Below are 41,419 nucleotides of genomic sequence, written 5' to 3' on the forward strand. Positions count from 1 at the left end.
CTTTAGACGTCGCTGGAGAGAAACGGCTTATAGCCGGTGTACAAGCCACCCGTTTTCACGGGTGGTTATGACTACTCGGTCTATTGGCGCAGGAGATAGGGAATCTCTTACCTTTCATGTCCGTCAAGCCTTAGTGCTTTCAGTAGGTGTAGGTCTGCTATTTGGTTTACTATCCTTTATTTTCGGGCGGCAGATGCTAGTCTTAATGGGAGCAGAAATGGAGAGTTTGGCTGGCGCCCAGGCATTTTTTTACTGGGTTGGTGGTTTGACGATTTTACAAGCTCTGATGACCATTTTGGGAACAATCCTGCGGGCATCTGGGGAGTAGGAAAGAACTCGACTAGTTAAAAAAGAGTTCGTCTTCCCACCCCCGCACAGCTCAAACTGTCTGGGAGACAGTTTGAGGTTGGAGATGAAGCGAACTCTGTTCGCCTCAGTCGTAGAGGTCAGATTTGGAGTGTAAAACACGAACAAATCTGCCAATCAACCACTGCGCTGAGATGTTGAAACGAACTCTGAAAAGTGGTGCTAGGCTTTTTGCCCAACCCCTATGAAAATGAGCTTACTGACCAATGGTTTTAATGTGGTCTTGGACTATTTCTTGATTTTTGGTATTGGCTCTTGGTCAGGTTTGGGGATTGTAGGGACCGCCTTGGGAATCATCTTAGCTCGCCTGCTTGGTACTGTCTTGCTTTACCGAAAAGTACAGCAGACTGACTTGGCAGTTGATCTCAAACAATTGTTCCGCTTGGGAAGTCCTAAGGAAATGGTGGTTTTGACCCTACCTGCAGCAGCCGAACGCTTGGTTATGCGGTTGGGACAGGTGGTCTATTTCAGTTTGATTGTGGGGCTGGGGACGACTGTCTATGCTTCTCACATGATTGCAGGCAATATCGAGAGTTTTACCTATATGCCAGCCTATGGTCTTGCGACAGCGGCAGCGGTTTTGATCGGTCAAGCCTTGGGAAAGGAGGACATCCTCACAGTTAGACGAGTCGCATTTCTCAGCTCTGCCTATGGAGTAGCCACCATGTCCCTTCTGGGAATCGTCTTATTTTTCGGAGCTTCAAGTTTTGCTCTGCTATTTACCAAAGACCTAGAAGCCGTCCGTCAAGTCGTTACAGCCTTACGGATCGATGCTTTCAACCAGCCAGGCCTTGCGGTTTCTTTGATCATGGCTGGCGCACTGCAGGGCTTGGGGGATACCAAGTCGCCTCTCTACTCCACAGCGGTCGGGATGTGGGGGCTGCGCGTTTTAGGCGTTGTCGTCTTAGGTCAGATGTTCGGTTTAGGAATTGCTGGCGTCTGGCTGTCGATTTTGATTGACCTGCTCTTGCGAGCAATTTTTCTGACTTGGAGATTTCATGTAAAAACACGAAAACTAGCTGAATAGGCTAGTTTTTTTGGTATAATAGAAATAGAAGTATAGAAGGAGATAAAGAAATGAAAACGATTCATACAGATAAAGCACCTGCAGCAATTGGCCCATACGTTCAAGGGAAGGTTGTTGGAAATTTCCTCTTTGCCTCTGGTCAGGTTCCCTTGTCACCTGAAACGGGTGAAATTGTGGGAGAGACTATTCAAGAGCAGACTGAGCAAGTCTTGAAAAATATCGCAGCAATTTTAGAAGAAGCTGGGACAGACTTTGATCATGTGGTTAAGACTACATGTTTCCTCAAAGATATGAATGATTTTGTAGCCTTTAACGAAGTTTATAAAACAGCCTTTTCAGCGGATTTTCCAGCTCGCTCAGCGGTGGAAGTGGCGCGCTTGCCACGTGATGTTAAGGTTGAGATTGAAGTTATTGCAGTTATTGATTAGAAGAGAAAAGGAGGGAATGTCATGTCGGACAAACTCCATTTAGTAATTGTGACAGGGATGTCTGGAGCTGGTAAGACAGTAGCCATTCAGTCTTTTGAGGACTTGGGTTATTTTACCATTGATAATATGCCGCCGACTCTCTTGCCAAAGTTTTTAGAATTGATTCGCCACAGCCAGGATAACAATAAGATTGCTCTTGTTGTAGATATGCGGAGTCGCTCCTTCTTTTCGGAGATTCGAGAGGTGTTGGATGAGATTGAGGGGGCAGAGGATTTAGATTTTAAAGTCCTATTCTTGGATGCGACGGATAGTGAATTGGTTGCTCGCTATAAAGAAACTCGTCGTTCCCATCCTTTGGCGGCTGATGGTCGTGTTTTGGACGGGATTCAGCTAGAACGTGAACTTTTGGCCCCCTTGAAAAATATGAGCCAGAATGTCATTGACACGACAGAGCTGACTCCTCGTAATCTCCGTAAGGCAATCTCGGAGCAGTTTGCTAGTCAAGACAACCAGCCCTCCTTCCGTGTGGAAGTTATGTCATTTGGTTTCAAATATGGTCTGCCTCTGGATGCGGACTTGGTCTTTGATGTGCGTTTCTTGCCAAATCCTTATTATCAGAAAGAATTACGAAATCTGACTGGTCTGGATGCTCCCGTCTTTGACTATGTCATGGAGCATCAAGAATCGGAAGAGTTTTATAGTCATTTGCTCGGCTTGATTGAGCCAATTCTGCCAGGTTACCAGAAGGAAGGGAAGTCTGTCCTTACCATCGCTGTTGGTTGCACAGGCGGTCAACATAGAAGCGTAGCCTTTGCTAAACGCTTGGCAGATGATTTGGAGAAAAACTGGATTGTCAATCGTAGCCATCGCGATAAGGACAGACGGAAGGAGACGGTCAACCGCTCATGAGAAAACCAAAGATTACAGTTATCGGGGGCGGGACTGGTATTCCAGTTATTTTGAAGAGTTTGCGGGATAAGGATGTAGAGATTACCGCTATCGTGACGGTAGCTGATGACGGAGGATCTTCGGGGGAAATTCGTCAGGCTTTGCAGGTGACCCCTCCAGGTGATTTGCGTAATGTCCTTTTGGCTATGTCGGATATGCCCAAACTTTATGAACAAATTTTCCAGTATCGTTTTGCGGATTCAGATGGTCCCTTGGCTGGTCATCCGCTAGGGAATCTCATCATTGCTGGCATTTCAGAAATGCAGGGTTCAACCTACAATGCAATGAGGTTGTTGACGCGCTTTTTCCATACGACAGGGCGGATTTATCCATCTAGCGAACAGGCCTTGACCCTTCATGCTATTTTTACAGATGGGACCGAGGTAGCAGGTGAGAGCAAGATTTCCAAGCATAATGGGATGATTGATCATGTCTATGTGACAAATTCTTATAACGATGATGAACCGAAAGCCAGTCGCCAAGTAGTTGAAACGATTATGGAAAGTGACATGATTGTACTTGGACCGGGTTCTCTTTTTACCTCAATCTTGCCGAATCTGATGATTTCTGACATTGGCAAAGCCCTAAAAGAAACCAAGGCTGAAGTGACCTATGTGTGCAACATTATGACCCAACGGGGAGAGACTGAGTTTTTCTCAGATGCCGACCATGTGGCAGTTCTCAATACCCACCTAGCTGAACAATTTATTGATACAGTTTTGGTCAATATTGAGCCAGTTCCACAAGAGTATATGAATAGCAATCAGTTTGATGAATACTTGGTACAGGTAAAACACGATTTTGCAGGTTTGCAAAAACAAGCTAATCGTGTGATTTCTTCGAATTTTCTTCGTTTGGAAAATGGCGGGGCTTTCCATGATGGTGACTTGGTGGTAGAAGAGTTGCTCAAGATTTTGCAGGTGCGGTCATGAGTTTTACAGTACAAGTAAAGGAAGAATTGCTGCTTCAGTCTAGCCAAAATAAGAGCGAGCTATCTGCTATTATCAAATTATCAGGGAGTTTGGGCTTAGCTTCATCAGGCTTGACTCTTTCTATCAGCACGGAAAATGCAAAGATTGCCCGTCACATTTATGAACTGTTACTTCGTTTCTATCAGATTAAGGCTGAGATTCGCCATCATCAAAAAACTAATCTCAAAAAGAATCGTGTGTATGCAGTTTTGATAGAAGACGGCGTGAATGAGATATTGAACGATTTGCATTTGGCTGATAGTTTCTTTGGATTAGAGACGGGGATTTCTCCCTTGGTTTTGGAAAATGATTCATGGAGTCAAGCCTATCTTCGTGGAGCATTTTTAGCGGCAGGCTCTGTTAAAGATCCTGAAAAAGGAAAATACCAGCTTGAAATAGCTTCTGTCTATAGTGACCATGCCAATGACCTGGCCAATCTGATGCAGAAATTTCTTTTGGATGCCAAAGTCATTGAGCGAAGTAAGGGAACCATTACCTATCTGCAACGTGCAGAGGACATTATGGATTTTCTTTTGGTGATTGGAGCAGAAGAGGCAAAGACAGAATTTGAGAATGTTAAATTGCTTCGTGAGGCTCGCAATGATCTAAATCGAGCTACCAATGCGGAAGCTGCTAATATTGCAAAGACGGTCAATGCTAGTATGAAAACAATTAATAATATTATCAAAATTATGGATACTATCGGTCTAGATCAGTTGTCAGGTGACTTGCAGGAGATTGCCCAGTTGCGAATTCAGCATCCAGACTATTCCATTCAGCAATTGGCGGATAGTCTAACGGTACCGATCACTAAAAGTGGTGTCAACCATCGTTTGCGGAAAATCAATAAGATTGCGGATGAATTGACTGACTAGATAGGTATACATAGAATGTTATAGTCATTTGAATTAACTTTGATACCTCGTCACTCTCGGCTTGCCGTACTCTAGTATTGCTTGCACCTCAGTTCCTTGTCTGAAAGTTAATTCATTCGACGATACTAAGACTGGTTCGAGAGGACCAGTTTTTTGTATTAGCTGTGATATAGTAGAGTGAATTAGAAACAGGATATATCTAAGTTTGTCAATTTGAGAACTCTAAAGTTATTTTAGGAGTGGGTTATTAACACTATAACTCAAAACTGTCCTTTTCCTAATTCAAACTACTATAGTATTCCTCTTCACAGGAATGACCCTGTTTTATGAACATTTTTCAGTAATGATTAGCATATAACATTAATATATGTTAAAATAGATAGAAGGATACTTTAGCTAGAAAGGAGTTTTGATGATAAGCAACGAACAATATGATTATCTAAGGGCACATCCAACTTTTGAACGTTTGACACGTGATAGCTTTGATCAATTAGCTAAGCATATTCGTTTTCGAAAGATTCCTAAGGGACAAATCTTTTTTTACGCAGAGGATCCTAGAGATTATCTATTTGTATTGTATAAGGGCTATGCTCGGATTGAGCAATATGATGAGACGGATAGTTTTACGTATTTGGACTATATTCGGCAGGGCGGTGCTTTTCCTTTTGGAGATATGTTTCAGGATAAACCTTATCATTATACCGCCATTGCCATAACGGACCTAGAGTATTTTATTGTACCGATGGTCTTGTTTGAAACCTTGTCGAAGATAAATCCGAGTCAAATGACTTATATCTGTCAAAAATTATCTAAAGTGCTTCGTTTTCAAGAATTGCGCTTGCGAAATGCGATGCGTTCCAAGGCATCAGATCGAGTCGTCCAAGCCTTGGCTCTTCTTTATTGGGATATGTGCCAGCGCGATCAGTTTGCTACCTTGCCATTTGAAATTCATATTCAAGAGATTTCGCGTTTAGCAGCTACGACACGGGAAACGGTTAGCCATGTTTTGAAGCAACTGAAACAGGATGGTAAAATTGCTTATAGTCATAAACAGTTAACTTATTTAGATATTGATTATTTCTTAGAAAATTTGACAGAAACTCATTGAAGTTTCTGTTTTTTTATAAAAAAATAAAAATTCATATAATGATATTACAGAAAGAATTATGCAGAATATAGGCGATATAATCGATAATTATTTATAAATAAGGTTAAAAATGTGAAGAATTTCTCAAAATGAATGAGAGCGTTTTCAAGTTTTTGTTTTTTTCCTCTGTTAAACTATGGATGTAAAGAGGAAATGAGAGGCAGGAAAGCGTACGGTCCTCCTCGTTTCCCATCATGTATAAATCTACAAGGAGGACAGATCATGTCAAACCATCCAATTCATGTCTTTTCAGAAATTGGTAAGCTGAAAAAAGTTATGTTACACAGACCAGGTAAGGAAATTGAAAACCTTATGCCTGACTATCTAGAACGCCTACTCTTCGATGATATTCCATTCTTAGAAGATGCACAGAAAGAGCATGATGCTTTTGCTCAAGCTCTTCGTGATGAAGGTGTCGAAGTACTCTACTTGGAAAAATTAGCTGCTGAGTCACTTGTTACACCTGAAATTCGTGAGCAATTTATTGATGAATACCTTGAAGAAGCAAATATTCGTGGTCGTGCTACTAAGAAAGCCATCCGCAAACTGTTGCTAGCTATTGAAGACAACAAAGAGTTGGTAGAGAAAACGATGGCGGGTGTTCAGAAAGCTGAGTTACCGGAAGTCCCTGCTGAAGAAAAAGGTTTGACAGACTTGGTCGAATCATCCTACCCATTTGCAATTGACCCAATGCCAAACCTTTACTTCACTCGGGATCCATTTGCGACTATCGGTAATGCAGTTTCTCTTAACCACATGTATTCAGAAACACGGAACCGTGAAACTTTGTATGGTAAATATATCTTCACTCATCACCCAGAATATGGTGGAAAAGTTCCATTGGTTTACAATCGTGAAGAAACTACTCGTATCGAGGGTGGGGACGAATTGGTTCTTTCAAAAGATGTTTTGGCAGTAGGTATTTCACAACGTACCGATGCTGCTTCTATTGAAAAACTTCTGGTCAATATCTTTAAACAAAATGTTGGTTTCAAGAAAGTATTGGCCTTTGAATTTGCTAACAACCGTAAATTCATGCACTTGGATACTGTCTTTACCATGGTTGACTATGATAAGTTTACTATCCACCCAGAAATTGAAGGTGACCTTCGCGTCTTCTCTGTAACCTATGAAAATGATACGCTTCATATTGAAGAAGAACATGGTGACTTGGCAGAACTTTTGGCTGCGAACCTTGGTCTTGAAAAAGTAGAATTGATCCGTTGTGGTGGCGGTGATATGGTTGCTGCTGGTCGTGAGCAATGGAATGATGGTTCAAATACATTGACCATTGCACCAGGTGTGGTAGTTGTTTACAAACGCAATACGATTACCAATGCAATCCTCGAGTCCAAAGGGCTTCGTTTGATTAAGATTGGCGGAAGCGAATTGGTTCGCGGTCGTGGTGGACCTCGTTGTATGTCAATGCCGTTTGAACGGGAAGACATCTAATGCCAAGTATAGAACGAACAACTATCGGTTCGGAAGAATGGCAACGCGCAGCCTCTATCTATGTCCGCTATAAGGTATTTGTTCTTGAGCGTGGCATTGCAAAGGAAGATGAATTTGACCAGAATGATACTGAAGGAAGAGTTTACGCCAATCTCTTTATTGGTGAGGAGCCTGTTTCAACGGGACGTTTTCTTCCTGTCGGTCCTGGTCAAGCTCGTCTAACCCGAATAGCCACTCTACCGAATTTTCGTGGAAAAGGCTATGGAAAAATGATTATCAGCTCTTTGGAAGCTTATGCACAAGAAACAGGCTTTCATCAGTTGGATATACATTCGGAGTTAACTGCAAAGACTTTTTATGAGTCAGTCGGCTACCAAGCAACTTCTGAAGTTTATCAAGAAGATGGAGAATGGTGCCAGACATTGACAAAATTTATTTAAACATTAGGAGAAGAGACAATGACAAACATTTTTAAAGGCAGACATTTCCTTGCAGAGAAAGATTTCACACGCGCAGAATTGGAATGGTTGATTGATTTCTCAGCTCATTTGAAAGATTTGAAAAAACGCAATATTCCACACCGTTATTTGGAAGGTAAAAATATTGCTCTCTTGTTTGAAAAAACATCAACACGTACTCGTGCTGCCTTCACAGTAGCATCAATTGACCTTGGTGCCCATCCAGAATATCTTGGTGCAAATGACATCCAACTTGGTAAGAAAGAATCTACAGAAGATACTGCTAAAGTTTTGGGACGTATGTTCGACGGTATTGAATTCCGTGGTTTCAGTCAAAAAATGGTGGAAGAATTGGCAGAATTCTCTGGTGTGCCAGTATGGAATGGTTTGACAGATGCATGGCACCCAACTCAAATGTTGGCGGACTACTTGACTGTTAAAGAAAACTTTGGCAAGTTGGAAGGCTTGACTCTGGTTTACTGTGGTGATGGCCGGAACAACGTTGCTAACTCACTTTTGGTAACAGGCGCTATCCTTGGTGTCAATGTTCATATCTTCTCTCCAAAAGAACTCTTCCCAGATGAAACTGTTGTGGCATTGGCAGAAGGCTTTGCCAAAGAAAGTGGCGCGCGTGTTCTTATCACTGACAATGCTGACGAAGCAGTCAAAGGCGCGGATGTCCTTTATACAGACGTTTGGGTATCAATGGGTGAGGAAGACAAATTCGCAGAACGCGTTGCCCTCTTGAAACCATACCAAGTGAATATGGAATTGGTGAAAAAAGCAGAAAATGAAAATCTCATCTTCTTGCACTGCTTGCCTGCCTTCCATGATACAAACACTGTTTATGGTAAAGATGTCGCTGAAAAATTCGGTGTAGAAGAAATGGAAGTAACAGACGAAGTATTCCGTAGCAAATATGCTCGTCACTTCGACCAAGCTGAAAACCGTATGCACACTATTAAGGCAGTGATGGCGGCTACTTTAGGGGATCCATTTGTTCCACGTGTGTAATACTCTTCGAAAATCAAACTCATACGTTGTTGACTCGATTTGATGACTGAAAAGCTCCAGTGGAGTTTTTCAGCCTGTTCCATTGAAGTATGAAAGGAACGGAGTTCTATCTTCATATGTGAAGCGAACTTCGCTCGCTCTATTTCCAACCTCCAAAGGTTCCCCGAACCTTTGAAGCAAGTCTGATTTTGATTTTCATTGAGTATATTCTCTAGTCATCGCAACCTCCGGGGGCTGGCACCCAGCCCCCTTATTTTGAGGATGGATGTGTAAGCGGTTACTATTTCGCGAAAGTGAGGAAAAAGCAAGAGATATGGCAAATCGTAAAATTGTAGTAGCCTTGGGTGGCAATGCCATTTTATCGTCCGACCCATCGGCTAAAGCACAAAAAGAGGCCTTGGTACAAACAGCCAAGCACCTTGTAAAATTGATAAAAAATGGGGATGACCTTATTATCACGCATGGTAATGGTCCTCAGGTTGGAAACTTACTTCTTCAAAACCTTGCTGCTGATTCGGAAAAGAACCCAGCTTTTCCACTAGACAGTTTGGTAGCCATGACAGAAGGTTCGATTGGTTTCTGGTTGCAAAATGCCTTGGAAAATGAATTGGCTAAGGAAGGCATTGAAAAAGATGTAGCATCTGTTGTGACCCAGGTTATCGTGGATAAGAATGATCCCGCCTTCGAAAATTTGACCAAGCCGATTGGACCATTCTATACAGAAGAAGAAGCGAAAGCAGAAGCAGAAAAGACTGGTGCAACCTTCAAAGAAGATGCCGGTCGTGGCTGGCGCAAAGTCGTTGCTTCGCCAAAACCTGTAGGAATCAAAGAAATAGGTACCATTCGTACCCTTCTCAATGCAGGTGAGGTAGTCGTAGCTGCTGGAGGCGGAGGTATTCCAGTTGTCCAAGAAGCAGATGGCACCCTGACCGGTGTGGAAGCAGTTATCGATAAGGACTTTGCTTCTCAATGTTTGGCAGAATTGGTTGACGCAGACTTGTTTATCGTCTTGACTGGTGTAGACTATGTCTTTGTTAACTACAACAAACCAGACCAAGAAAAATTAGAAACAGTTACCGTAGCTGAATTGGAAGAATATATCAAACAAAATCAATTCGCACCAGGTTCCATGCTACCGAAAGTTGAAGCAGCTATTGCTTTTGTAAGCAATAAGCCGCAATCAAAAGCAGTCATTACCTCATTAGAAAACTTAGGCGCTTTGATTGAATCCGATAGCGGCACTATCATTGTCAAAGGCTAAGCAGCTGTATGTATCGTTGAGGCTTCTATTTATTGATGTACTCTGCATGCAAATATAGTTTTTAAACTAGACGGGTTATTTATTGATGGAGTTAGGGGAGTGGAAGTGTTGATAGTCCTACAAGGGTTCCCTTTAATCTAAACATGAAGGTCTGGGCTTTCTAAGCTCCCTCCCCTCTCATCCATTTCCTATCAAGTATCTATCTATAAGCAATGATTTCAGATAATAGACTGAAGGAGATAGACATCTCTTGAAGATAGGTGGATATTTGATACGGTTATTACGGATACAATTTCCCTTAAATAGGGGATTTAGAACCTGTATTCCCAGTTCAGGACTTTCATCTAAGACTAGTTGTTGAGCTATTCATCGTTAGTTTTTCAGTATTTCTTTAAAAACTACCTTGATGAGCGAAAAACTATTTCTTATATAAAGTACTTTACTTGTCAATCCAGGTTGCGCTCAAAAAATATTATAGGAGGTTTTTGCGATGAGCGAAAAAGTGAAAAAAGGCTTTAAAATGCCTTCATCGTATTCTATTTTGATGCTCATTATTGCCTTTATGGCAGTGATGACATGGGTTATTCCAGCAGGTCAGTATGAAAAAGACGAAGCTGGAAAATTTATCACAGGCACCTATCAAGCAGTGGCTCAAAATCCGCAGGGAATTTGGGATATTCTGATGGCACCTGTCCGTGCTATGTTGGGTCATGGCGACACTAGTAAGGCTATTGACGTTGCCTTCTTTATTCTGATGGTTGGTTCTTTCTTAGGCGTGGTCAATGAAACTGGTGCGCTTGATGTGGGGATTGCCTCCATTGTGAAACGCTTCAAGGGTCGCGAGAAAATGCTGATTTACATTCTCATGCCTTTGTTTGCCTTGGGCGGTTCTACCTACGGTATGGGTGAGGAAACCATGGCTTTCTTCCCACTCCTAGTTCCTGTTATGATGGCAGTTGGTTTTGATAGTATTACAGGTGTTGCTATTATCTTGTTGGGTTCTCAAATCGGCTGTTTGGCTTCGACTGTAAACCCATTTGCGACAGGTGTGGCTTCGGATGCAGCAGGGGTTTCCTTGGCAGATGGTATGATATGGCGGATTATCTTCTTTATCGTTATTTTGGGTCTGGGTGTGTGGTTCGTTGCTAACTATGCTGAAAAAGTGAAAAACGACCCAACTAAATCCCTCGTTTACAAACAACGTGAAGCAGATATGGCTCACTTTAATGTCAACACATCAAGTGAAGAAGTCAATGCTGTCTTGACACCTGCTCAAAAACGTGTCCTTTGGGTCTTCGTATTGACTTTTGTAGTCATGATTTGTAGCTTTATTCCTTGGGAAGACTTGGGTGTTTCTGTCTTTGCAGATTTTAACACCTGGTTACTTGGCTTGCCAGGAATCGGTCAGGTGATTGGTAGTTCAGCCTATCCATTTGGCTGGTGGTATTTCCCTGAAGGAGCTATGCTCTTTGCCTTTGCTGGTGTCTTGGTCGGTATTGTCTATGGCATGGATGAAGCACGTCTGGTAAAAGCCTTTATGAATGGTGCGGCAGACTTGCTCAGTGTTGCCCTTATCTGTGCGGTGGCGCGTGGTATTCAAGTCATCATGAATGACGGTATGATTACAGCGACTATTCTGCATTGGGGTGAAGTTGGCTTGCAAGGTCTGTCTTCACAAGTCTTCATCATCTTGACCTATCTCTTCTACCTGCCAATGTCCTTCTTGATTCCATCCACATCTGGTCTTGCAGGGGCATCTATGGGTATCATGGCACCTCTTGGAGAATTTGTTAATGTGCCAGCACACTTGATTATCACAGCCTTCCAAGCAGCTTCAGGTGTACTTAACTTGGTTGCACCAACCTCAGGTATTGTAATGGGTGCCTTGGCTTTAGGTCGTGTTGAAATCGGAACTTGGTATAAATTTGTAGGTAAATTGATTGCAGCTATTGTACTTGCATCAATTGCTATTCTTGTCATTGCGACATTCTTCTAATCGAAATTCTGGGTCAGATTTTATCATGAATACAGATAAATTTGGCTCAGTTTTTCCATTTGTGATAGAATGAAAACAGAAAGAACTATATTTTAATCTGTTGAAAGGAGAAACAATGGAAACAAGTTTTATTCAAGCACAGCATCAAGAGGCTTGTGTAGAGGCGATTAAGGAACTGGTAGCTTTTCCGTCTGTCCTGCATGAAGGTCAAAACCAAACGCCATTTGGCCAAGCGATTCAGGATGTTCTGGAGCACACGTTGGCTTTGACGGAAAAAATGGGTTTTAAAACTTATTTAGACCCTGCTGGTTATTACGGCTATGCTGAAATTGGGCAAGGCGAAGAATTATTAGCAATCCTTTGCCACTTAGATGTGGTACCTGCTGGTGATCTTAGTCAATGGCAGACGCCGCCTTTTGAGGCTGTGGTAGAGGGAGATTACATTATTGGACGCGGAGTTCAGGATGATAAAGGTCCTTCGATGGCGGCCTTATTTGCAGTAAAAGCACTTCTTGATGCGGGAGTCCAATTTAACAAACGGATTCGTTTCATTTTTGGAACAGATGAAGAGACCTTATGGCGGTGTATGAACCGCTACAATCAGTTGGAAGAAGTGGCAACTATGGGCTTTGCACCAGATTCTTCCTTCCCTTTGACTTATGCTGAAAAAGGATTGCTACAGGCCAAATTGCATGGTCCAGGTCACCCTTGTCTGAGTATCGAAGCGGGAACTGCCTATAACGTAGTACCTGCCAAGGCAAGCTATTCTGGTCATTTATTAGCAGGAGTTATTGCGGAATTAGATCAATTAGGCTTTGATTATGAAACCAAAGATGATCAAGTAACGGTTCTTGGTATTTCGCGGCACGCCAAGGATGCTGCTGAGGGGGTCAATGCCATTGTTCGTTTGGCAAAGGCTTTGGAACATTTCGAAAATCATCCAGCCTTGGACTTTATCGTCAATGCAGTTGGTGAAGATGCCACAGGATTTAAGCTTTTTGGTGATGTGACCGATGAACCATCAGGGACACTCAGTTTCAATATTGCAGGCCTAACCATTAGCGCAAAAAAATCAGAAATTCGCTTGGACATTCGTATTCCTGTCACTGCGGATAAGGAAGCCCTAGTTTCTACTTTACAAGCCAAAGCGCAATCATGTGGTTTGACCTATGAAGAGTACGACTACCTTGCTTCCTTGTATGTGCCATTAGACAGTCAGCTGGTATCTACGCTCATGTCTGTTTATCAAGATAAGACAGGAGATTTGACAAGCGAGCCAATCTCGTCAGGTGGGGCTACCTTTGCTCGTACCATGCCAAACTGTGTGGCCTTTGGTGCATGTTTCCCAGATACAGAACAAACTGAGCATCAGGAAAATGAACGCATGCCATTAGAAGACTTATATAAAACAATGGATATTTATGCTGAGGCAGTCTATCGCCTAGCTGCGGAATAGCCATTATCAGTATTGAATAGTAAATTACAGTTTAAAAGCTCTTAGTGAAATATCTAAGAGCTTTTCTTATGAAGAATAACATTGAAAGATGAGATAGAAATGTGTCACTGTTTACAAGAAGTGTACAAAAATATATGAAAGTGTGACTTATTATATGCTGTTTTAGAAATAGACCCCATCTGCATATAGAATAAGTCAAATTAGACTATTCTACAATAAAACGCGTACATGTTATATTTTCGTTTATGAGTATAAAGGGAAGTTATTGATATTTATTTGAAAAATTATCTTTAAAATTAAGTATGTTATTTGTGAACAAAAATTTTTATAATTTACTAAAGAAAAATGGTGGAGTAAACTGTTTCAAGTGCTCGAAGCAAGCTTGTGCCCCCTCTACATCTTCACAAATGATGAGACAGACATCGTCACCGCAGACGGTCGCTACAATTTGAGGAATCTCCATGGCATCCAAAATAGAACCGAATGAGTTGGCCAATCCAGGTAGGGTCTTGAGCACCACTTGATGTTGGATAGGTTTTAGCATGACCAAAGCATCTTCCATATAGAGTCGCAGTCGTTTTTCCCAGCGAGTAGGAGCAATGGGGTTGATGACATAGTGAGAAGAATCATCTTCGTTGACTTTGACAAGATTGAGCATCTTGATGTCACGGGAGAGGGTAGATTGGGTGACGGAGACTCCGTTGACCTCTAGTAATTCTTGCAATTCCTGCTGGGTGTGTATTTTCTTCTCCATGATTAGAGACAGGATCAGCTGATGGCGACTTTCAATCTTATTCATAGGGCCCTCCTTGAGATGTAAGGAAAATAAAATCTGAACTCAGAATAATTTGGTGATAACAGCCTATTGAATAAACATTGCATCCCCAAAACTAAAGAAGCGGTAGCGTTCTTCAACAGCATGTTTATAGGCATCTAAGGTAAATTCTCTACCTGCAAAGGCAGAAACTAGCATAACCAAAGTAGATTTTGGTAGGTGGAAATTGGTTGAGAAGGCATCAACGATTCGGAAGGTGTAGCCAGGTTTGATGAAGATATTTGTCCAACCAGAATCAGCTTCCAAACGGCCATCAAATTTATTACCGATGGTTTCGAGGGTGCGGATGGATGTTGTGCCGACTGCGACGATACGGCCACCGCTATCTTTGACCTGATTGAGGGTTTGAGCAGCTTCTGCTGATAGATTATAGAATTCCGAATGCATTTCATGCTCATCAACGTTATCAACAGAGACTGGTCGGAAGGTCCCAAGCCCAACGTGAAGAGTCAAATAGACTAGTTTCACTCCTTTAGCTTCGATTTTTTCGAGTAATTCTTGGGTGAAATGTAGTCCAGCAGTTGGGGCTGCGGCAGAACCGTTTTCCTTGGCATAAACTGTTTGATAGCGTTCACGGTCTTCTAATTTTTCATGAATGTAAGGTGGAAGTGGCATTTCGCCTAGACTTTCCAATACTTCAAGGAAGATACCTTCATAGGAGAATTCAACAATTCTTCCACCGTGTTCTAATTTCTCTACGATAGTAGCAGTTAATCGTCCGTCACCAAAAGCGACTGTGGTACCGACCTTCAGACGTTTTGCTGGTTTGGCAAGAACTTCCCACTGATCACCTTGGGTATTTTTCAAAAGCAAAAGCTCAACATGTCCCATAGTTTCAGGCTTGTAGCCATAGAGACGGGCAGGCAGAACACGTGTATTGTTCATGACCAGGGCATCACCGGGATTCAGCTGGTCGATGATATGGTCAAAGTGACTGTCAACCATGCTCCGTTTTTCGCGGTCGAGGATCAATAGTTTAGAGCTGTCGCGCTTTTCAAGGGGAACTTGAGCGATAAGCTCTTCGGGTAAATCAAAATCAAAATCTGCAGTATTCATATTCACTCCTTAGACTAAAATAAAATATAGGTAAAATAAATCAATAGGGCAAATGGCAAAGCCACCAATAGACTACCAATCAGGTAGAAAATAAACTTTAGGACCTTTGATTTAGAAATAAAATAGCCAGTAAGGCAGAACAGAATACCAATAAAAAATAAGTAAAAAAGCACATCTGTCATAAATGTATTATATCATAGTTAGACACTTAAGTCTTGATGGATGGGAAGAGAATTAAAATTATTCGTGCTGATGTAATACTCTATAAGTATAAATTCTTGACAAAAATTGGTCTATACCATATAATAAAGAAAAACAATAAATGGTATAGACCAAAGAGGTGTGTTATGAAAATTCATGTAGTAAACAATCAAGTTGAAGGAGCAACTGTAGCATTAGACATTTTGAGAGAAAAATTGAACGGAGGTGCCAAGGTATTAGGTTTGGCAACAGGCTCCAGTCCGTTAGAATTTTACAGATTGATTCGTGAGTCGGATTTAGACTTTTCAGATGTGACATCTGTAAACTTGGATGAGTATGTTGGTTTAGGTGAGGAGAGCGACCAATCCTATATTCATTTTATGAAGGAAAATCTTTTCAATGCCAAACCGTTTAAACAATCTTATTTACCGAATGGTTTGGCGACAGATGTAGTTGCTGAAACAGAACATTACAATAAAATTTTAGCTGAACATCCAATTGATTTCCAAATTTTGGGTATCGGTCGCAACGGGCATATCGGTTTCAACGAACCAGGTGCTCCATTTGATGGTCAGACCCATCTGGTTGAATTGGCGCCATCAACCATTGAAGCCAATGCACGCTTCTTTGACAATCCAGAAGATGTACCAAAACGAGCTATCTCCATGGGCATCGCCAACATTATGGCAGCCAAGACCATTGTTCTCATGGCCTATGGTCAGGAAAAAGCTGACGCTATTAAGGCGACTGTGGAAGGGGCAGTGACAGAAGATGTCCCAGCAAGCGTCCTCCAAAACCACGACAATGTCATCCTTATCCTCGACCAAGCGGCAGCAAGTAAATTAGCATAATAAACAAAACCGACTACCATTTTTGGCAGTCGGTTTTCTTATTTTTCAAGGTCAGCTTCTACACGATTGCGATGGCGGAAAGAGATGACCAGCATCATAAATGAACTAGCAACCAGAATAGCGGCAATCAAAAATAGATGGTGGTGGAAGGCTATCAGAAGAATGATGGTGCTGAATACCAGAATAGCATACTGAAGCCAAACCATCTTATCAAGTTGATAAAGGTCTTGGTTGTAGCGACTGGTCATTAGGATTCCGAGATAGTAGAGGAAGTAGCCGATGAGTAGGAAGGGCAAACCAAAAGTGACATGCTCACCAGGTAAGACCTCCACAGCAACTGTAAAGAAGTTGATGCCTAAAACCAGTACCATATGGGCATAGAGTAAGGTGGCTACATTTGTCTTTTGATGGTGATTGATATTGAGATAGGTTTGCGAAATGTAAAACATAAAGGAGAACGCCATTGCCAAGAAGAAGAGAACTCCAGTGAGTAGATGCGTCTGAATCGGATAATTCTTCAAAATCGCAATGACCGTTTCACCAAAAGTAATAATAGTAATCAACTGACACCGTTCAACAATGTGAGGAAAGTTCATGACATCGTGACTGAGCTTATCCTTGAAGAAATAGGAAATACCCGTGGTGCTAGTTCATTTCAAAATACAATAAAAAGCCCAAATGGACTATACTGTAAGTGACGAAACATACAGGAGGTTAGTCCCAATGAGCCGCTTACAGTACACTGCTAAATCTCATCATTTGCAATGGAATGTACGCCAATTATCACAAATTTGTCATCACTTCTACCACAACTATTGCCCGGATTCCTTCAAATATCGGCGTAATGTTGGTTTAGCCAAAGTTTCAGATGAATCACTCCTTGTCTTGCTTTTGTTACAAGCTGAACTAGGCATAACATCACAACGCCATTTCTACAGCATCTGCCACCTCTTTCCTTGTGGTCAGTTACTAGAAAGAAGTCGTTTCAATCGTCGGTCAAAACAATTGATTTGGCTCGTCCAATTCATCCGAAAAGCTATGAGTGACATGCTTCCATCTGATAAACTAGTCATTATAGATAGTTTTCCTTTGCCACTTTGCCAACCTGTTCGCAATCACAGAGCTACCATTTTTAAAGGATTAGCCGATATTGGCTACAACGCCTCTAAACACTTATGGTTTTACGGTTTCAAGGTTCATATGCTGGTGACCTTATCTGGTTTTATTCTGAACTATGTTGTCACACCTGCCTCTGTTCACAATATCAAGGTGGTTTATGAACTATTAGAAGGGTGTAAGCAATCGGTTATCCTAGGTGATTTAGGCTACCTGAGCAGTGAACTCAAAAAGGACTTAGAGCAAGAAGGTTACCATCTATGGACGCCGTTTCGTAAAAACATGACAGGGGCCGAAGAACATAACAATTGGAAACTGATAACCATGAGACGAACTGTTGAAACACGTTTTTCTGAACTGTGTCATCTCTTTGACATCGAACAGACATTAGCTAGAGGGCTAGCTGGACTACAGTTGCGAATCGAACAAATTATTCTAGCTCATAACTTACGCTATTTTGAAATGAACTAGCACCACGGGTAGTCTTTGTGTAACAGGTATATTCTTGTATTTTTTAGTGAAAAAAGAAATAAATTGACAAAATTATGGTAAAATGTAGGTTGATTTAAAATTAATCATTTAATGAATGGAATGAGTTCGAAGTAAGTCAAGATTGACTAGACATTGTATTTAAAGTAATTCGCAGGAATAAGAGATGGAAGGAGATAGAACATGCAACATCCAGTTGTACGATTTATCTGTAGAACCCTGTTCTATTTTTTTATATTGTTACTACTTTTGTATCTGTATAGTTATTTAGACATTGGACAGGGAGGATTTATCTATAATGAGTTTTAAAGAGGAGAGTATAAAAAAGATTAGCAGTATGTTAGAGCGGGTAGAGCATTTTGCGACAGAAAATCCTGACTACCCTGTTTACCATTATCTAGAACAGTTGTACAGTTATGGGGATTTAAAGGCAGATTCAGATTCTTTAGCAGCCCATATTGATAGTTTGGATTTACCAGCAAACTCTCCTGTTCTTGTTTTTGGCGGACAGGAGTACCAGATGTTGGCAATCTTTGTAGCTTTAACCAAGGCTGGTCATCCGTATATCCCTGTAGATAGTCATTCTGCTTTGGATCGGATTGAAGCTATTCTGGAAATAGCAGAGCCGAGTTTGGTATTTGCGGTAGCAGACTTTCCGCTAGAGACAAGTTTGCCAGTGCTTGGTTTGTCTGAAGTTGAAGCCATTTTTGAGAAGAAGTCGACTTATCAGTTGATGCATCCTGTAAGTGGAGATGATACCTACTATGTTATCTTCACTTCTGGGACAACGGGTAAACCAAAAGGGGTGCAAATTTCGCATGACAATTTGCTCAGCTTCACTAACTGGATGATAAGGGATAAGGAGTTTGCGCTACCAGAGCGACCGCAAATGTTGGCTCAACCTTCCTATTCGTTTGACTTGTCGGTTATGTATTGGGCTCCGACGCTTGCCCTTGGTGGGACCTTATTTGCCCTACCGAAAGAGTTGACTTTGGATTTTAAGACCTTATTTGCAGCTATTCAAACTTTGCCATTTAAGATTTGGACTTCGACACCATCATTTGTAGATATGGCTTTGCTATCTCGTGAGTTTGATGGGGAACATTTACCAGATTTGACGCATTTCTATTTTGACGGAGAGGAGTTAACTGTAAAAACAGCTCAGAAGCTCCGCGAACGTTTTCCAAAAGCTGTGATTGTTAACGCTTATGGACCGACCGAAGCTACAGTCGCCTTATCAGCAGTTGCCATCACTGATGAGATGCTGGTGAATTATAAACGTTTGCCGATTGGCTATACCAAACCAGACTCGCCAACTTTTATTTTGGATGAGGATGGTCAAGTAGTACCGAATGGTCAACAGGGAGAAATTGTTGTATCAGGTCCTGCTGTCTCTAAAGGATATTTGAATAATCCTGAGAGAACCGAGGCGGCATTTTTCCAGTTTGACGGCTTACAGGCCTATTATACTGGGGATTTGGGTGTAATGACAGATGAAGGTCTGTTACTCTATGGTGGGCGTATGGATTTCCAAATTAAATATAATGGTTATCGTATCGAGTTGGAAGAAGTTGCCCAACACTTAAATAAATCAACCTATATTGAGGCTGCGGTAGCTGTTCCACGTTATAATGCTGACCATAAAGTGCAAAATCTGTTAGCTTATGTTGTCCCTAAAGCAGGGATTATGGAGCAGTTCGATCGAGAGTTGGAGTTAACCAAGGTCATCAAGCAGGAATTAAAAGAACGGATGATGGATTATATGATGCCTTCGAAGTTTATTTATCGAGACAGTCTTCCTTTGACTGCAAATGGGAAGATTGATATTAAGGGATTGATCGCTGAGGTGAATGCTCAATGATGGAGTTTTTCAAACAGCTACCTCAGTTAGAGCCTTATGGGAATCCATTGTACTTTTTCTATCTAGTCTTGGCGCTAGTACCAATTTTTATAGGACTCTTTTTTAAAAAACGTTTCCCCTTGTATGAAACAGGTGTTAGTTTAGCCTTCATTGTCTTGATGTTTACAGGTACAAAGACAATACAGTTGCTGTCTTTATTGGCCTATATCATTTGGCAGACAATGTTGATTTTTTTCTACAAGCATTATCGTCAACGGGCAAATCAAAGCTGGGTCTTCTATTTAATCGTATGTTTAGCTGTTTTTCCGTTGACTTGGGTAAAGTTGGCACCGACTTTTAGTCAGCATGGGGCAATTTTCGGTTTTTTAGGTATTTCTTATTTAACGTTTCGGTCGGTCGGAATGGTGATTGAAATGCGGGACGGTTTACTAACGGAATTTAGTTTAGGGAGTTTTTTACGATTTTTGCTATTTATGCCAACTATTTCGAGTGGTCCTATTGATCGTTATAGACGGTTTACGGAAGATTACAAACAAATTCCTGAGCGAACTGAGTTATTAAATATGCTCGATCAGACTGTGCATTATATTATGATGGGCTTCTTATATAAGTTTATTCTAGCCTATTTTATTGGGCATACTTTACTGGAGCCTTTAAAGGCAGTAGTCTTGGATCAAGGTGGATGGTTTAACTTACCTACTATTGGAGTTATGTATCTTTATGGTTTTGAATTATTCTTTGACTTTGCAGGCTATTCCATGTTTGCCATAGGTATTTCCAATCTTATGGGTATTCGCTGCCCAATTAACTTTGATCAACCGTTCAAATCGCGTGATCTTAAGGAATTTTGGAATCGATGGCATATCAGCTTATCTTTTTGGTTCCGTGATTTTGTTTTCATGCGTCTGGTTAAGGCTTTGTTGAAACATAAGGTTTTCAAAAATCGAAATACGGTATCTAATGTTGCCTATCTGTTAAATATGCTCTTGATGGGCTTGTGGCATGGTGTAACATGGTATTATATTGCATATGGTCTCTTTCATGCTTTGGGGTTGATCATCAATGATGCTTGGATTCGTAAGAAGAAATCAATTAATTTAGCTCGAAAAAAAGCTGGGCAAGAACCACTGCCGGATAATCGTTGGACGAGTTTCGCTGGTATGTTTGTGACCTTCCATACGGTCATGTTCTCTTTCTTGATATTTTCAGGATTTTTAGATAAATTGTGGTTCAAGTAGACAATAGGTAACGATTGTATGAATCGTAGAAAGGAATAAAAAATGGATGTAAAAGAAACAATATTGAATATTATCGAAGAATTATTTATGGAAGATGTATCTGAAATGATGGATGAAGACCTATTTGATGCGGGTGTTTTGGATAGTATGGGGACCGTAGAACTTATTGTGGAGTTAGAAAGTCGTTTTAATATTACAGTTCCAGTTTCAGAGTTTGGTCGTGAAGATTGGAATACAGCTAACAAAATCATTTCTGGTGTTGTGGAGTTGATGCATGCGTAAGCAATTGTGGCAGATTTTTGGGCCTGTGATTTGTGCAACGTTTTTAGTTATTCTCACCTTGTTGTTTTTCCCGAGTTCTTCTCGGTCAAATTTCAAAGAAGAAAAACAAGATGCAGTAGCATTGTCTTATATTAGTTTTAAGAGCAAATATAAGAAAAATAGAGCTCTGGGAGACAAAAATCATCGCTTTGTTCCTTTCTTTGGGTCAAGTGAATGGTCACGTTTTGATAGTATGCATCCGTCAGTGTTGGCAGATGCCTATCAGAGAGAGTATACTCCCTATTTGTTAGGACAACGTGGTGCAGCTTCGCTGACACAATATTTTGGCATGCAACAGATTGGGGCACATTTAAAAAATAGTCAGGCTATCTATGTTGTTTCTCCTCAATGGTTTTCACCCAAAGGGGCATCATCTAAGGCATTTGAACAATATTTTAGTAGTGATCAAGCCACTCATTTTCTGCAAACAAGTGCTGAGGATGACTATGATAGATATGCAGCAAAGCGTTTCTTAGAGCTTAAATCAGACTGTAGTTTGACAGGAATGTTTCAAAAAGTAGCTGGTGGTAAGGAATTGTCGAAATGGGATAGAGAGCAGTTGACCTGGCAAGCCTATTTATTAGAAAAGCAAGATGCCTTATTTAGTCGCTTTGCTGATTCTGGTAGTAATTTAGGATTGGTAGAAACGGAAGCGATGAAACTTCCAGAGCCTTTTTCCTATGACCGCTTGAGTAAAGTGGCTAATGAGGACGGGAGTCGTTCTACTCAATCAAATGATTTCCAAATTGATGATAGGTTTTATAGAAATCGTCTTCAGTCAAAAATCAAAAAACTCAAACAATCCCAGACAAAAATATCTTATCTGCAATCACCGGAGTACAATGATTTTCAGCTGGTTTTGAATGAATTTGCTAAACATCAGACTGATGTGCTATTTGTAATTCCCCCAGTTAATGAACGTTGGATGAACTACACTGGTCTCAATAAAGATATGTATCGGGCAACAGTAGCAAAGATTAAGTACCAGTTGACCAGTCAAGGTTTCAATCATATTGCTGATTTGTCGGAGCAGGGGGGGATAGATTATTTTATGCAAGATACAATCCACATCGGTTGGCAAGGCTGGCTGGAGCTTGATAAGTATATCCACCCATTCTTGACAGAACAACAAGCACCTGTTCATTATCAGTTAAAAAAAGAATTTTTAACTTCCGAATGGGCTGCATATAAGGGAGATTTAAACTTATTTTTAAAATAGTTAGATACAGTTATAATAAAAAGCAAGAAGGCTTTGAATTAGGAAGTCTCCTTGCTTTTTTTGTTCTTTTACTGTAATAAACTGATTATATATCTTCTCCCAACAAACTGTGGTTGGCTTTGCGGAAGCGAATAACATGATAGGCAATCATAGCGTGTGAGAGCAGGTTTAAGATAACAAATAGTAGGATATTTGAATGCCCATCCAGCAATAAGGCAACATTTCCAATTAGTAAAATGAGAGCATAGATGAACAGCCCTCTCCTGCCAACTTGATGGACTTGTTGATTATAGAAGGAGGTCGAAAGGATACCACTATAGAAGAGAAGGTTTCCTACAATCAGCATGGGCAAGGCCAAATCATTATGATGACTAGGGAAAAGCTCCATTGCCACTGTGAAGAAATTCAAGCCAAGAACAATCACCAAATGAGCGTATAGTAGAACAGTCGCATCTGCCTTGCGGTGATGGATAGGTTTGCGAAATGTAAAACATAAAGGAGAACGCCATAGCCAAGAAGAAGAGAACACCAGTGAGTAGATGCGTCTGAATCGGATAATTCTTCAAAATCGCAATGACCGTTTCACCAAAAGTAATAATAGTAATCAACTGACACCGTTCAACAATGTGAGGAAAGTTCATGACATCGTGACTGAGTTTGTCCTTGAAGAAATAGGAAATGACAAATGGAAGATAAAAAAGCAAGAGGCTCTTTTCATCATAGGTCCAGAAATTGAAGTAGATAGCTACCAAAGCCAAGAAAAATACCAGCAAATAAATCCCAAACATATAGAGACTATGCTTAATATCAGCCGTAAAACCGATTTTTCGCCCACGAAGGTAGTACTGCAAGCAAAGTAGCAAATAAGACAGGGTCAAAAAGATAGTAAAGGGTAGGGCTGTCGCTTCAAAATCATGGCTAAAGTTCAGGGATAATTGTCCCACTACAAACATGGACGCAATAATCGTGTTAATATCCAACAAATCCCGTTCACCATATTTGTTGAGGTAAATCGTCTCATTAATCCACAAGGTCATAATAATCAGGTTAGCGGTGATAAAAGTTAGAATTTCCCTGAGACCGATATGGTCCCCGTGTAAGAGGCCAGTCAGTGAAGAGGTAGCTAATACAAAGACCAAGTCATAAAACAATTCATAGTTTGATACGCGTTTTGCGATAATTTCAGACATGTCAATCTCCTTTTCAAAAAAATCTGACCTATTATACCATACGAAAAGGCTGGGACAAAAGTCCTGGCCTCATTAGTTTTTTCAATAGTTAAACTTGACGCAGTGGTTGAGTGGGCTCTAATTAGCTGATTTTATCAGCTTTTACAGCCCTACTCAACTGTGCGGGGGTGGGCTAACGACTCATCGAACCCTGCGGGTTACCGATTTTTGTCCCACTCCCTATATCTTATAATGTCCAGTCCAAGTCAGGTCCGACAGGAACAATGCCTGTTGGGTTAATGGTTTTGTGGCTACCGTAGTAGTGCTGTTTGATATGGTCAAAGTCAACTGTCTCCGCAATACCAGCATGGTTGTAAATCCGCTTGGTATAATCCCACAAGTTTGGATAGTCAACCAAAGCCTTGAGATTGCATTTGAAATGTCCAAAGTATACAGGGTCAAAACGTACCAAGGTGGTAAAGAGTCGAATATCAGCCTCTGTCAGCTGATTGCCCACCAGATAGTCATTATCCGCCAAATGTTCTTCCAATTTATCCAAGGCAGCAAAGAGATTTTTGACTTCTTTTTCATAGACTGCTTGACTGGTTGAAAAACCTGCCTTGTAGACACCGTTGTTGATGTTTGGATAGACAAAGTCATTCATGGCATCAATCTCAGCCTGTAGGTGTTCTGGATAGTAGTCATCATAGTTGCCTGTAATGTCATTGAAGGCGGTATTGAACATCCGCATAATCTCGGCAGACTCGTTGCTTACGATTGTATTGGTTTTCTTATCCCAAAGAACTGGAACGGTGACACGTCCTGTATAGTGTGGATCAGCCTTCAAATATACCTGATAGAGATAGTCGCTGTTAAAGAGGGAATCCTTGATCACGCCAGGTCCGTCTGCAAAAGTCCAGCCATTTTCTAACATGAGGGGATGAACGACAGACAAGGAAATATGGTCTTCCAAGCCCTTCAATTTTCGCATAATCAAGGTCCGACTAGCCCAAGGACAAGCCAGAGAAATATAGAGGTGGTAGCGACCAGACTCAGCCTTGAAACCGCCCTCTCCTGTTGGGCCTGCCTGTCCGTCTGGCGTAATCCAGTTGCGAAATTGTGTGATAGTACGGACAAATTTACCGCCTGTTGACTTGGTGTCATACCATTGATCCACCCATTTGCCATCTTGTAAAAGTCCCATGAATTTTCTCCCTTACTGAAGAAATGGGAAATCCAATAGGATGATTGGATTTCCTTTGTAAAAAAATATATCACTAACTAGTATTATAAACTTTTTTCAAAAAGAGTCAAGCTATATGATTTGTGATACAATAGTCCCATGAGATTGGACAAATGTTTAGAGAAAGCCAAAGTTGGCTCGCGTAAGCAAGTAAAAAAACTTTTCAAAGCCCAGCAAATCAAGATTAACGGACGACCTGCTCAAAGCCTAAGCCAGATTGTTGACCCAGAGTTACAAACTATCCAAGTTTCGGGTAAAAAAGTTGCCTTAGAAGGTTCCGCCTATTATTTGCTTCATAAACCAGCAGGAGTCGTTTCTGCCGTGACAGACCAGGAGCATCAGACAGTCATCGACTTGATTTCTCCGCAAGACAGTAGGGAAGGTCTCTACCCAGTCGGTCGCCTGGACAGGGATACCGAAGGCCTAGTCCTCATTACCAACAATGGTCCGCTCGGTTATCGCATGCTCCATCCCAGTCACCATGTGGACAAGGTCTACTATGTGGAGGTAAATGGATGCTTGGCTGAGGATGCTTCAAAATTTTTTGCCTCAGGTGTTACTTTCTTGGATGGAACACGGTGTCAGCCTGCAGATTTGACTGTCTTGGAGGCTTCTTTGGACCATAGCAGAGCGACCATCAAGCTGGCAGAAGGTAAGTTTCATCAGGTCAAAAAGATGTTTTTAGCCTATGGTGTCAAGGTCACTTATCTCAAGCGGATTTCCTTTGGTGGTTTTGAACTGGGGGATTTGGAACGAGGTGCATACAGACAACTCACACCAAATGAAATGGAACATTTATTCACTTATTTTGACTAGAGGAGGATATATAATGAGCATTTATGATTTTACAGTACAAAAACAAGATGGAACAGATCAGTCCATAGCTGAGTATCAAGGACAAGTTTTACTTATAGTCAATACAGCGCCAGGTTGTGGATTGGCACCCCAATACAAGGAACTACAGGAGCTATATGATAGCTATAAAGACAAAGGTTTTGTCGTGCTAGATTTTCCTTGTAATCAATTTTTAAATCAGGCTCCCGGTTCTGCGGAAGACATCAATCAGACCTGTAGCTTGAATTATGGTACAACTTTTCCTCGTTTTGCTAAAATTGCTGTGAATGGATCTGAAGCTAGTCCGCTATATCGCTATCTTAAGAAAGAAAAATTGACCTTATTAGGAGGTCGAATTGAGTGGAATTTTACCAAGTTTTTGGTGGATAGACAAGGGCGTGTGGTCAAACGATATTTACCAACAACTAGTCCATTAAAACTTAAAGAGGATATTGAACTTTACCTAGAAAAATAATAAGAAGGCTGGAGTCATCTAGCCTTCTTGTTTTAGTAACCACAGAAAATAGGGGGCGCCGATAAGGGAGACGATGATGCCGGTTGGGATGCCTGTTCCGACAAGTAGTACTCGTCCTATGGTATCCGCTAGAAGTAGAATGAAGCTTCCTATTATCATAGTAGCTGGAATGATGACACGATGGTCATTTCCTAACCATTTGCGCACAATGTGACCAGCAATGAGACCGACGAAGGTGATATTACCAACTAAAATGACACTAAGAGAGGCTAGGGCGGTAGCCAATACCAAGGTAATCCGTCTTTCACGCTGTAAGTGGAGTCCCAAAGCCATGGCTGTCTGGTCGTTTAGATTCATAATATTGAGTGAGCGACTTCGACTAAACGTTGCCAGCCATACCAAGAGAAGAAGAGGAGTATAGATTGCGATAGTTTTCCAATCTCCACCATTTACTCGACCACTGAGCCACTGGACAATGTATTCCATCTTAAAGTCATCTAATTGGCTGATGATGCTAACCATGATACCAGATAACATGCTCGAAATTCCAACTCCCGTGATAATTAAGCGTGCAGGATGGATGCCGTACAGCTTCTTGCGTGCAATCCAGTAAACTAGAAAAATGGTTAATCCACCGCCCATCATAGCAAATAGAGGCATGAGACTCAATAAGACAGGGCTGATTTTTGAAGAGAGACCGACAAATAATGCCACAACAAGACCAGCTCCTGCGTTGATTCCTAATATTCCAGAATCTGCCAGAGGATTGCGGGTCAAAGTTTGTAGCAACAAACCCGCCAAAGCCAGAGAAGCCCCTCCAATAATGGAGGCGATTATTCTAGGTAAGCGAATTCGCCCAATGATCAGTAGAGTCGATGAACTGGCACGCCCACTCATGATGTCGATGAGATCTGAAAAGGATGAATTGCTATAGCCGATAGATAAGGAAAGTAGGAAAATGACAAATAAAAGGATTAGCAGGAATGTGAATATTTTTAGATAGTTGTGATGTCTTATCAAAAGTGTTTCTCCTTTCTAATCAACCATAGGAAGCAAGGGAGACCAATGATACTGATGACTGCGCTAATGGGAGTTTCAACAGGTGGATTGATAGAACGGCAAACCAAATCTACCCAGATGAGGAAACTAGCCCCTGCAAAGGCAGTTAATGGCAAGAGTAGCTTGTAATTTTTCCCTGTAAACATGCGGATAAAGTGAGGAATAATGAGCCCGATAAAAGAAAGTGAGCCCACAAGAGCTACCGCAGAAGCTGAGAGTAGAAGGACAATTCCCAACAAAACCAAGGTTATCAGTAAGGTTCGTTGACCTAGATTTTTAGCAACGGTTTCGTTGAGACTCAGGATGGTCAGCTGATGCGAAAAGAGCTGAGCAAGGATGAGGCCGATGATGATAAGAGGAGCAATGATGGCCAGCATCTTCCAGTTTACCTGTACCAATCCCCCTGCTTGCCAGCCAATCACTGCAGTTGATAAATCAAAGTAGATAGTAATAGCCTGACCAATAGCAGAAAATAGACTTGCTACCATGGCGCCAGATAAAATTAAACGTAGTTGATTGTAGCCTTTTTGCACCTGATAAGCTAGACCAAAGACTAGACCGGCTGCCAGACAGGAGCCCAGTAAACATATTAATAAAATTTGACTGTAGTGCAAACCGCCGAATAGAGCATAGGCAACAATGAGAGCAAGTCCTGCTCCAGCATTGATTCCTAATAAGCCAGGATCGGCAATCGGATTGCGTGTAATTCCTTGCATCATTGCCCCAGCTTGGGCCATGGCAGCTCCCACCAAGATGGCGGCTACCATTCTAGGCAAGCGCAAATCGATGATAACATCCTGAGCGGAAGAATCTGTCAGTGGATGCTTTAGGGTTTCTATCAGTTGTTGGTGGCTATAAGAAATAGCTCCAAAGCGTAAACTAAGATAGACTCCAGCTATGAAAGAAAGACAGATGATGAAAAAAACAAGCCAAATATTCTTTGGCTTTGTTTTGGGATAACGAGAACTTACTAGTTTGTTCATATATCCAGTCCTTTTACTGAAGTTTTTGAATTTCTGAGACAAAGGCGTCAATTTGTAAATCTAAAGATATCGGATCGGAGAAGTAGAAGAGGTTATAGTCTATCTCGATGACGTGACCATTCTTTACAGCAGGTAGATTTTTCCAAATATCACTTTCTTTGAGAGAGGCAGCTGCTTCTTTTGTTTTATCATTGACGTTAACAAGGACATAATCGCCAACATATTCTGGAAGAGCTTCTTGAGATACCCCAAACCAGCCTTCTTTATTGATGATGTCTTCTTGAACCTTTGCAGGAGCGGCAAAACCGAGAGCGCGATAGATTAATTCTCCACCACGACCAAAGTTATTACCATAAAGGAAGATGTTCTTATCGAAGAAGTCCATGACGGTAAATGTTGAACTTGTATCAATCAATCCTTTCAATTCCTCTTTCGCAGTAGCAACTTTCTTATCCCATTGATCTAACCAAGCTTGTGCTTCCTTTTCTTTTCCAAAAATCTGACCAACATCTGTCAGCATTTTCAGGTAGTCACTCTTTCCATAAGTGATTTCAATAACTGGAGCAATTTCTTTCAGTGTTTCTAAGTTATCATCACCAGCAAATACTAGAATGACATCTGGTTTTTGTGCGGCAATTGCTTCTGTATCTGCCGTTGTCAATTGTGGAACATCCTTTAGTTTGTCTCCAAATGCAGGACTATTTTTTTCTAAATCTAGACTATAGCTAGATACATCAATTCCTAATTGTAAGAGATAGCCTGTGTAAGAGTAAGCAAAGTTGACAACTTTTTTAGGATTTTTAGGAATGTCACCGTGGTAAGTAATGCCTTCAATCTTTGGCATGCTAGACAATTCTACGTCTGTTGAAGAGGAAGAGGTAGAACAAGCTGTTAAGAAAACCAGCCCAACAAATAAACTAAAAATAGCTAAAAACTTTTTCATTTTTTCTCCTTATTATTTTTTTAAATCGTAAGTTAGCAAAATAGGGTAATCTTGACCAGTAACCTGCATCAATTGAGGTTCAATGCTAAAAATGTCCCTCAGTATCTCAGTTGTCATCATATTGGACACAGACCCATGGTAGCGAATATCTCCCTCTTTCATGGCAATCATATAATCTGAAAATCGAGCTGATAAATTGACATCGTGAAGGACCATCACAATGGTTTTCTGTCGGCTTTGATTCAGTTCTTTTAAAAGTTCTAAGACTTCCAATTGATGATTGAGATCAAGATAGGTTGTTGGTTCATCTAAGAAAATGGTATCCGTATCTTGGGCAAGTGCCATCGCAATCCAAACCCGTTGCCTCTGACCACCTGATAAATCATCAACTGGTAACCTAGCGTAGGGAGCGGTCTGGGTGACTTCCAAGGCCCAGTTGATTTTCTCTCTATCCTGATCAGTGAGATGCCCCAGCCCATTTTGATGCGGAAAGCGACCATAGGAGACCAGTTCATAAACGGAAATCCCTTCTGTCGCTTCTAAGACCTGAGGGAGCAGGGCCAATTTTTTGGCAACTTCTTTGGTTGGTAGTTGTGAAATGGCTTGTCCATCTAAATAGATAGCCCCTTCTTGAACAGGGATAATCCTTGTCAACGCCTTAAGCAAGGTCGATTTTCCACAGCCATTGGCACCAATGATCGTCGTTATATTTCCTTTTGGGATACTTGTTGATAATTCATCAATAATAATCCGATTGTCGTAAGAGACTTGGATATTTTCCGCTTGAATCAAAGACACAAACTCCTCCTTTCCAGAATACGATTCATTAATAATTTGTTCCGACCAGTATTATATCAAAAAAATTTACCAAAACAAAGAGTTTTCTGAAAATTTTAATTTAATGAGAATCGTTATAAAAAAGGGAGTGGGAAAGAACTCAACCAAAATAAAAAGAGTTCCCCTCACTTCCAAGCAGTTGGCTCGGGCTAAAATAGTCCACTGGACTATTTTACTCCCACCCCCGCATAGCTCCAACAGTCAGAGTAGTGACTGTTGGAGGTTGGAAATGAAGCGAACTCTGTTCGCATCAGTCGTAATGGTTAGATTTGGAGTGTAAAACACGAATTGCTGAGATTTGCTTCGCAAATACTATCTCCAACCTTTAACAGTCCACTGGACTGTTAAAGCCAATCAACCACTGCGCTGAGATGTTGACACTAACTTTGAGAAGCGGTGCTGGGCTTTTTGCCCAGCCTCCGTATGTTACAAATATTGTTTTGCTACTTCCAAATCACCGTCATAGGCGGCCTTTTCGCCATTGACAATCTGGTAGGCATCAGCCCCCTTGCCTGCGATGATGACGGCATCTTTCGGAGAGTTTGTCAGGCTCATGGCTGTGCGAATGGCTTCTTCCCGGTCCAAGATAAAGTCGCTTGGACGGGTCATGTGGGCACGGATTTGTTCAGCAATAGCAGCTGGATCTTCACGGTTGGGGTCATCAGCTGTCAGGATAACATCTATTTGAGGATAGTCATTGAGCAGAAGTCCAAAGTCTTTGCGGCGACTTTCTCCCTTGTTACCAGGAGCTCCCAGAATCAAAATTACCTTGCCTGTCTGATGTTCCAAGACGACATCAATCAGCTTCTTGACACTATCGCCGTTATGGGCGTAGTCTACAAAAACCTTGGCACCGTTTTGCTGGGTCAGGACTTCCATACGACCAGGGACATTGGTTTGGGCAATTCCTGTGTGAATATCTTCCAGACTTGCCCCCAAGCGAAGACAGGCTAGCCCAGCTGCGATGGCATTTTCTTGGTTGAAACCACCGATCAGCTGGATGTCGTAATGGCCAGCCAATTTGCCAGTCGCTGTGAAGTCAAAACCTGCTGACTGACTAATCTGGTTTTCAGAAGTCGGCCCATAAAAGTCATGGTCTTTAGAGCTGACTTGGTTTTTCACCACCTCAAAATGGTCCATTCCAGCATTGACAATAACCGCTCTGCTATTGTCCATCAAAAGACGCTTGTGGTAGAAGTAGTCCTCAAAAGTTGGGTGCTCAATGGGGCCGATATGGTCGGGGCTGATGTTGAGGAAGACACCGACGTCAAAGGTCAGCCCGTAAACCCGCTTGACCAGATAAGCCTGGCTGGACACCTCCATAATCAAGTGGGTCATGCCGTTCTTGACCGCCTCCGCCATCATGGCAAAGAGGTCCAGGCTTTCAGGCGTGGTCAGGGTGGACTTGAAGAAGGTTTTGCCGTCCAGCGTGGTGTTCATGGTCGAAAGCATGGCAGGTTTGTGGCTCTGTTTAAGGATGTTAAAAGCAAAATAAGCCGCCGTTGTCTTACCTTTGGTACCGGTGAAGGCCAGGAGTTTGAGCTGTTTCTGGGGATGACCATAAAAATCCATGGCAATCAGGCTCATAGCCTGCTTGATGTCATGGACAATGATAGCAGGAATGCCGACTTCATAGTCGATTTCAGACACGTAAAAGGCCAGTCCAACCTCGATAGCTTTTTCCAAAAATTCTTTCTTAAAAGCCAAACCCTTGGCAAAAAAGAGGGTCGTTGGGCTAACAGTCCGGCTGTCATAGCTGAGAGCGTCAAACTGGACATTCGTCCAAGTGCTATCAGTCTGGTTATTTTGTTTGATATGGCGGAAGTTGTCATCCGCTTTTAAGATGTCTACTACACGTTCAATTTTAATCATGCTTCTATTGTAAAACTATCTAGTTGTTTTTACAAGTCGGGACCTTGTACTTATTGGGTCATTTTATGGTAGGTTCTTAAAGAAACTGACATTTCGTTCTGACGCAAATTTGTGCTATAATAGGAGGGATTGAAAAGGAGAAGTTTATGTTTTATTCTTATCTACGAACACTATTAACATTCTTGTTGTGGGCCATCAATGGCAATATTCACTATCATGATAGAGAGAAGATTTTGCCACAGGAGGAAAATTATATTCTTATCGCTCCGCACAAAACCTTCTGGGATCCAGTCTTTCTTGGCTACGCAGCTGCTCCCAAGCAGTTCATCTTTATGGCTAAAAAAGAACTCTTCAAAGACCGCGGTTTTGGTTGGTGGATTTCAAAATGTGGAGCCTTTCCAATTGACCGTGACAATCCTGGCATGGCAGCCATCAAGTATCCAGTTAACATGTTGAAAAAAAGTGACCGTTCGCTGGTCATGTTTCCTTCTGGAAGTCGTCATTCATCTGAGCTAAAAGGTGGTGTGGCGGTCATTGCCAAGTCAGCAAAGGTCAAACTCATGCCAGCTACCTATGTGGGTCCTATGACTATCAAAGGGCTCTTAGCTGGTGAGCGAATTGATGTGGCTTTTGGAAATCCTATCGATGTTTCGGACATCAAGCGTATGGATGATGCAGGTACGGCAGAAGTGACCCGTCGAATCGAAGCTGAATTCAAACGCTTAGATGACCATGCAACTTCTTTCCAAACCAAGAAAAAGCCAAATATCTTGACCTATATCTACCGTATTCCTGTGCTCTTACTAGTTGCCCTCGTCCTAGGATTGACCTATGCCTTTAGCTATATTGCCAGCTTCTTCTGGCAACCAAGTACTCAACTCGATAAGTAAAATTTTTAAACTCGCTTTTGCGAGTTTTTTTGTATCTTTTGCGCACTATATAGGTGGAGGTAATTTATGGATACGATTAAAACTTATATAGAAATGCTTAAAGAATATAAGTGGCAGATTGCCCTGCCCGCAGCGGCTGGCTTACTTATGGCGACATTTTTAATCTTCAGTCAACCAGCCAAGTCTGACCAGACGGGACTGACAGATTTTCCACAGACCGAACAAACTTCTAGCAGTCAGGAGCAGACGGAGGAAACCAGTACAGAAGTAAGTGAGGACCCCAGCCAACTGGTCGTTGATGTCAAAGGAGCGGTGGAAAAACCAGGGCTTTACACCTTAGAAGCTGGTGCGCGTGTTAATGATGCAGTTGAGGCGGCTGGTGGCTTGACCAGTCAGGCAGATCCCAAGTCTATCAATCTGGCTCAGAAGCTCAGCGACGAAGCGGTGGTCTATGTGGCCAGCAAAGATGAAAAAATCTCGGTGGTTGCCAGCACGACTGCCAGCTCTGCTATGTCCTCAGAAGAAAAAAACACCAGTCTGGTCAATCTGAATACGGCGACTGAGGCAGACCTGCAGACCATTTCGGGCATCGGTGCCAAGCGAGCGACGGACATTATCGCCTATCGTGAGGCCAATGGCGGCTTCAAATCGGTAGACGACCTCAACAATGTGTCGGGCATTGGCGACAAGACCATGGAAAGCATTCGACCTTATGTCACGGTCGATTAAGCTCCCCTGCCAGCCCATCCACTTGGCTCTTTTGGCGGTGGCGGCCTACTTTGCAGTCCACTCTTTTTCCCTCTTGACAATGGGCCTGCTGAGTTTCTTACTAGTTGTCTTTGGGTTTCGGCAAGGTAAGGCAGTTTTCCTCAAAACGCTGCCGCTTCTAGCCCTGTTTGGCCTGTTTTTCGGATGCCAAAAGGTCCAATGGGAGCGGGCAGATCAGTCAGCCCCAGAGCAAGTCACCACTGTGCAGGTCATTCCAGATACCATTGAAGTAAACGGCGACAGCCTGTCCTTTCGAGGTCGGACTGACAGACAAACCTATCAGGTTTTTTACAAATTAGCCAGTCAGGAGGAGCAGGCTTATTTTCAAAAGTTGACAGGTTTGGTCCAGCTAGAAGTGGAAGCAGAGGTCAGCCTGCCAGTTGGTCAGCGGAATTTCAATGGCTTTGACTATCAAGCCTATCTGAAAACACAGGGTATCTATCGGACTGTCAAGCTCACAGCGATTAAGAAGATTGTTCCTATCCAGTCTTGGAATGTTTTTGACTGGCTATCAAGCTGGCGGAGGCAGGCCTTGGTCTATATCAAAACCAATTTTCCAGCACCTATGAGTCACTACATGACAGGGCTCTTGTTTGGGGACTTGGATAGTGAGTTTGACCAGATGAGTGACCTCTATTCGAGTCTGGGTATCATTCATCTCTTTGCCCTGTCTGGTATGCAGGTAGGCTTTTTCATCGACAAGTTTCGCTGGATTTTGTTGCGTTTGGGCCTGACCAAGGAAGCCGTAGATAAGTTGCAAATTCCCTTTTCTCTTATCTATGCTGGTTTGACAGGCTTTTCGGTGTCAGTGGTGCGGTCCCTGGTCCAGAAAATTCTGGGAAATATGGGCTTGCGGAAGCTGGATAATTTTGCGGTGACGGTCTTTGTCTGTCTGCTGGTGCTGCCCCGATTTTTACTGACAGCAGGAGGAGTGCTGACTTTTACATATGCATTCTTGCTGACGGTCTTTAATTTTGAGGACTTGGGGCAGGTCAAAAAGGTTGCGGTGGAGAGTCTCAGTATTTCACTTGGGATTCTACCTGTGCTCATGACCTATTTCTATGCCTTTCAACCCTTATCTATTCTCCTGACATTTGCCTTTTCCTTTATCTTTGATGTCCTGCTCTTGCCAGGTTTGTCAGTCATTTTTCTCCTGTCGCCTCTGGTCAAGATGACTTGGGTCAACGGATTTTTTGTCTTTATGGAGGAAATCATTGTCTGGGTGGCAGACTTGGGCTTTCGCCCTTGGATACTGGGCAAGCCGTCTGGGTTGGTACTCTTGCTTTTGCTGGTCAGTCTGTTCATGCTCTACGATTTCCACAGGAAGAAAAACTGGCTCCTAGGTCTGAGCCTGGTCCTCGCTCTGCTATTTTTCATAACCAAACATCCGCTGGAGAACGAGGTGACGGTGGTGGACATTGGGCAGGGGGACAGTATCTTTTTGCGGGATATGCGGGGGCGGACGGTTTTGATTGATGTGAGCGGTCGGGTCGATTTTGCGGCTAAGGAAGCTTGGCAGGAGCGGTCTTCGCAGGCAAATGCAGAGCGGACTTTGATTCCCTATCTGCACAGTCGGGGCGTGGATAGGATTGATAGTTTGGTCCTGACCCATACCGATACGGATCATGTGGGCGATGTGCTGGAAGTGGCTAAGCAGGTCCAGATTGGTCGGATTGTCGTGTCGCCGGGAAGCCTGACGGTGCCTGACTTTGTAGCGACTTTGAAAGAAATCAATGCTCCTGTCCATGTGGTAAAAGTGGGCGACCGCCTACCAATTTTTGACTCTTACCTGGAAGTCCTTTATCCAGATGGGACAGGAGACGGTGGTAATAACGACTCTATTGTTCTTTACGGTCGCTTGTTGGAAACTAACTTTCTCTTTACAGGAGACCTGGAGCAAGGGGAGTTGGACTTGATAGAAACCTATCCCAACCTGCCTGTCGATGTCCTCAAAGCCGGTCACCACGGCTCCAAAGGTTCTTCCTATCCTGAATTTTTGGACCATATCGAAGCCAAGATTGTCTTGATATCTGCTGGAGAAAATAACCGCTACAAGCATCCTCATCAAGAAACCTTGGACCGCTTTGACAGTCGGAATATCCAAGTCTATCGTACCGACCAGCAAGGAGCTATTCGCTTTCGAGGTTGGAGGGAGTGGAGGATTGAGACGGTGAGGGAGTGAGGTACGAACTGTTTACTACAAAATATTGATTTTTATAAGTTTCCTAACGCCATTTGTTGGGAAATTTTTTGTTGCGATAAATTTGTCAGCGTTTTCTTTGTATTGCATTCTTTTTTATCGTATAATTGTAGTAGATTTTTTATTTGGCTCAAAAAGGAGACTATATTTTAATGAATTTACATTTTTTACAAAAAAAGCACCATTTTGGAATCCGTAAGTTTTCCATCGGTGTCGTATCTGTTGCCTTAGCAATTAGCTTTAGTGTTGCTGGAGGACAGGCTGTGGCTGCCCAAGAGGCAACACAAGCAAATGTTAGTAGCCAGCAAACGAGTCAGGCAGTGACAGATCAAGCAAATCAACTGCAGGAAACCAATGAGGTAACTGTTCAAATTCCAGAAACTGTTGGTTCCTCATTAAACCAAGCCACACAGGAGAACCCAGCTCAAGAAAGCCAGCTTGTGGAAGTAGAACCAGCTATTCAGAAGGAAGTGGTCTCTCAAGACATTTCAGCACCCCAAGCAGCACTTCCAACAGAAGCAGGGCAAGAACAGACTGCAGAAGAGCAGTCAAATACAGCTGGTGATGAGAGCACTCTCACAGTCGAAAATTCTCATCAGATTATTGAGCAAGTAGAACCAAAATCTATTCAAACGGCACAAGAATCAACAGGTTCAACGGACGAGGTTACTCAACCAGTTCAGCCAACTGAGACAGCAACAGTAGAAGAAGTCGTTCAACCTGTTCGACGTTCAGCACGAAGAGCACGCAGTGTGGCAGCTCAGGAGTTGGCCAAACTGCCACTAGATGCCAATGGAAAGCTGGTAACTTCTTTGACTAATCAATCGGCTGTTAAACTACAAACAGTGTTTGTAGATGGTACCAGTCAAGTAGAAGCGGTCACTACAGCCAACACCCCAACCGTCAAGAACAGTCAAAATATAGTTGATTTGGTCACTGCTGTTTCATCAGACTTAAAAGCAGTTACCTATGAAAGTCTTTATGATAACTTGAATCATACGGAACGTTTCTTAGATGGCTTGGCTATTGCCCAGGAGTTGAAGAGAGAGAAGAATGGGCAAGAGCCAACGGCTGAAGAGTTGGCCAATCGCAAGCGACAGGTCTATATGGACCAGTTGGATATGCGAGAGAATTTTGGAACCGTCCAGACCAATCTCGATACTATTCTGACAGGTGTTTTTGAGAAATCAACGGCAGTCGATACCGCTACTGTAAAAGCCAACAAGGAAAAAATCCTGCTAGGCTTGACCTATCTTGACCGCCAGTACGGTTTCCAGTTCGGGAATCTAGCTGCCAAAGACCTGATTCTCTATTATCCAGAGGTGTTTGGTAGCCAGACAGATGTCCTGAACAACTTGATTTCCATCGGAACGCAGACCTATGCTGACTTGGAGCTGAAAAATAATCTGACAACCTACCAGAAAAAGATAGCACCGATTACCAAGCAGGCGGATCTTGTTCAGTTCATCGAAAGTCAAGTTCCGCGTTGGGTTTCAGGACAGGATGTGGAGACCTGGTTTAAGGAAACATCCAAGGCTCATATCGCAGAGTCAACCAGTCCAAATGGCAATTCCTCTCTCTATCAGCAGTTGAAGGCGGATTCTCCTCGCTTGGCTAGTCATATCCTGCCGCTCCTGACCCTGAGTTCAGATTCGGTGCTGGCATTGGCAACCACTGACACCATTACCTATGGTTTGCGAGATACCTATCTGCCAGCTGGGGCTGCTACCGATACCTTGCAGGCTAGCTTGGACAAGACGGTCCAGTCTCAACAGGAATTTATCGATGTATGGTATCGTATTAGTGAAAAGAGCGATACCTTACGCAGTCATCCAACAGTTGTCGTCGTGGATAGTTTGCAAGCCTTGGGGCAACCAGGTCAGTTAGCTCGCAATCTCTGGTCAGCAAAAACTGGGGATAAGGCACTCCCAGGCGTGCGAGAGTTTATTACTCCCATGGGGCTATATTCCAATTTCTTGCAGGCCGGTGGGCAGAAGGACAGCGATACCCGCATTACTTTCTTTTTAGGAAAAGCCTTGACAGACAATGGTTTGTCAGTCTACACCCATGAGATGACCCACATTTTTGACAACAAGGTCTGGTTTAATGGCTACGGTCGACGGACCAACAAGGATGCGGAGTTGTACGCAACGGGACTGTTTGATTCCCATAATAATACCCAAGGTCAATCTTCTTATGCTCCGATTTTTAACCTCAATACCGCCTATGAATTGGGAGCAAATCGGACTCAGAACCAGTCACCTCGTCGTTTCCAAACGGAGGCTGACCTGAAAGAATATATGCAGGGTTTGCTGGATGTTGTCTACAGTTTAGACTATCTGGAAGCCAAGGTCAGTCTGGAAAAATCTGCCGCAGATAAGGCTGTCCTCTTTAATCAACTGTCCTATTTACCTTCGCCGACCAATCCACTAAAAATCCAAGATGAATTTCGAGCGATTAGTGAAGAGGTTGCTGCAAGTCTGACAAGTGTAGATGACTTGGTAGACAAGGCGATCGTTTCTGGTCGTTTGGCCTTCAAGGGACTTGAGACGCGAGGGGTTGCCAATCATAATGATTACTTTGTCGTGCCTTTATTCGAGCCAGTCTATGCTGGTCTCCAAAATAATAGCAGTTTTGTAGGTGATTTTACCATGCGTCGCTATGCCTATGAAATCCTTGGAGAATATGGCTACAAGGACGGTATGGTAGCCTATCTGTCCAATCAATACGCCAATGACCAAGCTGCCCTGGCGGCTATTATGCCAGAACACAATGGTGATCTAGCGACCTTTAAGAAGGCTATGTATGCAAGACGGGCGGAACGATTAACAGATTTGAAGACAACGAGTCAGTTTACAGATCTGGCTGATTTGGAAACCAAGATGCGACAGGCAGTGGAGCAAGATCTGGCTAAGATGAAGACCAATCAAGCCAACAACTCCTATCTGACAACGGGTGTAACAGCTGTTCGTTCGCTCAAAACGCAGATTTTCCAAGAATACCTGGCTATGACCAATGATTTCCAAAGCAGTATCTATAAGGAAAAAGAAGCCAGCCGTACCTTCTATGTGACCAACGGTCAGGAAAGTTCGACAGAAGGGGCAGGGACAGAGGCCAACCCTTACCACAGCCTGTCCTATGCCTTGCAACAGGCCAGCGATGGTGATGTCATTAAGCTGGTGCGAAATGTGACCCACCGTCAAGATGCTCCGTTTGTCATCAATAAGGCTGTGACCATTGACGGTCAGGGCCACACCTTGACCTTCCGCGGACCAGATCTGGAATTGGGAGCGGCGGCTACCTTTACCAATATGACTCTCAACATGATTCCGAGTGGTAGTCACCAGCCAACCATCTATTTGAATGGCTATCAGGCGACCTTTGATGCGGTGTCCACAACGGTCAATCAGTTACAGGACAAACTGCGTCCGACCATCGTTGCAGGGGCTCGTACTGGGGAAGCGACGGGGGACCATGCCCAGTTACTAGTTGTGAATGGTAATTCTAATACCCGTTTCCGTCAGATTTTTGCAGGTAATGCGGATAGTTCCAGTTCCATCCCCGTGACCATCACCATTGATTCCGAGTTTGCTGGAGTAGATGAGGAAATCGATCTTGGTGGGCAAAACGACCAGGTGACCTATGGGCGAGTGGAATTGATTTCTCGTTCAACCAAGGTTAAAGAGGTCGTGGCGACCAATAGTATGGACAATCAGGTGACCATCAATGCCGCTCGTATCTACGGTGCCAACTTCCTTGATATTCAGGAATTGACCTTGGCTGAAAATGCTGCTGTTACGTTGGACAGTCAGGTTGATCGGATTAGTGGATTGGTGACGATTGGGGCCGGCAGTCAGTTGCAATTGGACAATGGGACAGCTCTTCAAATTGGCGACCTAGCTGGTCAAGGTAAATTGGTGATTCCAGCTGGTTCTCGTTTGGAGGTGCTTGCGGATGTAACAGGTCCTCTTCAAATAGAACTGACAGGTTTTGAGTCTCAGCTGGCACCTGTAGTGGATCAGGTCTTTTTGACAGTTGAAAGTCTGCTTGATCCGACTAGCTCGGTTAGCTTGGCTAATCATTATAACCGCTTTGCTATTGCCCAAGAAAATGGTCACTATCGTCTTGTTAGTCGTGACCAGCAGCCTCAGACTCATACTCTGACCTTGCGATTTATCCAGAGTGGGCAGGTGCTGAAGTCAGAGCAGGTGCAAGTTGTGGACGGTCAGTCGCTGGCCAATGTGGAGGCTTATCTGCCCCAGGCAGTCAAGGGAACCTACCAGTTGGCTCCTGGCTTTGATCCGTCTGTTTTGACGGGGATTTCTGCTAGTCAGACCATTGATATTCCTGTGGTGCTGGTGATTCCTGCAACTCCGATTTTGTCGTTCGATAAAACTGCAGTTACAGGTCTTGAATTGGTAACCCCACCGACTAAGACAGACTATCGCCCAGCTGAAACAGTGGACTTGGCAGGTCTTCAAGTGAAGCTGGTGGACAATCAAGGTCTATCCAAAACCATCACTCCAGACCAATTCAATGAGTACGGTGTGGAAGTGGTGTCTGTCACTCTGACCCCACAAGTGACCAGTCTTCAAGTTCGTAAGGACAATCATGAGTTGACTATCCAAATTCAGGTTATCCCCTGGAAAGCAGATGTTTATTCGGTTCATGTTGGAGATAAGCATGTTTATGAGACGGATGATAATCTGACTGCGGTAGAAACTGCCCTTTTAGCTAAGGTTCAGGTTGATGCCCAAGCAGGTCCTGTTGAAAAACGTCTTGTAAATCCTCTTCCAACTACTCTTGGCGAACACAGCGTACCAGTCCTTGTAAAATATGATGATGGCAGTCAGAAGCGGGTAGAGGTCACGGTGCTTGTTGTACCAGCTAGTCTCCAAATCCACCTTCGTTTCAAAGAAGGTGAAAGACTTGTCAAAGAAGAAAGCGTGACCTTGCCAGCCGGTTCTTCTGTGACAGATTTGGGAGATCGTTTGCCTCAACCAGATTTAGGTCACTATGAGATTTCTTCAAGTTTCGACCAGACTCAATTAAACAATATCCAAACTTCTAAGACAATTGAGATTCCATTGGAATTGGTGACCCCAGTCAAAGTATTCGATAAAGCTGCTATTACAGCCCTTGAATTGGTAACCCCACCGACTAAGACAGACTATCGCCCAGCTGAAACAGTAGACTTGGCAGGTCTTCAAGTGAATCTGGTGGACAATCAAGGTCTATCCAAAACCATCACTCCAGACCAATTTGATGAGTACAGTGTGGAATTGGTGCCTGTTACCCTGACCCCACAAGTGACCAGTCTTCAAGTTCGTAAGGACAATCATGAGTTGACTATCCCAATTCGGGTTATCCCATGGAAAGCAGATGTCTATTCAGTTCATGTTGGAGATAAGCATGTTTATGAAACTGATGACGACTTGTCTGTGGTTGGAAATGCTCTTTTAGCTAAGGTTCAGGTTGATGCCCAGGCAGGTCCTGTTGAAAAACGTCTTGTAAATCCTCTTCCAACTACTCTTGGCGAACACAGCGTACCAGTCCTTGT

General features: G+C 42.7%; 34 protein-coding genes and 2 pseudogenes. 26 read left to right on the plus strand and 10 right to left on the minus strand.

From position 1 onward, the window contains the following. From SST111_RS09315 to SST111_RS09380, 13 genes and pseudogenes are all read left to right on the plus strand, one after another. A partial coding sequence (locus tag SST111_RS09315; RefSeq protein WP_257211863.1) for an MATE family efflux transporter occupies nucleotides 1-328 on the plus strand: 328 nt, incomplete at its 5' end. Between the two features lie 219 nt (nucleotides 329-547). Further along, nucleotides 548-1,393 (plus strand): annotated as a pseudogene (locus tag SST111_RS09325) (MATE family efflux transporter); the annotation flags it as partial. Between the two features lie 50 nt (nucleotides 1,394-1,443). Beyond that, the gene (locus tag SST111_RS09330; protein WP_029177497.1) at nucleotides 1,444-1,821 is read left to right on the plus strand and encodes a RidA family protein; all 378 of its coding nucleotides are present in this window, start codon (nucleotides 1,444-1,446) and stop codon (nucleotides 1,819-1,821) included. Nucleotides 1,822-1,842: 21 nt separating this feature from the next. Further along, nucleotides 1,843-2,730, plus strand: a complete 888-nt coding sequence (gene rapZ / locus SST111_RS09335) for an RNase adapter RapZ (RefSeq protein ID WP_099810911.1) — start codon at nucleotides 1,843-1,845, stop codon at nucleotides 2,728-2,730. Continuing rightward, a complete protein-coding gene (locus SST111_RS09340) occupies nucleotides 2,727-3,701 on the plus strand; it encodes a YvcK family protein (RefSeq protein WP_099810913.1) in 975 nt (324 codons plus the stop codon). The genes rapZ and SST111_RS09340 overlap by 4 nt, the downstream gene beginning before the upstream one ends. Then, nucleotides 3,698-4,615, plus strand: a complete 918-nt coding sequence (whiA, locus tag SST111_RS09345; RefSeq protein ID WP_099810915.1) for a DNA-binding protein WhiA — start codon at nucleotides 3,698-3,700, stop codon at nucleotides 4,613-4,615. Before SST111_RS09340 ends, whiA begins: the two co-directional genes overlap by 4 nt. A gap of 412 nt (nucleotides 4,616-5,027) precedes the next feature. Next, nucleotides 5,028-5,723, plus strand: coding sequence for a Crp/Fnr family transcriptional regulator (locus SST111_RS09350; protein WP_024414617.1), 696 nt, complete (start codon nucleotides 5,028-5,030; stop codon nucleotides 5,721-5,723). A gap of 261 nt (nucleotides 5,724-5,984) precedes the next feature. After that, complete coding sequence (gene arcA / locus SST111_RS09355; RefSeq protein WP_373560741.1) at nucleotides 5,985-7,214, plus strand: arginine deiminase; 1,230 nt, start codon at nucleotides 5,985-5,987, stop codon at nucleotides 7,212-7,214. Continuing rightward, nucleotides 7,214-7,654 carry a GNAT family N-acetyltransferase gene (locus SST111_RS09360; protein WP_099810917.1) on the plus strand — a complete coding sequence of 147 codons (441 nt, stop codon included), beginning with the start codon at nucleotides 7,214-7,216 and terminating at the stop codon, nucleotides 7,652-7,654. Before arcA ends, SST111_RS09360 begins: the two co-directional genes overlap by 1 nt. Nucleotides 7,655-7,672: 18 nt before the next feature. Beyond that, a complete protein-coding gene (argF, locus tag SST111_RS09365) occupies nucleotides 7,673-8,686 on the plus strand; it encodes an ornithine carbamoyltransferase (protein WP_099810919.1) in 1,014 nt (337 codons plus the stop codon). Nucleotides 8,687-8,999: 313 nt separating this feature from the next. After that, nucleotides 9,000-9,947, plus strand: a complete 948-nt coding sequence (gene arcC, locus SST111_RS09370) for a carbamate kinase (RefSeq protein WP_099810921.1) — start codon at nucleotides 9,000-9,002, stop codon at nucleotides 9,945-9,947. Between the two features lie 490 nt (nucleotides 9,948-10,437). Continuing rightward, nucleotides 10,438-11,943, plus strand: coding sequence for a YfcC family protein (locus SST111_RS09375; protein ID WP_024377165.1), 1,506 nt, complete (start codon nucleotides 10,438-10,440; stop codon nucleotides 11,941-11,943). A gap of 115 nt (nucleotides 11,944-12,058) precedes the next feature. Then, entirely contained in the window at nucleotides 12,059-13,399 is a 1,341-nt protein-coding gene (locus SST111_RS09380) for a dipeptidase (protein ID WP_099810923.1), read from the plus strand. A 325-nt stretch (nucleotides 13,400-13,724) separates the two neighbouring features. On the opposite strand, the gene SST111_RS09385 is transcribed toward SST111_RS09380, so the two are convergent. Together SST111_RS09385 and queA are read right to left on the minus strand one after the other, a co-directional pair. Beyond that, nucleotides 13,725-14,198 (minus strand): arginine repressor, encoded by a 474-nt coding sequence (locus SST111_RS09385; RefSeq protein WP_002941715.1) that lies wholly within the window; start codon nucleotides 14,196-14,198, stop codon nucleotides 13,725-13,727. A gap of 63 nt (nucleotides 14,199-14,261) precedes the next feature. Then, nucleotides 14,262-15,290: a tRNA preQ1(34) S-adenosylmethionine ribosyltransferase-isomerase QueA gene (gene queA, locus SST111_RS09390; protein ID WP_099810925.1), complete on the minus strand. Its 1,029-nt coding sequence runs from the start codon at nucleotides 15,288-15,290 to the stop codon at nucleotides 14,262-14,264. Nucleotides 15,291-15,637: 347 nt separating this feature from the next. Here queA and SST111_RS09395 point away from each other — a divergent pair, with 347 nt between their 5' ends. Then, on the plus strand, nucleotides 15,638-16,342 hold the full coding sequence (locus SST111_RS09395) for a glucosamine-6-phosphate deaminase (RefSeq protein WP_099810928.1): 705 nt from the start codon (nucleotides 15,638-15,640) through the stop codon (nucleotides 16,340-16,342). 38 nt (nucleotides 16,343-16,380) lie between these two features. Here the strand turns inward: SST111_RS09395 and SST111_RS09400 are convergent, their stop codons facing one another. Continuing rightward, the gene (locus SST111_RS09400; protein ID WP_099810930.1) at nucleotides 16,381-16,938 is read right to left on the minus strand and encodes a low temperature requirement protein A; all 558 of its coding nucleotides are present in this window, start codon (nucleotides 16,936-16,938) and stop codon (nucleotides 16,381-16,383) included. Nucleotides 16,939-17,065: 127 nt separating this feature from the next. On the opposite strand from SST111_RS09400, the gene SST111_RS09405 reads away from it, so the two are divergent. The 6 genes from SST111_RS09405 (at nucleotide 17,066) to dltD (ending at nucleotide 22,586) form a co-directional block, all read left to right on the plus strand. Further along, nucleotides 17,066-17,929, plus strand: coding sequence for an IS982 family transposase (locus SST111_RS09405; protein ID WP_099810933.1), 864 nt, complete (start codon nucleotides 17,066-17,068; stop codon nucleotides 17,927-17,929). A gap of 201 nt (nucleotides 17,930-18,130) precedes the next feature. Then, complete coding sequence (gene dltX / locus SST111_RS09410) at nucleotides 18,131-18,256, plus strand: teichoic acid D-Ala incorporation-associated protein DltX (protein WP_002937209.1); 126 nt, start codon at nucleotides 18,131-18,133, stop codon at nucleotides 18,254-18,256. Continuing rightward, nucleotides 18,246-19,808, plus strand: coding sequence for a D-alanine--poly(phosphoribitol) ligase subunit DltA (gene dltA / locus SST111_RS09415; protein WP_099810935.1), 1,563 nt, complete (start codon nucleotides 18,246-18,248; stop codon nucleotides 19,806-19,808). Before dltX ends, dltA begins: the two co-directional genes overlap by 11 nt. After that, nucleotides 19,805-21,046: a D-alanyl-lipoteichoic acid biosynthesis protein DltB gene (gene dltB, locus SST111_RS09420; RefSeq protein ID WP_099810937.1), complete on the plus strand. Its 1,242-nt coding sequence runs from the start codon at nucleotides 19,805-19,807 to the stop codon at nucleotides 21,044-21,046. The genes dltA and dltB overlap by 4 nt, the downstream gene beginning before the upstream one ends. A 42-nt stretch (nucleotides 21,047-21,088) precedes the next feature. Further along, entirely contained in the window at nucleotides 21,089-21,328 is a 240-nt protein-coding gene (gene dltC, locus SST111_RS09425) for a D-alanine--poly(phosphoribitol) ligase subunit DltC (RefSeq protein WP_002937198.1), read from the plus strand. After that, nucleotides 21,321-22,586, plus strand: coding sequence for a D-alanyl-lipoteichoic acid biosynthesis protein DltD (dltD, locus tag SST111_RS09430; protein WP_029179772.1), 1,266 nt, complete (start codon nucleotides 21,321-21,323; stop codon nucleotides 22,584-22,586). The genes dltC and dltD overlap by 8 nt, the downstream gene beginning before the upstream one ends. An 85-nt stretch (nucleotides 22,587-22,671) precedes the next feature. Here the strand turns inward: dltD and SST111_RS09435 are convergent. Both SST111_RS09435 and SST111_RS09440 read right to left on the minus strand, forming a co-directional pair. Further along, nucleotides 22,672-23,776, minus strand: a pseudogene (locus SST111_RS09435) (low temperature requirement protein A). 226 nt (nucleotides 23,777-24,002) lie between these two features. Beyond that, nucleotides 24,003-24,959, minus strand: coding sequence for a glutathione S-transferase family protein (locus SST111_RS09440; RefSeq protein WP_099810939.1), 957 nt, complete (start codon nucleotides 24,957-24,959; stop codon nucleotides 24,003-24,005). A 138-nt stretch (nucleotides 24,960-25,097) separates the two neighbouring features. Here SST111_RS09440 and SST111_RS09445 point away from each other — a divergent pair, with 138 nt between their 5' ends. Next, the gene (locus tag SST111_RS09445) at nucleotides 25,098-25,814 is read left to right on the plus strand and encodes a pseudouridine synthase (RefSeq protein WP_043026840.1); all 717 of its coding nucleotides are present in this window, start codon (nucleotides 25,098-25,100) and stop codon (nucleotides 25,812-25,814) included. A gap of 13 nt (nucleotides 25,815-25,827) precedes the next feature. Beyond that, nucleotides 25,828-26,307 carry a glutathione peroxidase gene (locus SST111_RS09450; RefSeq protein WP_099810941.1) on the plus strand — a complete coding sequence of 160 codons (480 nt, stop codon included), beginning with the start codon at nucleotides 25,828-25,830 and terminating at the stop codon, nucleotides 26,305-26,307. A gap of 18 nt (nucleotides 26,308-26,325) precedes the next feature. Here the strand turns inward: SST111_RS09450 and SST111_RS09455 are convergent, their stop codons facing one another. From SST111_RS09455 to SST111_RS09480, 5 genes are all read right to left on the minus strand, one after another. After that, nucleotides 26,326-27,327, minus strand: coding sequence for a FecCD family ABC transporter permease (locus SST111_RS09455; RefSeq protein ID WP_099810943.1), 1,002 nt, complete (start codon nucleotides 27,325-27,327; stop codon nucleotides 26,326-26,328). Beyond that, entirely contained in the window at nucleotides 27,324-28,349 is a 1,026-nt protein-coding gene (locus SST111_RS09460; RefSeq protein ID WP_029185280.1) for a FecCD family ABC transporter permease, read from the minus strand. The genes SST111_RS09455 and SST111_RS09460 overlap by 4 nt, the downstream gene beginning before the upstream one ends. Before the next feature lie 13 nt (nucleotides 28,350-28,362). Next, nucleotides 28,363-29,292, minus strand: coding sequence for an ABC transporter substrate-binding protein (locus SST111_RS09465; RefSeq protein ID WP_099810945.1), 930 nt, complete (start codon nucleotides 29,290-29,292; stop codon nucleotides 28,363-28,365). A gap of 12 nt (nucleotides 29,293-29,304) precedes the next feature. Further along, on the minus strand, nucleotides 29,305-30,090 hold the full coding sequence (locus tag SST111_RS09470; RefSeq protein WP_099810947.1) for an ABC transporter ATP-binding protein: 786 nt from the start codon (nucleotides 30,088-30,090) through the stop codon (nucleotides 29,305-29,307). A gap of 465 nt (nucleotides 30,091-30,555) precedes the next feature. Then, a complete protein-coding gene (locus SST111_RS09480) occupies nucleotides 30,556-32,001 on the minus strand; it encodes a UDP-N-acetylmuramoyl-L-alanyl-D-glutamate--L-lysine ligase (protein WP_099810949.1) in 1,446 nt (481 codons plus the stop codon). Nucleotides 32,002-32,147: 146 nt separating this feature from the next. Here SST111_RS09480 and SST111_RS09485 point away from each other — a divergent pair, with 146 nt between their 5' ends. The 4 genes from SST111_RS09485 to SST111_RS09500 all read left to right on the plus strand — a co-directional run. Next, complete coding sequence (locus tag SST111_RS09485) at nucleotides 32,148-32,891, plus strand: lysophospholipid acyltransferase family protein (protein ID WP_099810951.1); 744 nt, start codon at nucleotides 32,148-32,150, stop codon at nucleotides 32,889-32,891. Nucleotides 32,892-32,957: 66 nt separating this feature from the next. Continuing rightward, complete coding sequence (locus tag SST111_RS09490) at nucleotides 32,958-33,620, plus strand: helix-hairpin-helix domain-containing protein (protein ID WP_099810953.1); 663 nt, start codon at nucleotides 32,958-32,960, stop codon at nucleotides 33,618-33,620. After that, nucleotides 33,604-35,841 carry a DNA internalization-related competence protein ComEC/Rec2 gene (locus SST111_RS09495; protein ID WP_099810955.1) on the plus strand — a complete coding sequence of 746 codons (2,238 nt, stop codon included), beginning with the start codon at nucleotides 33,604-33,606 and terminating at the stop codon, nucleotides 35,839-35,841. Before SST111_RS09490 ends, SST111_RS09495 begins: the two co-directional genes overlap by 17 nt. 170 nt (nucleotides 35,842-36,011) lie before the next feature. Continuing rightward, the coding region (locus tag SST111_RS09500) for a ZmpA/ZmpB/ZmpC family metallo-endopeptidase (protein WP_142350756.1) at nucleotides 36,012-41,419 on the plus strand (5,408 nt) is incomplete at its 3' end.

It is taken from the genome of Streptococcus suis YS161 (assembly GCF_002760245.1).
GTDB lineage: Bacteria > Bacillota > Bacilli > Lactobacillales > Streptococcaceae > Streptococcus > Streptococcus suis_I.

Coding starts and splice junctions, on each gene's coding strand:
- SST111_RS09495 (WP_099810955.1), top strand. CDS start 33,604: ATGTCACGGTCGATTAAGCTCCCCTGCCAGCCCATCCACTTGGCTCTT.
- SST111_RS09350 (WP_024414617.1), top strand. CDS start 5,028: ATGATAAGCAACGAACAATATGATTATCTAAGGGCACATCCAACTTTT.
- dltB (WP_099810937.1), top strand. CDS start 19,805: ATGATGGAGTTTTTCAAACAGCTACCTCAGTTAGAGCCTTATGGGAAT.
- SST111_RS09385 (WP_002941715.1), bottom strand. CDS start 14,198: ATGAATAAGATTGAAAGTCGCCATCAGCTGATCCTGTCTCTAATCATG.
- SST111_RS09460 (WP_029185280.1), bottom strand. CDS start 28,349: ATGAACAAACTAGTAAGTTCTCGTTATCCCAAAACAAAGCCAAAGAAT.
- dltD (WP_029179772.1), top strand. CDS start 21,321: ATGCGTAAGCAATTGTGGCAGATTTTTGGGCCTGTGATTTGTGCAACG.
- argF (WP_099810919.1), top strand. CDS start 7,673: ATGACAAACATTTTTAAAGGCAGACATTTCCTTGCAGAGAAAGATTTC.
- arcA (WP_373560741.1), top strand. CDS start 5,985: ATGTCAAACCATCCAATTCATGTCTTTTCAGAAATTGGTAAGCTGAAA.
- SST111_RS09465 (WP_099810945.1), bottom strand. CDS start 29,292: ATGAAAAAGTTTTTAGCTATTTTTAGTTTATTTGTTGGGCTGGTTTTC.
- arcC (WP_099810921.1), top strand. CDS start 9,000: ATGGCAAATCGTAAAATTGTAGTAGCCTTGGGTGGCAATGCCATTTTA.
- SST111_RS09485 (WP_099810951.1), top strand. CDS start 32,148: ATGTTTTATTCTTATCTACGAACACTATTAACATTCTTGTTGTGGGCC.
- SST111_RS09440 (WP_099810939.1), bottom strand. CDS start 24,959: ATGGGACTTTTACAAGATGGCAAATGGGTGGATCAATGGTATGACACC.
- SST111_RS09380 (WP_099810923.1), top strand. CDS start 12,059: ATGGAAACAAGTTTTATTCAAGCACAGCATCAAGAGGCTTGTGTAGAG.
- dltX (WP_002937209.1), top strand. CDS start 18,131: ATGCAACATCCAGTTGTACGATTTATCTGTAGAACCCTGTTCTATTTT.
- queA (WP_099810925.1), bottom strand. CDS start 15,290: ATGAATACTGCAGATTTTGATTTTGATTTACCCGAAGAGCTTATCGCT.
- rapZ (WP_099810911.1), top strand. CDS start 1,843: ATGTCGGACAAACTCCATTTAGTAATTGTGACAGGGATGTCTGGAGCT.
- SST111_RS09375 (WP_024377165.1), top strand. CDS start 10,438: ATGAGCGAAAAAGTGAAAAAAGGCTTTAAAATGCCTTCATCGTATTCT.
- SST111_RS09330 (WP_029177497.1), top strand. CDS start 1,444: ATGAAAACGATTCATACAGATAAAGCACCTGCAGCAATTGGCCCATAC.
- SST111_RS09395 (WP_099810928.1), top strand. CDS start 15,638: ATGAAAATTCATGTAGTAAACAATCAAGTTGAAGGAGCAACTGTAGCA.
- SST111_RS09445 (WP_043026840.1), top strand. CDS start 25,098: ATGAGATTGGACAAATGTTTAGAGAAAGCCAAAGTTGGCTCGCGTAAG.
- SST111_RS09480 (WP_099810949.1), bottom strand. CDS start 32,001: ATGATTAAAATTGAACGTGTAGTAGACATCTTAAAAGCGGATGACAAC.
- SST111_RS09405 (WP_099810933.1), top strand. CDS start 17,066: ATGAGCCGCTTACAGTACACTGCTAAATCTCATCATTTGCAATGGAAT.
- SST111_RS09490 (WP_099810953.1), top strand. CDS start 32,958: ATGGATACGATTAAAACTTATATAGAAATGCTTAAAGAATATAAGTGG.
- whiA (WP_099810915.1), top strand. CDS start 3,698: ATGAGTTTTACAGTACAAGTAAAGGAAGAATTGCTGCTTCAGTCTAGC.
- SST111_RS09450 (WP_099810941.1), top strand. CDS start 25,828: ATGAGCATTTATGATTTTACAGTACAAAAACAAGATGGAACAGATCAG.
- SST111_RS09360 (WP_099810917.1), top strand. CDS start 7,214: ATGCCAAGTATAGAACGAACAACTATCGGTTCGGAAGAATGGCAACGC.
- dltA (WP_099810935.1), top strand. CDS start 18,246: ATGAGTTTTAAAGAGGAGAGTATAAAAAAGATTAGCAGTATGTTAGAG.
- SST111_RS09340 (WP_099810913.1), top strand. CDS start 2,727: ATGAGAAAACCAAAGATTACAGTTATCGGGGGCGGGACTGGTATTCCA.
- dltC (WP_002937198.1), top strand. CDS start 21,089: ATGGATGTAAAAGAAACAATATTGAATATTATCGAAGAATTATTTATG.
- SST111_RS09400 (WP_099810930.1), bottom strand. CDS start 16,938: ATGAACTTTCCTCACATTGTTGAACGGTGTCAGTTGATTACTATTATT.